Source organism: Streptomyces tanashiensis, assembly GCF_014648895.1.
GTDB lineage: Bacteria > Actinomycetota > Actinomycetes > Streptomycetales > Streptomycetaceae > Streptomyces > Streptomyces tanashiensis.
In genome coordinates, this window is record NZ_BMRZ01000001.1 from 571,327 (window position 1) to 626,480 (window position 55,154).

58 protein-coding genes (1 of these 58 running past the window's edge) are annotated in these 55,154 nt (G+C 72.2%); 22 read left to right on the forward strand and 36 right to left on the reverse strand.

Annotated features, from left to right (window positions below):
- The first annotated feature begins 128 nt into the window (after window positions 1–128).
- Together IE237_RS02515 and IE237_RS02520 are read left to right on the forward strand one after the other, a co-directional pair.
- Window positions 129–683, forward strand: a complete 555-nt coding sequence (locus IE237_RS02515) for a peroxiredoxin (protein ID WP_189800116.1) — start codon at window positions 129–131, stop codon at window positions 681–683.
- A gap of 12 nt (window positions 684–695) precedes the next feature.
- Entirely contained in the window at window positions 696–1,229 is a 534-nt protein-coding gene (locus IE237_RS02520) for an alkyl hydroperoxide reductase (protein ID WP_030222466.1), read from the forward strand.
- A 52-nt stretch (window positions 1,230–1,281) separates the two neighbouring features.
- On the opposite strand, the gene IE237_RS02525 is transcribed toward IE237_RS02520, so the two are convergent.
- The 5 genes from IE237_RS02525 to IE237_RS02545 all read right to left on the reverse strand — a co-directional run bounded on the left by IE237_RS02525 (window position 1,282) and on the right by IE237_RS02545 (window position 6,985).
- The gene (locus IE237_RS02525; RefSeq protein ID WP_189800117.1) at window positions 1,282–1,956 is read right to left on the reverse strand and encodes a hypothetical protein; all 675 of its coding nucleotides are present in this window, start codon (window positions 1,954–1,956) and stop codon (window positions 1,282–1,284) included.
- Complete coding sequence (locus tag IE237_RS02530; RefSeq protein WP_189800118.1) at window positions 1,953–3,398, reverse strand: AI-2E family transporter; 1,446 nt, start codon at window positions 3,396–3,398, stop codon at window positions 1,953–1,955. The genes IE237_RS02525 and IE237_RS02530 overlap by 4 nt, the downstream gene beginning before the upstream one ends.
- A 101-nt stretch (window positions 3,399–3,499) precedes the next feature.
- Window positions 3,500–4,210, reverse strand: a complete 711-nt coding sequence (locus IE237_RS02535) for an aggregation-promoting factor C-terminal-like domain-containing protein (protein ID WP_189800119.1) — start codon at window positions 4,208–4,210, stop codon at window positions 3,500–3,502.
- Between the two features lie 379 nt (window positions 4,211–4,589).
- Window positions 4,590–5,915: an RNA 5'-3' helicase PhoH2 gene (phoH2, locus tag IE237_RS02540; RefSeq protein WP_189800120.1), complete on the reverse strand. Its 1,326-nt coding sequence runs from the start codon at window positions 5,913–5,915 to the stop codon at window positions 4,590–4,592.
- A gap of 308 nt (window positions 5,916–6,223) precedes the next feature.
- Window positions 6,224–6,985, reverse strand: a complete 762-nt coding sequence (locus IE237_RS02545) for an isoprenyl transferase (RefSeq protein ID WP_189800121.1) — start codon at window positions 6,983–6,985, stop codon at window positions 6,224–6,226.
- A gap of 110 nt (window positions 6,986–7,095) precedes the next feature.
- Between IE237_RS02545 and mgrA the strand changes: the two genes are divergently transcribed.
- The gene (gene mgrA, locus IE237_RS02550) at window positions 7,096–8,133 is read left to right on the forward strand and encodes an L-glyceraldehyde 3-phosphate reductase (RefSeq protein WP_189800122.1); all 1,038 of its coding nucleotides are present in this window, start codon (window positions 7,096–7,098) and stop codon (window positions 8,131–8,133) included.
- A gap of 359 nt (window positions 8,134–8,492) precedes the next feature.
- Here the strand turns inward: mgrA and IE237_RS02555 are convergent, their stop codons facing one another.
- A complete protein-coding gene (locus tag IE237_RS02555) occupies window positions 8,493–9,230 on the reverse strand; it encodes a prepilin peptidase (RefSeq protein WP_189800123.1) in 738 nt (245 codons plus the stop codon).
- A gap of 40 nt (window positions 9,231–9,270) precedes the next feature.
- On the opposite strand from IE237_RS02555, the gene IE237_RS02560 reads away from it, so the two are divergent.
- Entirely contained in the window at window positions 9,271–9,651 is a 381-nt protein-coding gene (locus IE237_RS02560; protein ID WP_189800124.1) for a DUF192 domain-containing protein, read from the forward strand.
- On the opposite strand, the gene IE237_RS02565 is transcribed toward IE237_RS02560, so the two are convergent.
- Window positions 9,623–10,732 carry a putative hexosyltransferase gene (locus IE237_RS02565; protein WP_189800125.1) on the reverse strand — a complete coding sequence of 370 codons (1,110 nt, stop codon included), beginning with the start codon at window positions 10,730–10,732 and terminating at the stop codon, window positions 9,623–9,625. The genes IE237_RS02560 and IE237_RS02565 overlap by 29 nt on opposite strands.
- Before the next feature lie 30 nt (window positions 10,733–10,762).
- Window positions 10,763–11,158, reverse strand: coding sequence for a hypothetical protein (locus tag IE237_RS02570; RefSeq protein ID WP_189800126.1), 396 nt, complete (start codon window positions 11,156–11,158; stop codon window positions 10,763–10,765).
- Between the two features lie 122 nt (window positions 11,159–11,280).
- On the opposite strand from IE237_RS02570, the gene IE237_RS02575 reads away from it, so the two are divergent.
- Window positions 11,281–12,228 (forward strand): hypothetical protein, encoded by a 948-nt coding sequence (locus tag IE237_RS02575; protein ID WP_189800127.1) that lies wholly within the window; start codon window positions 11,281–11,283, stop codon window positions 12,226–12,228.
- Here IE237_RS02575 and IE237_RS02580 read toward each other — a convergent pair.
- The 12 genes from IE237_RS02580 to IE237_RS02635 form a co-directional block, all read right to left on the reverse strand.
- Window positions 12,225–12,848 carry an OmpA family protein gene (locus tag IE237_RS02580; RefSeq protein ID WP_189800128.1) on the reverse strand — a complete coding sequence of 208 codons (624 nt, stop codon included), beginning with the start codon at window positions 12,846–12,848 and terminating at the stop codon, window positions 12,225–12,227. The genes IE237_RS02575 and IE237_RS02580 overlap by 4 nt on opposite strands.
- A 9-nt stretch (window positions 12,849–12,857) precedes the next feature.
- Complete coding sequence (locus IE237_RS02585) at window positions 12,858–13,442, reverse strand: hypothetical protein (RefSeq protein ID WP_189800129.1); 585 nt, start codon at window positions 13,440–13,442, stop codon at window positions 12,858–12,860.
- 28 nt (window positions 13,443–13,470) lie between these two features.
- The gene (locus IE237_RS02590; protein ID WP_189800659.1) at window positions 13,471–14,163 is read right to left on the reverse strand and encodes a pilus assembly protein TadG-related protein; all 693 of its coding nucleotides are present in this window, start codon (window positions 14,161–14,163) and stop codon (window positions 13,471–13,473) included.
- On the reverse strand, window positions 14,109–14,327 hold the full coding sequence (locus tag IE237_RS02595; RefSeq protein ID WP_229842202.1) for a Flp family type IVb pilin: 219 nt from the start codon (window positions 14,325–14,327) through the stop codon (window positions 14,109–14,111). The genes IE237_RS02590 and IE237_RS02595 overlap by 55 nt, the downstream gene beginning before the upstream one ends.
- 218 nt (window positions 14,328–14,545) lie before the next feature.
- Complete coding sequence (locus IE237_RS02600) at window positions 14,546–15,433, reverse strand: DUF5936 domain-containing protein (RefSeq protein WP_189800130.1); 888 nt, start codon at window positions 15,431–15,433, stop codon at window positions 14,546–14,548.
- A gap of 11 nt (window positions 15,434–15,444) precedes the next feature.
- Entirely contained in the window at window positions 15,445–16,389 is a 945-nt protein-coding gene (locus IE237_RS02605; RefSeq protein ID WP_189800131.1) for a type II secretion system F family protein, read from the reverse strand.
- Between the two features lie 70 nt (window positions 16,390–16,459).
- The gene (locus tag IE237_RS02610; protein WP_189800132.1) at window positions 16,460–17,803 is read right to left on the reverse strand and encodes a TadA family conjugal transfer-associated ATPase; all 1,344 of its coding nucleotides are present in this window, start codon (window positions 17,801–17,803) and stop codon (window positions 16,460–16,462) included.
- Window positions 17,800–18,192 (reverse strand): TadE/TadG family type IV pilus assembly protein, encoded by a 393-nt coding sequence (locus IE237_RS02615; protein WP_189800133.1) that lies wholly within the window; start codon window positions 18,190–18,192, stop codon window positions 17,800–17,802. Before IE237_RS02615 ends, IE237_RS02610 begins: the two co-directional genes overlap by 4 nt.
- Complete coding sequence (locus IE237_RS02620; RefSeq protein ID WP_189800134.1) at window positions 18,189–18,557, reverse strand: TadE/TadG family type IV pilus assembly protein; 369 nt, start codon at window positions 18,555–18,557, stop codon at window positions 18,189–18,191. The genes IE237_RS02615 and IE237_RS02620 overlap by 4 nt, the downstream gene beginning before the upstream one ends.
- Before the next feature lie 3 nt (window positions 18,558–18,560).
- The gene (locus tag IE237_RS02625; protein WP_189800135.1) at window positions 18,561–19,811 is read right to left on the reverse strand and encodes a CpaE/TadZ family protein; all 1,251 of its coding nucleotides are present in this window, start codon (window positions 19,809–19,811) and stop codon (window positions 18,561–18,563) included.
- Between the two features lie 7 nt (window positions 19,812–19,818).
- Window positions 19,819–20,526 (reverse strand): Flp pilus assembly protein CpaB, encoded by a 708-nt coding sequence (gene cpaB, locus IE237_RS02630; RefSeq protein WP_189800136.1) that lies wholly within the window; start codon window positions 20,524–20,526, stop codon window positions 19,819–19,821.
- A 61-nt stretch (window positions 20,527–20,587) separates the two neighbouring features.
- The gene (locus IE237_RS02635) at window positions 20,588–21,598 is read right to left on the reverse strand and encodes a hypothetical protein (RefSeq protein ID WP_189800137.1); all 1,011 of its coding nucleotides are present in this window, start codon (window positions 21,596–21,598) and stop codon (window positions 20,588–20,590) included.
- A 360-nt stretch (window positions 21,599–21,958) separates the two neighbouring features.
- On the opposite strand from IE237_RS02635, the gene IE237_RS02640 reads away from it, so the two are divergent.
- A complete protein-coding gene (locus tag IE237_RS02640; RefSeq protein WP_189800138.1) occupies window positions 21,959–23,674 on the forward strand; it encodes a chitinase in 1,716 nt (571 codons plus the stop codon).
- A gap of 57 nt (window positions 23,675–23,731) precedes the next feature.
- Here the strand turns inward: IE237_RS02640 and IE237_RS02645 are convergent, their stop codons facing one another.
- Window positions 23,732–24,973: a serine/threonine-protein kinase gene (locus IE237_RS02645; protein ID WP_229842281.1), complete on the reverse strand. Its 1,242-nt coding sequence runs from the start codon at window positions 24,971–24,973 to the stop codon at window positions 23,732–23,734.
- A 171-nt stretch (window positions 24,974–25,144) separates the two neighbouring features.
- Between IE237_RS02645 and IE237_RS02650 the strand changes: the two genes are divergently transcribed.
- On the forward strand, window positions 25,145–26,497 hold the full coding sequence (locus IE237_RS02650; protein ID WP_189800140.1) for a M14 family metallopeptidase: 1,353 nt from the start codon (window positions 25,145–25,147) through the stop codon (window positions 26,495–26,497).
- Window positions 26,498–26,556: 59 nt separating this feature from the next.
- Here the strand turns inward: IE237_RS02650 and IE237_RS02655 are convergent, their stop codons facing one another.
- The 3 genes from IE237_RS02655 to IE237_RS02665 are packed head-to-tail and all read right to left on the reverse strand — an operon-like array spanning window position 26,557 to window position 28,879.
- Complete coding sequence (locus IE237_RS02655) at window positions 26,557–26,967, reverse strand: RidA family protein (protein WP_189800141.1); 411 nt, start codon at window positions 26,965–26,967, stop codon at window positions 26,557–26,559.
- A complete protein-coding gene (locus tag IE237_RS02660) occupies window positions 26,964–27,728 on the reverse strand; it encodes an IclR family transcriptional regulator (protein ID WP_189800142.1) in 765 nt (254 codons plus the stop codon). The genes IE237_RS02655 and IE237_RS02660 overlap by 4 nt, the downstream gene beginning before the upstream one ends.
- Window positions 27,725–28,879 (reverse strand): sugar kinase, encoded by a 1,155-nt coding sequence (locus IE237_RS02665; protein ID WP_189800143.1) that lies wholly within the window; start codon window positions 28,877–28,879, stop codon window positions 27,725–27,727. The genes IE237_RS02660 and IE237_RS02665 overlap by 4 nt, the downstream gene beginning before the upstream one ends.
- A gap of 136 nt (window positions 28,880–29,015) precedes the next feature.
- Between IE237_RS02665 and IE237_RS02670 the strand changes: the two genes are divergently transcribed.
- On the forward strand, window positions 29,016–30,302 hold the full coding sequence (locus IE237_RS02670; RefSeq protein ID WP_189800144.1) for an alanine racemase: 1,287 nt from the start codon (window positions 29,016–29,018) through the stop codon (window positions 30,300–30,302).
- 18 nt (window positions 30,303–30,320) lie between these two features.
- The gene (locus IE237_RS02675) at window positions 30,321–31,919 is read left to right on the forward strand and encodes an N-acyl-D-amino-acid deacylase family protein (RefSeq protein ID WP_189800145.1); all 1,599 of its coding nucleotides are present in this window, start codon (window positions 30,321–30,323) and stop codon (window positions 31,917–31,919) included.
- Here the strand turns inward: IE237_RS02675 and mptB are convergent.
- Both mptB and IE237_RS02685 read right to left on the reverse strand, forming a co-directional pair.
- Window positions 31,893–33,386 carry a polyprenol phosphomannose-dependent alpha 1,6 mannosyltransferase MptB gene (gene mptB, locus IE237_RS02680; protein ID WP_189800146.1) on the reverse strand — a complete coding sequence of 498 codons (1,494 nt, stop codon included), beginning with the start codon at window positions 33,384–33,386 and terminating at the stop codon, window positions 31,893–31,895. The two genes, IE237_RS02675 and mptB, sit on opposite strands and share 27 nt — an antisense overlap.
- 95 nt (window positions 33,387–33,481) lie before the next feature.
- On the reverse strand, window positions 33,482–33,955 hold the full coding sequence (locus tag IE237_RS02685) for a hypothetical protein (protein ID WP_189800147.1): 474 nt from the start codon (window positions 33,953–33,955) through the stop codon (window positions 33,482–33,484).
- Window positions 33,956–34,081: 126 nt separating this feature from the next.
- Between IE237_RS02685 and IE237_RS02690 the strand changes: the two genes are divergently transcribed.
- The 7 genes from IE237_RS02690 to IE237_RS02720 all read left to right on the forward strand — a co-directional run bounded on the left by IE237_RS02690 (window position 34,082) and on the right by IE237_RS02720 (window position 41,366).
- Entirely contained in the window at window positions 34,082–35,293 is a 1,212-nt protein-coding gene (locus IE237_RS02690) for a pyridoxal phosphate-dependent aminotransferase (protein WP_093874318.1), read from the forward strand.
- 79 nt (window positions 35,294–35,372) lie between these two features.
- Window positions 35,373–35,774 carry an SCO4983 family protein gene (locus tag IE237_RS02695; protein WP_189800148.1) on the forward strand — a complete coding sequence of 134 codons (402 nt, stop codon included), beginning with the start codon at window positions 35,373–35,375 and terminating at the stop codon, window positions 35,772–35,774.
- Between the two features lie 150 nt (window positions 35,775–35,924).
- Window positions 35,925–37,061 (forward strand): hypothetical protein, encoded by a 1,137-nt coding sequence (locus IE237_RS02700; protein WP_189800149.1) that lies wholly within the window; start codon window positions 35,925–35,927, stop codon window positions 37,059–37,061.
- Entirely contained in the window at window positions 37,058–38,272 is a 1,215-nt protein-coding gene (locus tag IE237_RS02705) for a toxic anion resistance protein (RefSeq protein ID WP_189800150.1), read from the forward strand. The genes IE237_RS02700 and IE237_RS02705 overlap by 4 nt, the downstream gene beginning before the upstream one ends.
- Complete coding sequence (locus tag IE237_RS02710) at window positions 38,269–39,837, forward strand: substrate-binding and vWA domain-containing protein (protein WP_189800151.1); 1,569 nt, start codon at window positions 38,269–38,271, stop codon at window positions 39,835–39,837. The genes IE237_RS02705 and IE237_RS02710 overlap by 4 nt, the downstream gene beginning before the upstream one ends.
- Window positions 39,824–40,414 carry a hypothetical protein gene (locus tag IE237_RS02715; protein ID WP_189800152.1) on the forward strand — a complete coding sequence of 197 codons (591 nt, stop codon included), beginning with the start codon at window positions 39,824–39,826 and terminating at the stop codon, window positions 40,412–40,414. Before IE237_RS02710 ends, IE237_RS02715 begins: the two co-directional genes overlap by 14 nt.
- A 34-nt stretch (window positions 40,415–40,448) precedes the next feature.
- Window positions 40,449–41,366 (forward strand): poly-gamma-glutamate hydrolase family protein, encoded by a 918-nt coding sequence (locus tag IE237_RS02720; RefSeq protein WP_189800153.1) that lies wholly within the window; start codon window positions 40,449–40,451, stop codon window positions 41,364–41,366.
- A gap of 122 nt (window positions 41,367–41,488) precedes the next feature.
- On the opposite strand, the gene IE237_RS02725 is transcribed toward IE237_RS02720, so the two are convergent.
- A complete protein-coding gene (locus IE237_RS02725; RefSeq protein WP_189800154.1) occupies window positions 41,489–43,306 on the reverse strand; it encodes a phosphoenolpyruvate carboxykinase (GTP) in 1,818 nt (605 codons plus the stop codon).
- A 198-nt stretch (window positions 43,307–43,504) separates the two neighbouring features.
- Here IE237_RS02725 and trhA point away from each other — a divergent pair, with 198 nt between their 5' ends.
- Window positions 43,505–44,191 (forward strand): PAQR family membrane homeostasis protein TrhA, encoded by a 687-nt coding sequence (gene trhA / locus IE237_RS02730; protein ID WP_189800155.1) that lies wholly within the window; start codon window positions 43,505–43,507, stop codon window positions 44,189–44,191.
- An 18-nt stretch (window positions 44,192–44,209) separates the two neighbouring features.
- Entirely contained in the window at window positions 44,210–44,812 is a 603-nt protein-coding gene (locus tag IE237_RS02735) for an acyl-CoA-like ligand-binding transcription factor (protein WP_229842204.1), read from the forward strand.
- 25 nt (window positions 44,813–44,837) lie between these two features.
- Here the strand turns inward: IE237_RS02735 and IE237_RS02740 are convergent, their stop codons facing one another.
- Genes IE237_RS02740 through IE237_RS02750 form a run of 3 tightly spaced genes read right to left on the reverse strand, consistent with a single transcriptional unit; the run spans window position 44,838 to window position 47,044 of the window.
- Window positions 44,838–45,872 (reverse strand): glycoside hydrolase family 26 protein, encoded by a 1,035-nt coding sequence (locus IE237_RS02740; RefSeq protein ID WP_189800157.1) that lies wholly within the window; start codon window positions 45,870–45,872, stop codon window positions 44,838–44,840.
- Window position 45,873: 1 nt separating this feature from the next.
- Entirely contained in the window at window positions 45,874–46,521 is a 648-nt protein-coding gene (locus IE237_RS02745; RefSeq protein WP_189800158.1) for a vitamin K epoxide reductase family protein, read from the reverse strand.
- 19 nt (window positions 46,522–46,540) lie between these two features.
- A complete protein-coding gene (locus tag IE237_RS02750; RefSeq protein ID WP_229842207.1) occupies window positions 46,541–47,044 on the reverse strand; it encodes a DUF5949 family protein in 504 nt (167 codons plus the stop codon).
- Window positions 47,045–47,194: 150 nt separating this feature from the next.
- Here IE237_RS02750 and IE237_RS02755 point away from each other — a divergent pair, with 150 nt between their 5' ends.
- Both IE237_RS02755 and IE237_RS02760 read left to right on the forward strand, forming a co-directional pair.
- A complete protein-coding gene (locus IE237_RS02755) occupies window positions 47,195–47,605 on the forward strand; it encodes a tyrosinase family oxidase copper chaperone (RefSeq protein ID WP_189800159.1) in 411 nt (136 codons plus the stop codon).
- Window positions 47,589–48,455 carry a tyrosinase family protein gene (locus tag IE237_RS02760; RefSeq protein ID WP_189800160.1) on the forward strand — a complete coding sequence of 289 codons (867 nt, stop codon included), beginning with the start codon at window positions 47,589–47,591 and terminating at the stop codon, window positions 48,453–48,455. Before IE237_RS02755 ends, IE237_RS02760 begins: the two co-directional genes overlap by 17 nt.
- Window positions 48,456–48,517: 62 nt before the next feature.
- Here the strand turns inward: IE237_RS02760 and IE237_RS02765 are convergent, their stop codons facing one another.
- From IE237_RS02765 to IE237_RS02790, 6 genes are all read right to left on the reverse strand, one after another.
- Window positions 48,518–48,796, reverse strand: coding sequence for a chaplin (locus IE237_RS02765; RefSeq protein ID WP_041130985.1), 279 nt, complete (start codon window positions 48,794–48,796; stop codon window positions 48,518–48,520).
- Between the two features lie 300 nt (window positions 48,797–49,096).
- Entirely contained in the window at window positions 49,097–49,609 is a 513-nt protein-coding gene (locus IE237_RS02770; protein WP_189800161.1) for a hypothetical protein, read from the reverse strand.
- Window positions 49,610–49,726: 117 nt separating this feature from the next.
- Window positions 49,727–50,593, reverse strand: coding sequence for a hypothetical protein (locus IE237_RS02775; RefSeq protein ID WP_189800162.1), 867 nt, complete (start codon window positions 50,591–50,593; stop codon window positions 49,727–49,729).
- Window positions 50,594–50,827: 234 nt separating this feature from the next.
- Window positions 50,828–51,109, reverse strand: a complete 282-nt coding sequence (locus IE237_RS02780; protein WP_189800163.1) for a hypothetical protein — start codon at window positions 51,107–51,109, stop codon at window positions 50,828–50,830.
- A gap of 224 nt (window positions 51,110–51,333) precedes the next feature.
- Window positions 51,334–52,170 carry a hypothetical protein gene (locus IE237_RS02785; protein ID WP_189800164.1) on the reverse strand — a complete coding sequence of 279 codons (837 nt, stop codon included), beginning with the start codon at window positions 52,168–52,170 and terminating at the stop codon, window positions 51,334–51,336.
- A gap of 274 nt (window positions 52,171–52,444) precedes the next feature.
- Window positions 52,445–52,684 carry a chaplin gene (locus IE237_RS02790; protein WP_189800165.1) on the reverse strand — a complete coding sequence of 80 codons (240 nt, stop codon included), beginning with the start codon at window positions 52,682–52,684 and terminating at the stop codon, window positions 52,445–52,447.
- Between the two features lie 382 nt (window positions 52,685–53,066).
- Here IE237_RS02790 and IE237_RS02795 point away from each other — a divergent pair, with 382 nt between their 5' ends.
- Both IE237_RS02795 and IE237_RS02800 read left to right on the forward strand, forming a co-directional pair.
- Window positions 53,067–54,125, forward strand: a complete 1,059-nt coding sequence (locus IE237_RS02795; protein ID WP_189800166.1) for a DUF3344 domain-containing protein — start codon at window positions 53,067–53,069, stop codon at window positions 54,123–54,125.
- Window position 54,126: 1 nt separating this feature from the next.
- A protein-coding gene (locus tag IE237_RS02800; protein WP_189800167.1) for a glycosyltransferase crosses the window boundary here: on the forward strand, window positions 54,127–55,154 show its 5' portion. The gene runs 109 nt beyond the window's last position; 1,028 of the gene's 1,137 nt are visible here — the first part of the coding sequence; it begins with the start codon at window positions 54,127–54,129; its stop codon lies beyond the right edge, outside the window.

The window sequence follows — 55,154 nt, forward strand, 5'->3', positions numbered from 1 at the left end:
AACCACCTTCGATCAACACGACCCACTCTAGCTATTTCACTGATCAATGCACTCCGTGCCATGCTGTGAGCCGTCCAACCCCCACGGAAGACCTCAAAAGGGACCCTTCCTGCCTGCAAGGAGAGCGCGTGCTCACTGTCGGTGACAAGTTCCCCACCTACGACCTGACCGCCTGCGTGTCGCTGGAGAGCGGCAAGGAGTTCGAGCAGATCGACCACAAGGCCTACGAGGGCAAGTGGCGCGTGGTGTTCTTCTGGCCGAAGGACTTCACCTTCGTCTGCCCGACCGAGATCGCCGCGTTCGGCAAGCTGAACGACGAGTTCGCCGACCGTGACGCCCAGATCCTCGGCGTCTCCGGTGACTCCGAGTTCGTCCACCACGCCTGGCGCAAGGACCACGCCGACCTGCGTGACCTGCCCTTCCCGATGCTGGCCGACTCGAAGCACGAGCTCATGAGCGACTGCGGCGTCCGCGGCGAGGACGGCTTCGCCCAGCGCGCGGTCTTCATCGTGGACCCGAACAACGAGATCCAGTTCGTCATGGTGACCGCCGGCTCCGTCGGCCGTAACCCCAAGGAGGTCCTGCGGGTCCTCGACGCCCTGCAGACCGACGAGCTGTGCCCGTGCAACTGGAACAAGGGCGAGAACACCCTCGACGCCGCCGCGCTCCTCGCGGGCGAGTAAGGGCGACCTGACATGGCTCTCGACGAACTGAAGTCCGCCATACCGGACTTCGCCAAGGACCTGAAGCTGAACCTCGGTTCGGTCATCGGCAACAGCGACCTCCCGCAGCAGCAGCTGTGGGGCACCGTCCTCGCCTGCGCGATCGCCTCGCGCTCGCCGAAGGTGCTCAAGGAGCTGGAGCCCGAGGCCCAGGCCAACCTGAAGCCCGAGGCGTACCAGGCCGCCAAGTCCGCCGCCGCGATCATGGCGATGAACAACGTCTTCTACCGGACCCGGCACCTGCTGTCGGACCCCGAGTACGGGACGATGCGCGCCGGCCTGCGGATGAACGTCATCGGCAACCCGGGCGTCGAGAAGGTCGACTTCGAGCTGTGGTCGCTGGCCGTCTCCGCGATCAACGGCTGCGGCCAGTGCCTCGACTCGCACGAGCAGGTCCTGCGCCAGGCCGGTGTCGACCGCGCCACGATCCAGGAGGCCGTGAAGATCGCCGCGGTGATCCAGGCGGTCGGCGTCACCCTCGACGCCGAAGCGGTCCTCGCCGAGTAGGGCGTCACCGTACGAGAAGGGCCCCGGGGCTTCCCGCCCCGGGGCCCTTCCGTCATTTCCTGAGCACCGCCATGAGGGACAGCATGTCCTCGGTCATCGGGACGTCGATCCCGGAGAGGTCGACCTCCTTCGCCTCGCCGAGCGGCTTCCCGTCCGCGTCGGTGCTGTACTGCCGGTAGATGCTCAGCGCGATCTCGACCTGGCCGTCGAGGACCCGGAGCTCCCCGCCCTCGCCGCCGTTGTCGTCGAAGAAGGCCTCCTCCCCGAGGCCGTCGATCCGCGTGCCGAGGTCGTAGTACTTCGCCCGCGCCGCGAACTCGTGGCCGGGGTCCATCACCTTGTGCAGGGTGTACGTGACGCTCGCGCTGTATCCGGCGTCCGGATCGCCGAAGACCATCGAGCACGACGTCTCGTACACGGCCGGCTCGTTCATCTCGGGCCCGTCGCCGTCGGCGCTCCGCTTGCCGAGGATCCCGCCGAGCGCCTTCAGCTTCGCCGCCTCGCAGAGCTTCACGTCCGTGCTGTACCCGCCGAGGTCGGGGCCCGGTTCCTTCTTCTGCCCGTACGCGTAGAGCCCGCCGCCCCACACCGCCGAGGCGAGCACCGCGCCGCCGAGCGCCCACAGCCAGGGGCGGCGGGCCCGGGGCGGGCGCGGCGGCGGGGCCTCGGTGAGCACCTCCGGGGCGTCGAACTCCACGCCGCCCACGAGCTCCGGCTCCGATATCACTTGCCCTCCCCGTGGACGGCCCCCGGTGCCGGGACCGGTGCCACGGCGAAGGCCGTCGCCCCGCGCGGCTCCGGGGTGCTGCGGAGGGCCTGCTCGGTGCTGTACGCGCGCAGGTAGCCGACCACCGTGTTGGCGACGGCGACCAGCGGGACGGCGACGACGGCGCCGCCGATGCCGGCGGTCAGGCCGCCGGCCGCGACGGCGAGGACGACGGCGAGCGGGTGGACCCGGACCGCCCGGCCGAGGATGAAGGGCTGGAGGACGTGGCCCTCGATCTGCTGCACGGCGAGGACGACGACGAGCACCATCAGCGCGGTGAACAGGCCGTTGGTGACGAGGGCGACGACGACCGCGAGGGCGCCGGAGATGACCGCGCCGACCAGCGGGATGAAGGCGAACAGGAAGATGAAGACGGCCAGCGGCACCGCCATCGGCACGTCGAGGAACCAGAGTCCGAGGCCGATGAAGACGGCGTCGATGAGGGCGACGAGCACCGTGCCGCGCACATAGGCGGTGAGGGTGCGCCAGGCGCGCGGGCCGGCGCCGGCGACGCCCGGCCGGGCCTGGGCGGGCACCAGCTTGAGCGTCCACTCCCAGACCTTCTTCCCGTCGTAGAGCAGGAAGAGCGTGGAGAACATGGCGAGCAGGATGCCGGTCATCGCCTCGACGACGACGGTGACCCCCTGGAGTCCGACCTGGGTGATCTGCTCGGCGTTGGCGCCGACGGAGTCGCTGAGGTTCTTGGCGATGCCGTTGATCTGCTGCTCGGTGACGTGGAAGGGGCTGTTGAGGAGCCCTCGCTTGAGCTCCTCGATGCCGTTCTTGACCTGGTCGGACAGGTTGTCGATGTTGTCCATGACCTGCCAGACCACGAACCAGCCGACCAGGCCCATGACGACGAAGCCGGAGACGGCGGTGACGGCCGTGGCGAGCCCGCGGGGCAGGCCCTTGCGGCGCAGCATGGCCACGGTGGGCTGGAGCAGGGCCGTGACGAGGAGCGCGGCGACGAAGGCGAGGACGACCAGCTGCACGGAGCTGATCACCTTCATCAGCACCCAGACGGTGCCGGCGAAGACGAGCAGCCGCCAACTGGCCTCGGCGGCCACGCGCATGCCCCAGGGGATGGCGGCGACGGGGTCGGGGCGGGCGGCGACGGCCGGCGCGTACGAGGGCGGCGCGGGGACGGAGCGGCCTGGCTCGGCGGGGGTGCTGTCCGGCGCGGGGTCCTCGGTCTCCGGGAGCGGTGCGGCGGTGTCGGGGTCGACGTCGGGCCGTACGGGGCCGGGCGCGGGCAGGGCCTCGTGCGGGACGTCGGGGGGACTCCCGTACGGCGGACCGAGCGGATCTTCCCGTTCCGCCTCGGCCCGGCGCTCGTCGAGGCGTTCACCGATGCGGCTCAGGCTCGCGCCCAGCCGGCCCAGCCATCCTGGCACTCCGGACATCTCTTCCCTCTTCCCCCCGCTCATTCCTCCTCGCGAACCTACACGCAAGAGGCCCCCCACCGTAGGACGGCGAGGGGCTCCTGAAGGTTGAGCACGTGGCTCTAGTACCAGCGGTTGGCCTGCCAGAACGACCAGGCGCCACACGGGCTGCCGTAGCGGCTGTCCATGTAGTTGAGGCCCCACTTGATCTGGGTGGCGGGGTTGGTCTGCCAGTCGGCGCCGGCCGAGGCCATCTTGTAGCCCGGGAGCGCCTGCACGAGACCGTAGGCACCCGAGGACGGGTTGGTCGCGCGGTAGTTCCAGCCGGACTCGTGGTCCACGATGTTGCTGAAGCACGAGAACTGGTCGGACGGCATCATCTGCCGGGCCATCGCCTTGACCTCGGCGATGCTGTAGGAGCCCTGCGCGGCGAAGGTCGACGCGTCGCGGACGGCGGAGCGGTTGGCGCGCTCCTCGGCCTCCTTGCGCTCCTTCTCGGCCTTCTCCTCGGCGGCGACCTTGTCGGCGGCCTTCTTCTTCGCCTCGGCGTCCTTGGCGGCGCGGATGCGGGCCGCTTCCTCCGCGGACTTCTTCGCGGCCGAGTCGGCCGCGGCGGCCTGGACGTCGGCCTGCTCCGAGAGGGACGAGACCTGTACCTGGGCCTGCTGCCCCGCGGGGATGTCCGCGAGCAGCGTCGTGTCGGCCGCGGTGGCTTCGAAGTTGTCGTCCGAGGCCTGGGCGGCGTTGCCCGAGGCAACACCCACGACAGCGCCGACGGTGGTGACCGCAGTGGCCGAAGCCACCGCGAATCCCCGGACCGAGATCCGGCTCACACGGTTTCCTTCCAGCACGTCCGCACAGGTGACCACGCGGGCGAAATCTTGCCCCTGGCACTGGTCTCCGACATACGGGGTCACAGAAGACACGGGCCCGTGGTGCTGTGGGCGGCATACGGTCGACGGCTGTGGAGTTGTGTGGTGCTTGTGCGCACCCCTGAGGGTGCACGTGTGCCGTATGCGGGGCCTGACGGAAGCAAGACTCTGCCGGACGGCGACGCCGCAAGGCAATTCCGTGTTGCGTGTGAAAGCTCACACCTCGGCAGGCGCAGGTGTTTTGACGGATACAGGGGACAGCAGGGCGCCGCCCGGCTAAGCTCCTGGGCTTTGCCGGGCGGCGCCAACTGCCTTACCCGTACGGACGGGTACGAATCGGTCAGATCTGGCCGTCCTCCAGCATCTCCGTCACGAGCGCGGCGATCTGCGAGCGCTCGGAGCGGGTGAGCGTGACGTGGGCGAAGAGCGGATGCCCCTTCAGTTTCTCGACCACGGCGACGACTCCGTCGTACCGCCCGACCCTGAGGTTGTCGCGCTGGGCGACGTCATGGGTCAGCACGACCCGCGAATTCGCCCCGATTCGGGACAGAACGGTCAACAGGACGTTCCGCTCCAGGGACTGGGCCTCGTCCACGATGACGAAGGCGTCGTGGAGGGAGCGGCCCCGGATGTGGGTGAGCGGCAGGACCTCCAGCATCCCGCGCCCGAGCACCTCCTCGATGACCTCGCGGCTCGCGACCGAGGACAGCGTGTCGAACACCGCCTGCGCCCACGGGCTCATCTTCTCGGACTCGCTGCCCGGCAGGTACCCGAGCTCCTGGCCGCCGACCGCGTAGAGCGGACGGAAGACCATCACCTTCTGGTGCTGCCGGCGCTCCAGGACCGCCTCCAGGCCCGCGCAGAGGGCCAGGGCGGACTTGCCGGTGCCGGCCCGGCCGCCCATGGAGATGATGCCGACGTCCGGGTCGAGGAGCAGATCGAGCGCGATCCGCTGCTCGGCGCTGCGGCCGTGCAGCCCGAAGGCCTCCCGGTCGCCCCTGACCAGCCGTACGTTCCCCTCGGGGGTGACCCGGCCGAGCGCCTTGCCGCGCTCGGACTGGAGCACCAGGCCCGTGTGGACCGGGAGCTCGGCGGCCTCCGGGACGTACAGCGTGCTCTGCTCGAAGAGCAGGTCCACCTGCTCGCCGGAGAGCGCGAGCTCGGACATCCCGGTCCAGCCGTTGGCGTCCGTGATGGCGAGCTCGGCGCGGTACTCCTCGGCGAGGAGACCGACCGAGGAGGCCTTGATGCGCAGCGGCAGGTCCTTGGAGACGACCGTGACGTCGTACCCCTCGGCCTGGAGGTTGCGCGCGACGGCGAGGATCCGTGAGTCGTTGTCCCCCAACCTGTAGCCGGCGGGCAGGACGCCGGGGTCGGAATGGTTGAGTTCGACACGCAGGGTGCCGCCCAGCTCCCCGACGGGGAGGGGGGCGTCGAGGCGTCCGTACCGGACCCGGAAGTCGTCGAGCAGGCGCAGGGCCTGCCGGGCGAAGTAGCCGAGTTCGGGATGGTGCCGCTTGGCCTCCAGCTCCGTCACGACGACGATCGGGAGCACGACCTCGTGCTCCTCGAAGCGCGAGACGGCGTTGGGGTCGGCCAGCAGGACGCTGGTGTCGAGAACATAGGTGCGCCGGTCGGAAAGGCGGCGCTTCGTGCTGGTCACCACGGAAGGACAGACCCCCTCGGAAGACCCCTGTGAGGTCGGGGTGCGACGGAACCGGTGTCGCTGCGGAATGGGACCGGGCTCAGGCCGCGATGCGCGGGCCGAAGCTCGGCCCTCCGCTTCTTCCGTACGTGTCCCGCACGGTCGTCCTGGTGCAAGGGGCCTCCCGGGTGGCGGTCTCCGTGCCGCTCACTTCACCAGGGATATGCCCTCGAACACCCTCTGCCATGCCATGGCATATGACGACGTGTTCATGAACACGAGGTGATCGGTTCCGACCGGGAATGTCCGGTGGGGAGGTCCGTGGACGATCAGGTGCCGTAGCGCCGGTGCCGGGCCGCGTAGTCGCGCAGCGCCCGCAGGAAGTCGACCTTCCGGAAGGCCGGCCAGTGGACCTCGCAGAAGTAGTACTCGGAGTGGGCGCTCTGCCACAGCATGAACCCGGACAGACGCTGCTCGCCGCTGGTCCGGATCACCAGGTCCGGGTCGGGCTGGCCACGCGTGTACAGGTGCTCCGAGATGTGCTCGACGTCGACGATCTCGGCGAGCTCCTCGAAGCTCGTCCCCCGCTCCGCGTGCTCCAGGAGCAGCGAGCGGACCGCGTCCGCGATCTCCTGGCGGCCTCCGTAGCCGACGGCGACGTTCACGAGTATCCCCGTGTTGCCGTGGGTGGCCTGCTCGGCCTCCTTCAGCACCGTCTGGGTACGGGCGGGCAGCAGGTCCATCGTGCCGACGTGGTGGACCCGCCACCGGCCGTCGGCGGCCAGCGCGCGCACCGCGTTCTCGATGATGCCGAGCAGCGGGACGAGCTGTTCCTCGGGGCGGTTCAGGTTGTCCGTGGAGAGCATCCAGAGCGTGACGACCTCGACGTCCGTCTCGGCGCACCAGCCGAGCAGCTCCTGGATCTTGTCCGCGCCGGCCTTGTGTCCCTGCTCGGGGGTCCCGCCGGACGCCTTGGCCCAGCGACGGTTCCCGTCGAGGATGACCCCGATGTGCTTGGGCACCTGGGTATGGTCGAGGCGGCCTTCCACCCGGCGTGCGTAGAGCCCGTACACCAGGTCGCGCAGGTTCACTGTTCTTTACCCCTCCATGCAGTGTCGGCCCCCGAAGCCGCCACATTACTGCGCACGGGCGACGGGCTCCCAGCCCGGGACTGTCACAAGTCCGTGATAAGCAGAGATACGTGACTGATTCCCCCCTGTACCGCGCCTCCGCGGACCGCTACGAAGCCATGGAGTACCGCCGCACCGGCCGCAGCGGCCTCAAGCTCCCGGCGATCTCCCTCGGCCTCTGGCACAACTTCGGCGACGACAAGGCCCTCGACACCCAGCGCGCGATCCTGCGCCGCGCCTTCGACCTCGGCGTCACCCACTTCGACCTGGCGAACAACTACGGGCCGCCGCCCGGCTCCGCCGAGCTCAACTTCGGCAAGCTCTTCGCCCAGGACTTCGCGCCCTACCGCGACGAGCTGATCATCTCGACCAAGGCCGGCTACGAGATGCACCCCGGGCCGTACGGCGAGTGGGGCTCCCGCAAGTACCTGATGTCCTCGCTCGACGCCTCCCTGAAGCGGATGGGCCTCGACTACGTCGACATCTTCTACTCGCACCGCTTCGACCCGCACACCCCGCTGGAGGAGACGATGGGGGCCCTGGCCTCCGCCGTCCAGCAGGGCAAGGCGCTCTACGTCGGCGTCTCCTCGTACAACAGCGAGCAGACCGCCGAGGCCGCGCGGATCCTCCAGGAGATGGGCGTCCGTCCCCTCATCCACCAGCCCTCGTACTCCATGATCAACCGGTGGACCGAGGAGGACGGCCTCCTCGACACCCTGGAGGCGGCCGGCATGGGCTGCATCTCCTTCGTCCCGCTCGCGCAGGGGCTGCTCACCAACAAGTACCTGAAGGGCATCCCGGAGGGCTCGCGGGCCACCCAGGGCAAGTCCCTCGACCCGAACCTGCTCTCCGACGAGGTGCTGCGGCGCCTGCGCGGCCTCGCGGACATCGCCGGGCGGCGCGGGCAGTCCCTCGCCCAGCTGGCGCTGTCGTGGGTGCTGCGGGACGAGCGGATGACCTCGGCGCTGATCGGCGCGTCCAGCGTCGCCCAGCTGGAGGAGAACGTGGCCGCGCTCGCGGGCGCGCCGCTGACGGACGAGGAGCTCAAGGAGATCGACTCGTTCGCCGTGGACACCGCCGGGACGAACATCTGGGCCGGCCGGGGCTGACGCTCCCGGAGGGGAACCAGGACAAGAAAAACGGGCCGGTCCGTGGGGGGGATACGGACCGGCCCGAGGGGGGGTTTCCACCATAACCCTTCGATAGTCGTCTTGCGCGCCACGTGCGCTGAACGAACCGCGCCGGATCCGCCGGATCCCAAGCGGCACAAGGGCTCCGGGGCCCTGTGGCGGGTTTGCGCCCCGGCGTGGCGGCGGGGTTCCGTCCCTCCGAAGAGGGACCGGATCCCGGGGGCGCGGCGTTGACGCGACGGAGCCCGCACGGGCCCCGGCCGAGCCGCCTTCCGCAGGTCGGCCGCCGGACCGCCGGCGCAGCGGCGTGATGCCGTCCCGCCGGGCGGGGGCAGGTTTCAGGCCTGGGCCGTGAACGCGCCGAGGAGGAGGCCGAGCAGGCCGCCGGCGAGCATGAAGGGGCCGAAGGGGATCGCCGAGGAACGGCCCGCCCGCCGCAGCAGGACGAGGCCGAGCCCGTACACCGCGCCGAGGAGGAAGCCCGCGAAGGACCCGGCGAAGAGCACCCCCCAGCCGTACCAGCCGAGGGCGGCGCCCAGCGGGACCGCCAGCTTCACGTCGCCGAGGCCGAGCTGGCTCGGGCTGATGGCGTGGAGCACCAGATAGGCGCCGCCGAGGACGAGCCCGCCCAGCAGCGCGTGGATCCAGGATCCGGCGTCGTACGGGAGCAGTTCGGCGCCGCCGAGGAGCAGCGGGACGGCGGCGGCGAGCGGCAGGGTCAGGACGTCCGGAAGCCGGTGCACGCGCGCGTCCACACAGCCGAGGAGGACGGCGAAGGGCGCGGCGATAAGCCAGACCACGAGCTCCGGCCGGGGACCGCCCGTGACGGCGGCGAGCACGGCACAGGCCAGGGCGGTGAGCAGCGGGGCGAGGAGCGGGCTCGCGGTGGTCGCGCAGGCCACCCGCCCGGGCCCGCCGAGCCAGCCGCGCCCGGGCCCGGCCAGGACGTGCCCGGCGGGACAGCGGTCCCGCCACGGGTCCTCCGGCTCCACGGAGAGCCGGTACGCGGCCCGGGGCACGAGCAGCCCGACGGCGGCCCCCCACAGGGCGGCGACGGCGATCAGCGTGACGTACACGGACGAGACCCTAGGCGCCCGTACCGCTACGGTCTGCCGCATGGGGAAATGGGTGGACGGGACGGGGACGCTGGCGGTGGCCGCCCTGGAGATCCCGCTGGAGGTGGCGGCCTCCTACCGGGCCCGGCGGCGGGGGCTGCTCGGCCGGGACGGGATCGCGGGGGCGCTGCTGATCGTCCGGACGAACAGCGTGCACACCTTCGGCATGCGGTTCGCGATCGACGTGGCCCATCTGGACGGCTCGTTCACGGTCCGGTCCGTGGTCACGATGCGCCCCGGGCGGCTCGGCATGATCAGGCCGCGCGGCCGGCACGTCCTGGAGGCGGAGGCGGGCGCGATGGCCCGATGGGGGCTGGCACCGGGCGTACGCGTGCGCGTGTCCCGCGGAGAGGTCACGGCGGACCCGAGCCGAGAAGCGTGAACGCCCCGTAGACGCCGGACGCGAGGGCCAGCCCGGCGAGGACGGGCACGGCGGTGCGGGTCCGCACGCGCGCGAGGGCCACGGCGGGCGGGAGCAGCAACCCGAACGCGGGCATCATCAGGCGCGGCCGGGAACCGAAGTAGGCGGCGCCGACGAGCGAGACGAACACGACGCCGATCGTGTACACGAGCAGCGGCAGCGGCTGCCCCTGGCGGACGCACAGCGCGAGGAGCCAGCCGAGGAGCGCGAGCGCCGCGCACAGGCCGAGGGACGCGGGCCACGGCAGGCCCACGATGAACCGTGCCAGGGCGACACCGCCGTCGATGGAGTTGCCCCAGGCCGCCTGGACGTCGAAGTAGGCGGTCGGGCTCCCCTCCCGGACCCCGACATAGGCGACGTACGCGAGCCAGCCCAGCGGAGCGATCAGCACCCCGGCCACCGTCCGCGCGGGCAGCCGCCGCTCCCGTACGAGGGCGACGAGGGCCGTGACGCCGAGGGCGGCGATCAGCGCGGCGGCCGTCGGCCGGGTGAGCCCGGCGACCGCGCACAGCACGCCGGCCAGGATCCAGCGCCCGCGCAGCACCGCGTACAGCGACCAGGCGGCCAGGGCCGTGAACAGCGTCTCCGTGTACGCCATCGACTGGACGAACGCGGTGGGGTACACGCCCCAGAGGACGGCGAGCAGGACACCGGCGCGGGGCCCGAACGCGTGCGTGCCGCACCGGGCGATCCCCCAGGCGGCCGCGAGCCCCGCGGTCCAGGAGACGAGGAGCCCGGCGGTCGCCGCGTCCAGGGGAAGGACGGCGGAGAGACCACGCTCCAGAGCCGGGAGGAGCGGGAAGAAGGCCAGATCGGAGTGGACGTCACCCTTCGGCAGGGTGACCTGGTACCCGTACCCGTGCTCGGCGATCCGCACGTACCAGACGGAGTCCCACCGCCCCTTGAGCCGGTGCAGCCCGTCCTTCCCGGTCACGCCGGCCGCGATCGCGAGCACGACGAGCCCGACGAGACGGGTGGCGGCATAGCCGCCGAGGGCGGCGAGGGTGGCACGGTCGGGCCGGCCGGGTCGGGGCAGGGGCATGCGCCCGATTATCCCGGGGGCCCGTTCCGCTCAGCCGAGGGGCCTTATCCGGACGAACTTCGCCGCCATGACGGGACCGAGCTGCTCCACGATCGCGTGCCCGGGCTCCTGCGGCGAGGGCAGGTCGCCGAGGAAGGAGGTCACGATGACCTCGTCGATGCCGAGGACCCCGCGCGCGCTCTGCTCCTCCAGGAACGCGAGCGTGCGGCGCCAGTCGGCGACGGGGACCTCGCCGGAGGCCTCCGCGGAGACCTCGGCGAGGAAGGAACGGACGGTGTCCTGGACGACGTCCCAGAAGAAGACGTGCGGCAGGACACCGCCCTGATGGAAGACATGGGTCTCGTACACACCCCGGAACTCGGGGATCCGGGTGACGAGATCACTGACCAACTGGACGCTGGAAGTGAGGTTCGGGCTCGCCGTCATCTGTCCAGAATGCTCCCGCCGAACGGGGATGTCCCGCCGTATTTACGCTTTCCTGGCGACGTCTTTCGCCGGGTTTTCCACAGGGGGTGCGAAGTGTCCCTCTTCCGTGGATCGTTGGGCGTATGTACGAGTTGGCGATCCTCGCCAGGGGCGGGGTCCTCCTGACGGTCTGGGCGGTCGCGGCGGGCTGGCCGCCGGGCCGGCTGGCCGGACGGCTGCGCCGCGACGGCTGGCAGCGGATCTGCCGGGGCGCGTGGGCCGCCCCCGGGAGAGAGGTGGACTGGCGGCTGAGGGCGACGGCCCTCCAGCTCCTGCGCCCGGAGCTGGTGTGCAGCCACGGCACCGCGGCGCGACTGCACCGCATCGAGGTACTGGGCGGGGAGCCGGCCCCGGAGCACCTCGACTTCACGGCACCGCCCCCCGGCAGATCGGCGCGCGGCGCCGGGATCCGCATCCACGCCACCCTCTTCCTCGCGGACCGGGACCGGTCGCTCCGGCGGGGGCTGCGGACGACGACCCCGGCGCGAACGGTGGGCGATCTGATACGGGCCTCCGCGACCCGGGAGGAGGCCGTCGTCGTCGCGGACTCCGCACTGGCGCGCCGTGCCGTCTCAGGCGTACGGCGCGAGGCGCTCGTCCGGTACGAGGAGCTCGCCGCCGAACTCGCCGCACCCCGCCGGGGCGCGGCCCGCGCCCGCACCTGGCTGCGGCTGGCCGAACCGGCCTCGGGCTCCCCGGCGGAGACGGTGGCCCGGCTGAGGATGGGCGACGCGGACCTGACCCCCGAATGCCAGCCGACCCTCCGCACGGGGGACGGCCGGCCCCTGCGCCCCGACTTCCTCTTCCGCGCGGCGGGCCTGGCGGTCGAGGTGGAGGGATACGCCTTCCACGGCACCCGCCGGGCACACGAACGGGACGTCGCCCGCTTCAACGCGCTCCAGTCCTGCCCGGAGGTCCACCGCGTCCTGCGCTTCACGGCACGGGAGGTCTTCCACCGCCCGGACCGCATGACGGCGACGATCCGGGCGGCGCTGACGTCTCTGTCGGCGGCGGCCTCCCTGCCGGCTTAGGGCGCGGGGGCCGACGAGGTCCGGGGGAAGGAGATCTCGACGCGCCGGTTCTTCTTGCGCCCCTCCTCGGTGCGGTTGTCGGCGATCGGGTAGTCCTCGCTGTACCCGCGGATGTCGAAGGTCGTGCCGGGGTCGAGGGCGCGGGCGAGCACCTGCTGCACGGCCACGGCCCGCTCCTTCGACAGCTTGAGCCCGTGCTCGTACGTCCCCAGGTTGTCGGTGAACCCGAAGACCCGGACCCGCCCGGAACCCATCTTGTCGATCTCGGCGGCGATGGCGGCGATACGGGCGGTGGCGGCGGGCGTGAGCTTGGCGCTGTTCTTCGGGAACAGCACCTCGGCCTGCAGCGCGAACGTCACGTCCACGTTGGTGTCCTGGCGCCGCTGCTGCCCGCCCTCCTCCTCGACGATCTGCTTGATGTCGAGCACCTTGGCGGGAGCGAGGGTGGCACCGTCGGGCAGCATCAGCCCGGGCGAGTTCGCGTCGATGACGGGCGCGGGCGAGGAGCTGCCGGCGGCACCGGGCGGATCGTCGGCGTACGCGACGGGCACGGCGACCGGCCAGAGCGCGACGGAAACGAGGACGAGGGCGGCGAGGCGGCGGTGTGTGGTCGTCGTCATGGCGTCGCCTCAGGAGAGCTTGAGGGTGGCGGGTTCGAAGGTGGGGAGCTGGAAGGAGACTTCTGTGGTGGAGGCGGGGGGTGCGGGGAATTGCATGAAGACGGCCGCAGTCGCCTTCGGCTTCAGAACGCTGAGCCCCGTCGTGGTCAACGGCCGACCGTCGGTGTCGCGCAGCACGTAGTAGCGCTTCTTCCCCACCGCGTCCACAAGGGTGGCGCCGCCGAATGAGCTGCCATGCTTCATGACTTCCGTCTCGTCCCCGCTCGTCTGGGACGAGATGGCAGCGGCCGAGTCCGAGCTGTTCTTCAACTGCCCCTTGATGGTCAGGAATCCACCCGCATCGCGCTCGACAGAGGTGATGGCGAATTCCAGCCCCTTCTGGCCCCGCACGAGAGCCAACGTCTCGGCAGGCTCCTCAGGCCCCTGTGAGCCCTGGGTGGCCGATGCGCCCTGCTGGGGAGCGGCACTCGTAGAGGTGGGCTTGTTCTCGCTCGGCTTCTCCTCGCCACCGCACCCGGCCACGAAGAGTGCCACGGACGTGATCGCGACGGCGACCACCCCACTGCGGGTCTTCCTTGCGTAGCGCGCGTTCATGAAGCGTGCTTCCTTTGCTCGTCGCGGGTCAGTCCGACAGTCGGACTCTGAAGAGATCTGCGGCTCCGGGGAGGCTCGGGCTGTCCGGGTCGATCACCCACGACTTGCCGTCGCATAGGAGCTCCACCACGGGGTCCTCGTCGTCCGGCTCTTCGCCACCCTCATCCGGGCCCGTCGGCGTCGGACCCGGTGTGTTCTCGGGGGGATCCGGAGGGGGTTCCGGCGGGTAGAAACGGCAACGCGGTTCGACAACAGCCTCAGCAGACGCCTTGGCCTGACTCGACTCCTGGCCTGTCGTTTGCACGGTCACCTTGAAACCATGCTCACCGATGGCGAGAGGCCCGCATGATTCGAGCGCCGCCTCGTTCCGGGCCGCGAACTCCGCTGCCTGCTGGCACGCGGAGCCTTCGTCGTAGGACCCGCCCTCGAGGAACCCATCCCACTGCTTCGGATCGAGAATCACGTCGATCCAGCCGTCACGCAGCTGATCCCGGGCGTCCTGAGCAGCAGCGAGGGCTGCCGCGTCCGCGGCGGTCTGCGCGCTGTTTCGCGTCAAAGCGGCCTGCCCCACCAAGAAGTAGGCGAACGCCAGAAACAGGAGCCCTGCAATAACCGCGATGTAGACAGGAAAAGCCTGCCCGCCATCACGACCAGAACCGTGCGCGGCTACTCGCCGCCGGTCAGGTCCGCGATCTTCTGTGTGATGGCATCCTTGATCGATTTCCCGATGTCCGTACCGGTGATCGCGATGACGATCGCCACCACCACCACAATGATCCCCAGATACTCCACCGCCGTCTGACCGCGGTCCCTCGCCCGTCGTTCCGTCCAACCGGCGAGCTGCACACGTGCCTTGGTCAGGGCCTTCAGCATCGCGTCGTTCATCGTGGTCCCCTCCGCGTTCAGACGCCTGCGCATGGGCACGGTACGCCGACGGGCGGGTCGGCGGACAGGGCCCGTTCATCGGGTGGGCCCGATGACGCAGGTCGCGGCGATCCGGTCCATCATTCCCACCCCCCTCACACTCTGTCCGCACTCTGGCACATCGGGTTGCACCCGCGAAGACCTTTCCCCGGAATATGTCACCGCACCGCGTCAGCCGCTCACTCCCCCGTCACCGACCCGAAGTCCGTCCCCGTGCCCAGGAACAGGCCCGCGCCCAGCAGGATCATCGTCGCCGGGACCATCAGCGTCGTGATCACCATCGTGGCTTTGGGGACCGCCTTCGCCGCCTTGCGGCGGGCGTTCTGCGCGTCGGTGCGGCGCATGTCGTTGGCGATCTGGATCAGCGTGTCGACGATCGGGGCGCCCAGCTCCTCCCCCTGCTGGAGCGCGGTCACGAACTGGGCCACCTGTTCCGAGTCGTTCCGGCGCCGCAGTTCGTCGAAGGCCTGGCGGCGGCTCACGCCCATGTCCATCTGCCGCAGTGTGATACGGAGTTCGTCCGCCCACGGCCCCTCGTACTTCTCGGCGACCCGTTCCAGCGCCTGCCGGAAGCCGAGGCCTGCCGAGACGACGACCGCGAGGACGTCGAGGAAGTCCGGGAGGGTCCGTTCGATCTGGTCCTTGCGGATGCGGACCGCCGACCAGATCCCGACCTCCGTCCAGAACGCGCCGAAGGCCAGGAGCAGCAGGGCCGTCACGTACGAGCCCTTGCTGAGCATCACCAGGCCGCCGAGGCCGCCGAGGAAGCCGTAGACCGCCCGCCTCGCCCCGTACCGGTCGATGGTGAGGCCGCCGGGGTTCCCCGCGAGGTCGATCCGGCGGCGTACGGCGCTGACGCGCTTGGGGCCCATCAGGCGGAGCACGGCCGGCGACCAGCGCATGCCCAGGCGGTCGACGGCCGAGTCGACGGCTCCGGTACGGGTGGAGCCGACCTCCAGGGCGAGCCTGAGGTCGTCGGGGAGCTTGGCGTCGGCGCGGTAGAGGCGCAGTCCGTAGCTGATGCCGACGACGGCGAGTCCGGCCAGGAGGGCGAGGAGGAGGTCCACGGCGGCGGTCCCTACACGTCGATCTTCGAGAAGCGGCGGATGACGGCGAAGCCGACCACGTACAGGGCGAACGCCGTGACGACGGCGAACTGTCCGATCCCCGAGCCGGTCATCCGGTCGAGGGCCCCCGGTTGCATGTTGTCGATGAGCAGGAGGGAGCCGACGCCGATGACCGGCACGGAGTACGCGGTCATGCTGACCTGGGAGAGCTGGGTGCGGACCTCGCGCCGGGTCTCCTTGCGCTCCTCCAGCGTCTCCGTGAGGTTGCGCAGGGAGGAGACGACGGTGCCGCCGGCCCGGTTGGCGAGGACGAGGGTGGTGACGAGGACGACGAGCTCACGCGAGGGGAGGCGTTCGGCGAGTTCTCCGAGGGCGTCGTCGAGGGACGTGCCGACGGCCAACTGCTGGGCGACCTTCTCCAGTTCGTCGCCCGCGGGCGCCTCCAGCTCGTCGGCGGCCAGGCTGAGGGCCATCCGGAGGGCGAGTCCGGCCTGGGTGGCGTTGGCCAGGATGCGGGAGAGCTCGGGGAGTTGGTTGATGAACTTCTCGATGCGCTTCTGGCGCTGCCAGCTGAGGAAGCCCATCGCGACCCAGATGCCCAGGAGTCCGCATATCGGGCCGAAGAACGGGGACAGCACCGACTGCCCCACGATCCACAGGACCGTCACCGTCGCCGCGAGGGCCATGGTGAACTCGCCCGGTGTGACGTCGAGTCCGGTCGCCGCGATCCGCAGCTCCAGCTTCCGGCCGAGCGCGGTCTTCCGTACGCGCCGGTCGACGCCACGGAAGCGCCGCCTGCGGCGGCCCGCCACGGCCGCCGGTTCACCGCTCTCGTCGAGGCGCGCGACGAGGGCCGCGTGACGGCGGGCCCCGCTCGCGTACAGCTGGACGCCGACGACGCCCAGGACGCAGGCGAGCAGTGCCGCACCGGCCGTGAGCCAGAACGGGTCGGTCATCGCTCCGCCTCGGGGCGCCAGGTGGGGTCGGTCATCGCGGTGCCTCCGGTGGCGAGACGGGCGTCGGTCATCACTCCGCCTCTCGGGTGGTCAGGTGGGCGTCGGTCGCGGCCACGCCGAAGGCCTGGGGGATGGGCTGGCCCGCCAGGTAGAGGCGTTCGGCGACGCGCCGGGGCAGCGGGTGGTACGTGAACCGTCCGTACACCCGCCCGTCGGCCGCGACCGGCTGGGCCTGGAAGCGGCAGACCGTGGCGAGCAGGAAGCGTTCCCGGCCGTGCGAGGCGAGGACGGAGATCTCGGTGATGCGGCGGGTCCCGTCGGGGTGCCGGGTCAGCTGGACGAGGACGTCGACCGCGCTGTTGATCTGGTCGCGGAGCGCCTCGAACGGCACCTTGACCTCGGACATCGACGCGAGCGTCTGGAGCCGCATCAGGGCGTCCTCGGCGGAGTTCGCGTGGACGGTGGCGAGCGAGCCGTCGTGGCCGGTGGACATCGCCTGGAGCATGTCGAGGGTCTCGCCGCCGCGGACCTCGCCGACGATGATCCGGTCGGGGCGCATGCGCAGGGAGTTGCGGACGAGGTCGCGGATGGAGATGGCCCCGCGGCCCTCGATGTTCGGCGGGCGCGCCTCCAGGCGGATCACATGGGACTGCTGGAGCTGGAGTTCGGCCGAGTCCTCGATGGTGATGATCCGCTCGCCGTCCGGGACGAGGCCGGAGAGGGCGTTGAGGAGGGTCGTCTTCCCGGTGCCGGTGGCGCCGGAGACGATCAGATTGAACTTGGCCTGCACGAGTCCGGAGAGCAGGAGCAGCATCTGCTCGTCGAGCGAGCCGAGGCCGATCATCTCGTGGAGCGTGTACGCGCGGGGGAAGCGGCGGATGGTGAGGGTCGCGCCGGTGAGGGAGAGCGGCGGGATGATGACGTTGACGCGCTCGCCGGAGGGGAGCCGGGCGTCGACCATGGGGTTCGACTCGTCGACGCGCCGGTTGACGGTGGAGACGATCCGCTCGATGGTCTGCATCAGCTGCTCGTGGGAGGCGAAGCGGAGCGGGAGCAGTTCGACCCGGCCGCCGCGCTCGATGAAGATCTGGTCGGGGCCGTTGACCATGATCTCCGTGATGGAGGCGTCTTCGAGGAGCGGTTCGAGGACGCCGAGCCCGAGGGCCTCGTCGACGACCCGGCGGATCAGCTGGGCCCGTTCGGCCGTGGAGAGGACCGGGCCCTCGCGGCTGATGATGTGGCCGAGGACGCGCTCCAGGCGGGCGCGCCGCTCGGCCGCCGCGAGCGCGGACATCTCGGTGAGGTCGATCTCCTCCAGGAGCTTGGCCCGGAAGGCTGCGACGAGGTGCCCGTCCTCCCGGGCGGCCGCGGCACCGCTCTCCTCGGGGGCGTTGATCCGGGCGCGCAGGCTCATGGCAGGTCCTCCTCGTCGGGCATCGGCATGGTGGCGGTCTTCGTGACGGAGCCGAATCCGTCCCAGAAGGGCACGACGGAGGGGATGGTGACCGTGACGGTGTAGACGGCCTCCCCGTCTCCCCCGCCGGAGGTGACGGTGGAGCGGTCCGCGATCCAGCCACTGACGGCCGCGTCGGCGGCCGTCTCGGGGTCGGGCGTGTCCTCGTCGTCACTGCTCGCCGCGCGGGCGGCGGCGCGGGCCGCCGTGCCCGCCTGCTGTGCGGCGTACGCGGCGATGCCGAGCTGGAGCCCGGCGAGGCCGACGAGGAGCAGGATGGGGAGGAATCCGAGGTACTCGATGGCTGCCTGGCCGCGGTCGCGGGGGGCCTGTGCCCTGGGGGCGCTCATGGCAGCCTCTCCTCCGACACCGCGCCCGCCCTGCCCACCACCGGGAACAGTCCGCCGAAGCCCGGGACCAGGACGGGCACCTGGATCTCGACGACGGCCGTGACCAGGCCCCCGTCCGTCGAACAGCTGGGACGCGCGCCGCTCGCCCAGGCCCCGTCCAGGTGCCGCTTCGCCGCCTCGCCGCAGTCATCGCCGACGGCATACGCCCGCGCCGCCTCGTCCGCCGCGTTCCCCGCCAGCGTGTACGTGTAGCCGACCAGGACGACCTGCCAGAGCAGGGCGAGGGTGAGCAGGATCAGCGGCACCATGCCGAGGAACTCCACCGCCACCTGCCCCCTGTCGTCGTCCCGGTGCGCCGCCCGCATCGTTCAGCGTCCTCCGGTGCGGCGGCGCAGCCCGAGGGAGCCCCTGTCCCCCGCGCGGGCGAGCTCCTTGCCGGGCTGTCCGGCCGCCTGGACCAGGCCCAGTTCGCCGGCGAGGGTCCACAGGGCCTGCTTGACGGTGGACTTGGCGTCGAGTTCGTGGAGCCGGCCGGCGTCCACGACGGCCTGGAGTTCCTTGAATTGGGCGGGGACGGCGACGCCCGCCACCCGGGTGCCGGTGATCTTCTGGACGAGGGGCGGCTGGATCTCGGTGGAGCGGTGGTGGCGGTTGACGAGGGTGACGGTCTCCTCGGCCTTGCGGACCTGGAGCCGTTCCCACATGCGGACGGTCCGTTTGGCGGCCCGGACCGCGACCACGTCCGGGGTGGTGACGAGGAGGGCGGTGTCGGCCATCTCGATGGCGGCGGCGTTGGCGCTGTCGAGCCGGGATCCGCAGTCGAGGACGACGACCTCGTGCCGGCCGCGCAGGGCGCTGACGACCTGGCGGGCGGCGCGGTCGGTGACCTCTTCGCCGCGCTCGCCCTCGGCCGGGGCGAGCAGCAGCGAGAGTCCGGTCTCGTGGACGTAGACGGCGTCCTGGAGGACGCGGGGGGAGATGTCGGCGATGGTGGCGAGGTCGGCGACGGAGCGGCGGAACTGGACGTCGAGGTAGGAGGCGATGTCGCCGCTCTGGAGGTCCATGTCGACGAGGGCGACGCTGCGTCCGGAGGCGCGGGCGGCGAGGGCGAGGTGGACGGCGGTGACGGTGGCGCCGACGCCGCCCTTGGCTCCGCTGACGGTGACGACGGTGCCGCCGGGTCCGGTGATCCGTTCGGCGCCCCCGCCGAGGTGGCGGCGGACGCCCAGGGACCACTGGGCGGCGGCCTGGACGCGGCTGGCGAGTTCCTCGTAGCCGAGGGGGAGGGTGACGAGGCCCCGGGCGCCGGAGTCCATGGCGGCGGAGAAGAGCACGGGGCTGGCGTCGGCGGTGATGAGGACGACGCCGACGGCCGGGAAGCGGAGGGCGACCTCGCGGACGAGTTCGAGGGCGGGGACGGGCCCGATCCGTTCGTGGACGAGGACGACCTCGGGGAGTTCGTCGAGGGAGGCGGCGGCGAGGCGCGCGAGGGTGTCGACGAGCTGGGTGGAGTCGGTGACCGGCTGGGCGGGTTCGGCGTCGGGGAGCTGGCTGAGCAGCGTGCTGACGGACCGGGCCGCGTCGGGGTCGCCGACGGCCGGCAGGATCCTGGTGGTCATACCGGCCTCACTTGTCCTTGTCGAGCGTGTAGGTGCGGTCGCCCTTGTCGGCCGGGGAGCCGGCCGTGGACGGGGCGACGAGGGCGAGGCGTACGTGCTCGGCGAAGGACTCGGCGTACGCGACGCGCTGGGTGTCGAGGGTGGAGAGCGCGAAGGTGATGGGGACCGTGGAGGTGGCCCTGTCGGCGCGGTCGGAGCGGGCGGAGACCGGGGTGAGCTGGCCGACGTCGAGGACGCGGGCTCCGGCGACGATCATCCGGGACTGGTCGGGGTCGCCCTTCTTCTCGCCGGCGAAGGTCGCGTAGATGTTGACGGTGGCGCCCGCGTTGATCTTTCCGGCGACGCCGGTGGCGGCGTCGACCATGATCGCGATCTCCTGCTCCCCCGGCCTGAGCTGGGGCCGTTCGACGATCATGTCGGTCTGGAGGAGGGAGCCCTCCTTGAGCTCGGTGACGGCGATCCTGCCCTCGATCTGGCGGAGGTCGGTGACGGCGGTCGGGGAGAGCCAGCGCCTGGGCATGGAGATCTTCTCGAACGTGCCCGCGCTCAGGGGCGTGTAGGGGTGCACGTCCTCCTTGAGCCGGTACGCCGTGGTCTCCGGACCGACCTTGGAGTTCACGTCGCTGATGACGGCGAGGACGCCGGCGAAGGCGCCGAGGGCGCACAGGACGGAGAGCAGCAGCAGGATCACGCCGCGGCGCTGGCGGGAGTTCATGGCCGTATTTCCTCGGTCGGAGACGTGGGGCGGTGGCGGGGTCGGGGGCGCGCGGGTCCGCTCACGGCAGTGCGGCGCGGGCCGGACCGGCACCGGGCCCGAGGGCGCGCGCACCGGCCGCACCGCCGGCGCCCGGTCCGAGGGCGTGTGCGCCGGGCGGTCCGGCGGCTCCGGGGCCGTGTCCCCCGGCCCGCGGACCCGGCCCGAGGGCGCGGGTGCCGGGGTCGGGCGGCGGTGGGGCGGCCGGGGGCAGCGGTGCGGCGCAGAAGCCGCAGCGGTCGCCGATGAGCTCCATCCGGCACCAGTGGCAGGTCTCGCGCCGTACGGAGGAGACGAGCTGGTGGAGGACGTGCAGGTCGGGCAGGTAGGCGGCGAACTCGACGAGCTTCCCGGTGCCCCACCAGCCGGGTGAGGACGCGGGCAGCGGCACCTCGTGCACGGGTCCGGGGATGCGCCACCGGGGTACGAGGGTGGTGGTGGGCCAGTCGGTCTGGAGCTGGCCCCGGGCGAGGAGGAGTTCGGTGGCGAACTCCGGTCCGGCGAGGGCCTCCCCGCCGGAGCCGGAGCCGAGCCGCACGATCTGCGGGGTGGGTCCGGCGAGGACGGCGAAGTGGGCGCCGGGGAGCCAGCCCTTGAGGTGGGAGCCGAGGCCGACGGGGACGCGGTCGAGCCGGGACACGGAGCCGAGGACGGCGCCGGCGTAGATGTAGTGGGCGAGCAGCCGGGCGGCGGAGGCGAGGACTCCGGGGCTGAAGTCGCAGCCGGCGAGCTGCCGCAGCTGGCGGACGAGGACGGCCGCTCCGAGGGGTGGCAGGTCGGTCCTGACCAGGGCGATGCGGTCGCTCTCCAGGAGGGCGCGGACGGCGCGCAGGCGGTGCTCGACGGCGGCCGGTGCGGCGGTGGGGCAGACGACGACCACGTGTCCGTACCGGGCGAGGAGTTGCTGCATGTCCGCGAGGGAGGCGTCGAGCGGGCGGGTCCCGGGGGGCGGGAGGACGGCGGCCTGCGGGGTCCCGGGGTCGGCCGGCGGCAGCACCAGGTCGGCGCCGATGACGGCGATCGCTGTCGGCACGTCGGACCCCCCGTCCCCTCCGGCCTCCGGTGCCCCGGGGGCCGCGGATCACTTACCGCGTTCGTGGCGTCACCGCGGGGTGCCGCCGCCTCTGCACCTTATCCACGTCCCCCGGGGTGGTGAACAGACAATCCGCCAAGCTGCCCCCACTAATTTGCGCCCTGACCTCGGGCCCTGACCTCGGAGGCCGCGTTCCGGCCGAACGCCGTTCGCTGCCCGAGGTATTGACAACGCGATTGGTCTGGACCAACTTGTTGCGACAGCGGTGGCCACCGCCGGTACCCCCTTACCCCGCACCTCCCCTCCGTACGACGACGTACGGCACCTCCACCTCCCCAACTCCCCCACCGGAGGACGCACGTGGACCGCACCACCACCCGCCCGCACGGACGGCGCCGGCTCGCCGGAGCCCTCGCGCTCGCCGTCGGCTCGGGGCTCGTCCTCGTCGGCGGAGCCGGCACCGCCCAGGCGGCGGACGTCAACGTCGCCAAGAACGCCGGGTTCGAGAACGGCCTCGCCAACTGGTCCTGCTCCGCCGGCAGCGGCGCCGCCGTCTCCTCGCCGGTCCGCACCGGGGCCGGCGCGCTCCGGGCCACCCCGGCCGGTCTCGACAACGCCAAGTGCGTGCAGACCGTGACCGTGAAGCCCAACTCGACGTACACGCTGAGCGCCTGGGTCCAGGGCGGCTACGCCTACCTCGGCGCCAACAACACCGGGACCGGCACCGGCACCGTCTCCACCTGGACGCCCGACAGCGCCTCCTGGAAGCAGCTCACCACCACCTTCACCACCGGCGCGAGCACCACCTCGGTCGAGATCTACACCCACGGCTGGTACGGCACCTCCCCGTACTCCGTCGACGACGTCAGCGTCTTCGGGCCCGACGGCGGCGGCGGCCAGGACCCCGACCCGGTCGTCCCGTCCACCCCGGCCGGCCTCGCCGCCGGCACGGTCACCACCGGCTCCGTCGCCCTGAGCTGGGGCGCGGTCAACGGCGCCACGGGCTACAAGGTCTACCGGGACGGCGCCAACCCGCAGACGGTGAGCGGCACCTCCACCACCGTCACCGGGCTCACCGCCGACACCGCCTACCAGTTCCAGGTCTCCGCGACGAACTCCGCGGGCGAGTCCGCGAAGTCCGCCGCCGTGTCGGCCCGCACCGCCAAGGCCACCGACCCGGGCCCCGGCCCGGCCGTGCCCAAGCACGCCGTCACCGGCTACTGGCAGAACTTCGACAACGGCGCCGCCAAGCAGAAGCTGCGGGACGTCCAGGCCGCGTACGACATCATCGCCGTCTCGTTCGCCGACTCGACGACCACGCCCGGCCAGATCACCTTCAACCTCGACCCTGCCGTCGGCTACACCTCGGCCGCCGACTTCAAGGCCGACGTCGCGGCCAAGAAGGCGGCCGGCAAGTCCGTGATCCTCTCGGTCGGCGGCGAGAAGGGCAACGTCACCATCAACAGTGACGCCACCGCGACCGCCTTCGCCGACAGCGCGTACGCCCTGATGCAGGAGTACGGCTTCAACGGGATCGACATCGACCTGGAGCACGGCGTCAACGCCACGTACCTCACCAAGGCGCTCCGCCAGCTCTCCGCCAAGGCGGGCTCCTCCATGGTCCTGACGATGGCGCCGCAGACCATCGACATGCAGAACACGGGCTCGGAGTACTTCAAGACCGCGCTCGCCGTGAAGGACATCCTCACGGTGATCAACACCCAGTACTACAACAGCGGTTCGATGCTCGGCTGCGACGGCAAGGTCTACAGCCAGGGCTCGGTGGACTTCCTCACCGCGCTCGCCTGCATCCAGCTCCAGGGCGGCCTGGACCCGTCCCAGGTCGGTCTGGGCGTCCCCGCCTCCACGCGGGGCGCGGGCAGCGGCTACGTCGACCCGCAGATCGTGAAGAACGCGCTCGACTGCCTGACCAAGGGCACCGGCTGCGGCACCTTCAAGCCGGCCCAGACCTGGCCGTCGCTGCGCGGCGCCATGACCTGGTCGACCAACTGGGACGCGACGGCCGGCAACGCCTGGTCGAACGCGGTGGGCCCGCACGTGCACAACCTGCCGTAGCGGACCCGGAATCACAGCGCAGCGCCGCCGCTCCCCCGGCGGCGCTGTGCCGTCTCCTCAGGCGGGCAGGTAGTGGCGCAGCACCGGGTCGAGCAGCCGGATCCACTCGTCGACCCGGGCGGGGCGGCGGCCGTCGACCTCGCAGTCGTAGGCCGAGCCGTCGTAGAGGGTGACGGTGACGCGCAGCACCCGGTCGCGCCGGACGCGCTCGTACCGTACGGCCCCGATCTCGCTCCAGAGGAAGTCGGCCTCCTCGCCGAAGAAGTGCAGGGCCACCCCGCCGCCGTCGACGGCGATGCCGGAGTTCCGGTCGGCGGCGGTGAAGTCCGGCGCCGGGGGCGGCGGGACGAGGGGCGGCGGCGGCACGTGGAGGTAGGCGGGATGCGGTACGGGGGCGGGCGCCGGTACGGAGGCGGGTACGGCGTCCTGGACACCGGCCGGCCACGCCTGCGGCGGGGTGCCGGGCGACGGCACGGCGTCGGCGGGCTCCACCGCGGCCGCCGGGGCGGACACCCGGGGGTCCGCCGGCGGCGCCGGCGCGGGCAGCGCGGGCACGGGTGACACCGCCGGAGACGCCGCCCCCGCCGCCAGCTCGTCCATGAGGGCGTCCGGAGTGGGCCGTTCGGCGGGATCCTTGGCGAGGCAGCGCCCGACGATTCCGCGCAGCGCCTCCGGTACGGAGGCGAGGTCGGGGGCCTCGTGCACCGACCGGTACATGAGCCCCATCGGGGTCCCCTCCCCGAAGGGCCGCCCGCCGGCCGCGGCGACGAGGACGGCACCGAGCGCGAAGACGTCGGCGGCACCGGTCACCTCCTCGCCGAGGGCCTGTTCGGGGGCGAGGTAGCCGGGGGTACCGAAGGCGTTGCCGGTGGCGGTGAGCCGGGTCGACTCCAGGGCGCGGGCGATCCCGAAGTCGAGGACGCGGGGCCCGTCCGCGGCCATGACGATGTTGCCGGGCTTGAGGTCGCGGTGGACGAGCCCGCACGCGTGGATCGCCTCCAGGGCCTCGGCGAGCGCGGCCCCGAGCGAGCGCAGCCGCTCCTCGCCCATGGGGCCCTGGGCGGTGAGGAGTCCGGAGAGGGTGGGTCCCGGGATGTAGGCGGTGGCCAGCCAGGGGGCCTCCGCCTCGGGGTCGGCGTCGACGACCTGCGCGGTGTGGAAACCGCCGACCTGCCGGGCCGCGGCGACCTCGGCGCGGAAGCGGGCGCGGAAGGACGGGTCGGAGGCGAGTTCCGGCCGGGCGACCTTGACGGCGACGGCGCGCCCACCGCGCGATCGGGCGAGATAGACGGTGCCCATGCCGCCTTCGCCTAGCTTGTGCTCGATGACGTATCTACCGATGAGGGTCCCCACGCGGGACATTATGGCCGAACTCCACACCTTGACCCGTCCATGACATAGCCGGACCATGTGCCCGGACACCCGCACGACTTGGTCGCACTCCCCCACACTCCCCACCCAGGAGACAGCATGCGACGTCCCACACGCGGCAGAAGGTCCGCCACCCTCGCGGCCCTCGTGGCGTTCGCCCTCGCGGCGCCCCTCTCCGCCCTCACCACGCCCGCCGGGGCGGACCCGGCGCCGACCGCCGCCCGTATCGCCGCCGGGGCCGAGGAGGTGATCCGGCAGTACGAGATCGTCGGACCGTCCACCCAGGCCGCCCGCACGGCGCTGACCGCCACCGGCGTCTCGATCGACGAGGTCGACGCCCGCTCGGTCGTCGTCAGCGCCAACACCGAGCAGCTCGCCCGGCTCAAGGCGCTCGGCTACGCGCCGATCGCCCTGCCCGCCCCGCCGGACCGCCGCGCGGACGGCGAGAAGAAGGCCGGCCCGCTCGACTTCCCCTCCGCCGACGCGAAGTACCACAACTACGCGGAGATGAGCACGGAGATCGACCAGCGCCTCGCCGCCTACCCGTCGATCATGAGCAAGCGGGTCATCGGCAAGACGTACCAGGGCCGGGACATCGTCGCCATCAAGGTCAGCGACAACGTCGCCACCGACGAGAACGAGCCCGAGGTCCTCTTCACCCACCACCAGCACGCCCGCGAGCACCTCACCGTCGAGATGGCGCTGTACCTCCTGCGCGAGCTCGGCGCGGGCTACGGCACCGACTCCCGCATCACCAACATGGTGAACGGGCGCGAGATCTGGATCGTCCCGGACCTCAACCCGGACGGCGGCGAGTACGACATCGCGAGCGGCTCCTACCGCAGCTGGCGGAAGAACCGGCAGCCCAACTCCGGCTCCTCCTACATCGGCACGGACCTGAACCGGAACTGGGACTACAAGTGGGGCTGCTGCGGCGGCTCCTCCGGCACGAAGAGCTCCGAGACCTACCGGGGCACGGCCCCCGAGTCCGCCCCCGAGGTGAAGGTCGTCGCCGACTTCGTCCGCTCCCGGGTGGTCGGCGGCAAGCAGCAGATCACGGCGGCCATCGACTTCCACACGTACAGCGAGCTGGTCCTCTGGCCCTTCGGCTGGACCACGGCCAACACCACCACCGGCATGACCCAGGACGACCGCGACGCCTTCGCGACCGTCGGCGGGCGGATGGCCGCGAGCAACGGCTACACGCCCGAGCAGTCCAGCGACCTGTACATCACGGACGGCTCGATCGACGACTACCTGTGGGGCGCGCAGAAGATCTTCGCGTACACCTTCGAGATGTACCCGTCGAACGGTGGCGGCGGCTTCTACCCGCCCGACGAGGTCATCGAGCGCGAGACGAGCCGCAACCGCGACGCCGTCCTCCAGCTCCTGGAGAACGCCGACTGCATGTACCGCTCGATCGGCAAGCAGGCGCAGTACTGCGCGGCCTGACGGTCCGTACGTGAAGGGCGCCCCGGCGGAGACCGCCGGGGCGCCTGACTGTCACGGGCTCAGCCGAGGACCGCGAGCGCGTCGATCTCGATGAGGAGGCCGGCCGGGAGACCCACGTAGACCGTGGTGCGGGCGGAGGCGGGGGCCTTGAGGTTCTGCTCCTCGAAGTACTGGTTGTAGATCGCGTTCATCTCGGCGAAGTGGTCCACGTCCGTGAGGTAGACGCGCATCATCATCACGTCGTCCCAGCCCGCGCCGCCCTCCTCCAGGATCGCCTTGACGTTGGCGAAGGTCTGGAGGGTCTGCTCGCGCAGGGTCGGACCCGCCACCGTCGGGGGCTCGCCCTCGACCGCCGGCAGGAAGCCGACCTGGCCGGCGACCTGGAGGATGTCGCCCTTCCTGACGCCGTGCGAGAACTTCGCGGGCGGGGCGGTGTGGGTGGCGGGGGTGAGGGCGGTCTTCTCGGTCATGCGCTGGCTTCCTTCGTCGGGGCGGTGCCGGAGTACTCGCGGCTGATGGCGTCCGCGGTGTCGCGCACCTGCGGGAGGAGGGTGAGGAGTTCCTCGGCGGTGACGACCACGTTGGGCGCCGAGACCGACATGGCGGCGACGACCCGCCCGTCGGCACCCCGGATGGGGGCGCCGACGCAGTTGATGGACTCCTCGTGGCCGCCGAGGTCGGTGGCCCAGCCCTGTTCGCGCACGGTCGCCAGCTCCTTCAGGAAGGCGGCGGCGTTCGGCGTCGAACGGGGCGTGTACGGGGGGTAGTCGAGCTTGGCGGCGACGGCGCGCCGCTCGGGCTCGGGCAGGTCGGCGAGGAGCAGCTTGGCGACGGCGGCGACGGTGATCGCGACGGGCTTGCCGATGCGCGAGTACATGCGGACCGGGTAGCGGCTCTCGACCTTGTCGATGTAGACGACCTCGCCCTCCTCGTACACCGCGAGGTGGATCGTGTGCCCGATCCGCTCGTTGAGGGCGGTCAGGTAGGGGTGGGCGATCTCGCGGACGTCGAGGTTCTCGACGGCCTCCTGCGCGAGCGCGAAGAGGCGGGCGCCGAGGCGGTAGCGCTGGTCCTGCTGCCGGTGGACGAGACCGTGCTCGTGGAGCGTGCGCAGCAGCCGCAGGGCCGTGGACTTGTGGACGCCGAGCCGCTCGGCGACCTGCCCGAGGTCGGCGGGTCCCTGGGCGAGCAGCGGCAGGATGCTGAGCGCCCGGTCGACGGTCTGGCTCATGGCGTACGTACCTCCTGGTCGTCCCCCGTCCAGCCGGGGCCGAGGTGAAGTGTGCCCCAGGCGGCGTCGTCGAGCGCGGCCAGCCGGTCGGCGTGGCCCCGGCGGGGCGGCGCGGCGAGGTCCCCGGGGACGGTGAGCACGGCGGCGGCCACGAGGTGCCCGTGCCGGAGCCGCGCGGTCATGCCGAGCCCCCGGAGGGTCCCGGAGAGAAACCCGGCGGCGAAGGCGTCGCCGGCGCCGACGGGGGAGACGACGGTGACGCGGGGGGCAGGCGTGCGGGTGACGGTGTCGGGGCCGGGTGCGGGGCCACTGCGCGGGGCCTCTTTCCCCACCCCGCCCCTTCCCGGACCCGGGCTCCGCCCCGGACCCCGCGCCTCGAACGCCGGCGGGGCTGGATTTCCAGCCAAAGGCCCCCCGCAGCGCTCGAAGGCCACCGCGCCTTCCGCCCCCCGCTTCACCACCAGCACCGCCGGCTCCGCCAGCACCGCTCGGATCGCGGCCGGATCGGCCACGCCCCACAGCCGCTCCGCCTCGTCGGCGCCGACGAAGACGACGTCGGCCCGGCGCGCGAGGTCGAGCAGTACGGAGGGGGCGCTGCCGTCCCGCCACAGCCCCGGCCGGTGGTTCACGTCGAACGACACGAGCGGCCGCCCGGGGCGCGGCGCCGTGAGCTCCCGCATCAGGGCCAGGCAGTCGGCGGAGAGCGCGGCGGTGATGCCGGTGAGGTGGAGGATCCGGGCGCCGGCGACGGAGTCGTACGGCACGGTGGCGGGCGACATGGCTGAGGCGGCCGAGCCGGCCCGGTAGTAGACGACCTCGTGGGCGTCGGTGGCCCGGTCCTCGTCGGTGCGGAAGTAGACGCCGGTCGGCCGGTGCGGGTCGCGGCCGACGGCGGTGACGTCGACGCCGTGGCCGCCGATGGTGTCGACGAGGTGGTCGCCGAAGCCGTCGCGGCCCACGCGGCCGACCCAGCGGACGCGGTGTCCGGCGGCGGCGAGGGAGCAGGCGACGTTGGACTCGGCGCCGCCGATCGCGCGGGTGAAGGAGGGGACGTCGGCGAGGCGGCCCGGCCGGGAGGGCAGGAAGGTGACCATGGACTCGCCGAGGCAGACGACGTCCGGGGCCGCGTCCACGGGCGCGGGTCCGCTCACTCTCGGGCTCCCTCAGACTCGTACGGGTCCGTCGACCGGGTCCATTGACCCGGCCTCGGCCCGGATGTTAGACAGCACTGAGCACTATGCGCAATGAGCGTTGCACATCCTGCAACGACCACGATGAGGAGGCCTCATGCCCGACCCGGCGAACGGCACGCCCGACCTGGCGAACGAGCGCGTCGACCACCGCTTCAAGGCCCTGCCCCCGGACGCCGAGGGACTGACCGTCGGCGAGCTCTCCGCCCAGCGGCGCAACCTCTTCACCGGCGGCTTCACCACCCCGGTCCTCGCCCTCTCCGCCGAGTCCGTCGAGCACAACCTCCGCCTCCTGGAGACGTACGCCGAGCGCCACGGCCTCGCGTTCGCCCCGCACGGCAAGACCTCCATGGCCCCCCAGCTCTTCGAGCGGCAGCTGGAGCACGGCGCCTGGGGCATCACCGCCGCCGTCCCCCACCAGGCCCGCGTCTACCGCGCCCACGGCATCTCCCGGATCTTCCTGGGCAACGAGCTCGTCGACGCCGTCGCCCTGCGCTGGCTCGCCGCCGAGCTCGACGCCGACCCGGACTTCCGCTTCATCTGCTACGTCGACTCCGTGCGCGGCGTCGAGCTGATGGACGAGGCCCTGCGCGCGGCGGGCGCGGCCCGTCCCGTGGACGTCGTCGTCGAACTGGCCGCCGGCTCGACCGGGCGCACGGGCGTACGGACCGAGGCGGAGTGCGCGGCCGTCGCCGACGCGGTCGCGGCCGTCCCCACCCTGCGGCTCGTCGGCGTCGCCGGGTACGAGGGCACGATGCCCGGGGCCGACGCCGAGCGGGTACGGGAGTGGCTGCACCGGCTCGTCGGTCTCGCCGCCGACTTCGACAAGGCCGGCCGCTTCGACCCCGCCGCCGGCGAGATCGTCGTGAGCGCGGGCGGCAGCGAGTGGTTCGACACGGTCGCCGAGGTCTTCGCGGAGATCCCCGAGCTCTCCCTCCCGGTCCTCAAGCTGCTGCGCTCCGGCGCGTACGTCTCCCACGACGACGGCCAGTACCGCACCCGCACCCCCTTCAACCGGATCCCCGAGGAGGGCGCGCTCCAGCCGGCGTTCCGGCTCTGGTCGCAGGTCGTCTCCCGCCCGACCGCCGAGCAGGCCTTCACCAACGCGGGCAAGCGGGACGCCGCCCACGACCTGCACCTCCCCGAGGCGCAGGTGGTCCGCGACGCCCGCACGGGTGAGATCCGGCCCGCGGAGGGCATCACCGTCACGGGCCTCTCCGACCAGCACGCCTGGCTCGCCACCGGGCCCGGCGCGGACCTGGAGGTCGGCGACTGGGTGGGGATGGGCCTGTCCCACCCCTGCACGATCTTCGACAAGTGGCAGCTGATCCCGGTCGTCGAGGCGGACGGCACGGTGGTCGACCACATCCGCACGTTCTTCTGATCGCCGGAGGGGGCGGACATGGACCTCGTCTTCCGTGACGCGGAGGTCGTCGACGGCAGCGGCGGCGACTCCTACCGGGCCGACGTCGGGATCGAGGGCGGCCGGATCGTCTCGATCGTCAAGGAGGCCGCGGCGGCCGGCTGCCAGCGCCCGACCGCCCGCCGCGTCCTGGACGCCGAGGGCCTCGTCCTGTCCCCCGGTTTCATCGACATGCACGCCCACAGCGACCTGGCGCTGCTCCGCGACCCGGACCACAGCGCGAAGGCCGCGCAGGGCGTGACGCTGGAGGTCCTGGGCCAGGACGGCCTGTCGTACGCCCCCGTCGACGACCGCACGCTGGCGGAGGTCCGCCGGGCGATCACCGGCTGGAACGGCGACGGCTCCGACGTCGACCTCGACTGGCGCACGGTCGGCGGCTACCTGGACCGGCTCGACCGGGCGCACGGGGGCCGCGGGATCGCGGTCAACGCCGCGTACCTCGTCCCGCAGGGCACGGTCCGCATGTACGCGATGGGCTGGGAGGACCGGCCGGCGACGGCGGCCGAGCTCGACCGCATGCGGCGGCTGGTGGCCGAGGGCCTGGAGCAGGGCGCGGTCGGCATGTCCTCCGGCCTCACCTACACCCCCGGGATGTACGCACCGGACTCCGAGCTCACCGAGCTGTGCCGGGTCGTGGCCGGGTACGGCGGCTACTACTGCCCGCACCACCGCTCGTACGGGGCAGGGGCGCTCCGCGCGTACGAGGAGATGGTGGCGCTGACCCGGGAGGCGGGCTGCGCCCTCCACCTGGCCCACGCCACCATGAACTTCGGCGTGAACGAGGGCAGGGCCCCGGAGCTCCTGGCCCTCCTCGACGAGGCCCTCGCCGCGGGCGCCGACATCAGCCTCGACACGTACCCCTACACCCCGGGCAGTACGACCCTGCTCGCGCTGCTCCCGAGCTGGGCGAGCGAGGGCGGCCCGGAAGCCGCCCTGGACCGGCTCCGCGACGGCGCCACGGCGGAGCGGATCCGGCACCACCTGGAGGAGCTCGGCTCTGACGGCTGCCACGGGGTGCCGGTCGACTGGACCACGATCGAGATCTCGGGCGTCTCCGACCCGGCCCTTGCGGGGTTCGTGGGCCGCCGCGTCGACGGCTGGGCCACCGCGCACCGGCTGCTGGTCGAGGACCGTCTCGGCACGACGATCCTCCAGCACGTCGGCCACGAGGAGAACGTCCGGACGATCATGCGCCACCGGGTGCACACGGGCGGCTCGGACGGCATCCTCCAGGGCCTCAAGCCGCACCCGCGCGCGTACGGCACGTTTCCCGAGTATCTGGGGCGGTACGTGCGCGAGCTCGGCGTCCTCTCCCTGGAGGAGTGCGTCGCCCACCTCACCTCCCGGCCCGCGGCCCGCCTCCGTCTCCCGGACCGGGGCCTGGTGCGGGAGGGCTACGTGGCGGACCTGGTCCTCTTCGACCCGGCGACGGTCGCGTCCCCCGCGACGTACGAGAACCCCCGCACCCTTCCCGTGGGCATCCCGCACGTCCTGGTCGACGGCCGGTTCGTCATCGAGGACGGCCGGCGGACGGACGTGCTGGCGGGCCGCTCAGTCCGGAGGACGGAGACCCGCTGAGTCGTGGGCCGGCGCCGCCGCGCGCGGATCGCGGGTGCGCTGGGGCGGAACGGGCGGACGCGACGGAACGGCATCCGCCGGGAGGCCGGCGGGCCACGGCTCCCGCCGCACCCAGACCAGGCCCACCACCAGCACGAGCCCGGCCAGCACGAACCCGTACCACGGCGTGTGCCCCGAGGGCTGCGTCTCGTACACGAGCGCGGCCGACAGCACGGCGAGCACCTGCCCCGCCCGGCCGCGCCAGGCGACCGCCGCGACGACGACCGTCCCCCACAGCAGGTACCAGGGCTGGACCATCGGCGAGAGCGCGACGAGCGCGACCAGCGAAAGACCGAGTCCGAGGACCGGGTCGAGGCGGCCACGGTAGGCCCGCCACGCGAGCGCCGCGACGACCGCGAGGGCCACGACGAGGCCCAGCTTCTGGACGACACCCTTCACGGGCTCGGCCTCGCCCTCGAAGAGCGTCCCGAGGCCGAGGCCGAGGTCGCTCGTGAGGGACAGCGGCGTGTGGATGGCGGCGGCGACGCTCTGCGTCCGCAGCCACCCGAACCCGGTCCCGGCGAGCGCGGACGCGCCCGCGGCCACGGCGCCGGCGACGGCGCCCGGCAGGACGAGCCCCTTCACGAGGCCGCGGGCGCCGCCGCCGCGCGCGAGGAGCACGCCGATGAAGAGCAGGGCCACCGCCGCCGGGGACTTCACCATCATCGCGAAGCCGACGAGGACGCAGCCGAGCACCCACCGCCCGCGCGTGGCGAGCAGGACGCCGCCGAGCATGAGGCCGATCATCAGTCCGTCGTTGTGCGTGCCGCCGACGACGTGGACGAGGAACAGCGGGTTGAGGGCGGCGAGCCAGAGCGCTCCGCCGGCGCCGTCGCGGCCGCCGCCGAGCCCGCGGACGGCCCAGACGATCAGGGCGAGCGCACCGAGGGCGATCAGCCGCATGCCGAGGACGGCGGGCACGACCGCCCCGCCGGTCAGCTTGACGACCCCGGCGGCGAGGAGCAGGAAGGCGGGCCCGTACGGCGCGGGGGTGTCGGTCCAGTTCCCGCCGACGCTCGCCGCCGCGTCCGCCCCGAGGTCGCCGGGGCCGAGGACGGAGGGCCCGGCCCCGTACACGTCGTGGCCTTCGAGGACCATGGCGCCCTGGGCGATGTAGCTGTAGACGTCGGCGCTGTGCAGCGGCGGGGCGAGGAGGAGCGGCGCGGTCCAGCAGGCGAGGGTGGCGAGCACCCCGTGCCGCAGGCCCCGGGCGAGGAGGACGCCGTAGCGCCACCAGGCGGCGACGAGCAGGGTCAGGCCGAGGTACGCGAGGACGGCGCCGACGACCGTGATCGCGGAGCCGCGCGGCTCCCACAGTCCCCAGCCGCCGCGCACCGGCAGCGTGCCGGCGGCCCAGCCGCCCACGGCGACGGCGAGCGACCCGCCCGCACCCAGCCACCGGCATCCGGAGGCACTGAAAACCCACATGACGGGCCAACCTATCCCGACCGCCCCGGGTCTCCCGATTTCGAGACCGCGGCCGAGCCCCCGCCCCGCTGTGCCCTGCGGGCGTCCGGCCGGGCCTACCTGGGCCGCTTGCCCGCTCCCCGGCCCTTCCCCGGCTTCCCGGGGCGGCCGTCGTCCTGGGCGGTGGCGGTGGCGGACGGCGAGGCCGTCGGCGGGGCGGTGGTCGCGGCCCCGGACGGAGCAGCGGTCGCCGTGGTCTTCACGGAGGGATCCGTACCGGGCACGGCTGTGGCACCGCCGCCCGAGGAGCCGGTGGAGCCGGGGGCGGACGCCGTCGCCGAGGCGGTGCCCGGCGTCCCGTCGGACGGGTCGGCCTGGATCATCGCGGGCGGCCCGTCGGCCCCGCCCTCGTCGGAGGACCGCGTTCCGCCGCTCTTGCCGAGACCGCCGCCGAGCAGCGTGGCGGCGAGTCCGAGGACGGTGACGGCACCCCCGGCGAGCAGCCACACGGCACCGCGGCCCCGGCGGGCGGGGGCGTGGCGGCGGCGGGCGCGCCGGGGTCCGGCGGCTCCGGGATCGTGGTGGCTCATGGCCCGGATTGTAGGGAGCACGACACCCCCGATGCGATCCGGGTCACACAGGGCCCCACCGGCCCCGTTGTCCGACGTGTCCCAAAACACTCGGCGCCCCGGCCGACCCCGCCGTAAGCTCTCGTCATGCAGGTGATCCAGTCCACGAAGCTCGCCAACGTCTGTTACGAAATCCGGGGTCCGGTGCTCGAAGAGGCGATGCGGCTTGAGGCCGCGGGTCATCGCATCCTCAAGCTGAACACGGGCAATCCGGCCGCCTTCGGCTTCGAGTGTCCGCCCGCCATCCTGGAGGACGTGCTCCGGAACCTCTCCGAGGCGCACGGCTACGGCGACGCGAAGGGGCTGCTCTCGGCCCGCCGGGCGGTGATGAGCCACTACGAGACGAAGGGCATCCCGCTCTCCGTCGAGGACATCTACCTCGGCAACGGCGTCTCGGAGCTGATCCAGATGTCGATGCAGGCGCTTCTCGACGACGGCGACGAGGTCCTCGTCCCGGCCCCGGACTATCCGCTGTGGACCGCCTCGGTCTCGCTCGCGGGCGGTACGGCCGTGCACTACCGCTGCGACGAGCAGTCCGACTGGATGCCGGATCTCGCGGACATCGAGCGCAAGATCACCGACCGCACCAAGGCGATCGTGATCATCAACCCGAACAACCCGACGGGCGCCGTCTACGACGACGAGATGCTCCGCTCGCTGACGGAGATCGCCCGGCGTCACAACCTGGTCGTCTGCTCGGACGAGATCTACGACAAGATCCTCTACGACGGCACCACGCACACCCCGACCGCCGCGATCGCCCCCGATCTCCTCGTCCTCACCTTCAACGGGATGAGCAAGAACTACCGGGTGGCCGGTTTCCGCTCGGGCTGGCTCGCGGTCTGCGGCCCGAAGCACCACGCGTCCTCGTACATCGAGGGCCTCACGATCCTCGCCAACATGCGCCTCTGCGCGAACATGCCGGCGCAGCACGCGGTGGCCGCCGCGCTCCAGGGCCGGCAGTCGATCGAGGACCTGGTGCTGCCGGGCGGGCGCCTCCTCGAACAGCGGGACACGGCGTACGAGCTGCTCACGCAGATCCCGGGCGTGACGTGCGTGAAGCCGAAGGGCGCGCTGTACCTCTTCCCGCGCCTCGACCCGAACGTCTACAAGATCAAGGACGACCGGCAGATGGTCCTGGACCTGCTGCGGGCCGAGAAGATCATGGTCGTGCACGGGACGGGCTTCAACTGGCACGAGCCCGACCACTTCCGGATCGTCACGCTGCCGGCGGCCGCGGACCTGGCGGACGCGGTGACGCGGATCGGGCGGTTCCTGGACGGCTACAGCCAGCCCTGAACCCCACGCCGGACGTTGCTCAACTTTAGACCGGATCTAAGCTAGGATGGCCGCAGGGCAACTGCAGGAGGCCATCCCCATGTACGAACCGATCCGCACCAAGTCGGTCCACCGGATGGCCGACGACGCCCAGGACGCGTATCCGCACCGCTCCCGCGAGGAGGAGCTGGACATCCAGCTCGCAGGACACCTCGCCGCCCTGCTCGCCGTCACCGACGAGCTGGGCGACACGGAGGCCGGCGAGCTCATCGCCCGGCAGGTGGCGCGGCTGCGCGGCGCACCGCCCGCGCGGCACGCGGGACTGAGCGGCTCGCCCGCGCAGGACCTGCACCGCAGGGCGCACGCCCTCGCGGGCCGCGCACTGGTCGTCGCCGCCTCCCGGGCCGACACGGCCGCCGCGATCCTCGCCGCCGGGCGCATGGACGCGCACACCGCGGCGCTGGCCGGGGAACCCACCCTGGCCGCGGTCGCCACCCCCTGACGGCCCCGGTCCGCGCGGCACGAACCGCGCGGACCGGGCGCCACCCAACGCCCGCGCGAAGACGCGAACCCCGGGGATACGGCGGTCGCCGCTCCGGTTCGGTACCGGGATCGCTCCTTCACCCCCCGTACATCCGACTCCCCCTGGAATGTGGGTTTCCGCGAGCACGCTGCCCGCGTGAGACGCATCCTGGGAATCGTCCTGGCCGTCCTGCTCCTCGGCGGCGTGGCCGCCGTCCTCGTGACGGGCGGCGACAAGGACACAGGCACGGCAACGAAGACCGTGCGAGGAGTCATCGGATCGGAGAAGGCCGAGTTCTTCGCCGATCCGCAGGTGGTGAAGGCGCTGGCCGCCAAGGGCTTCACCGTGGGCACCGAGACCTCCGGGTCCTGGGACATGGAGGAACGGCCCCTCGACGGCTACGACTTCGTCTTCCCGTCCTCCAAGGGACCGGCCGACGAACTGCGCGCCAAGGCGCAGGCGGCGTCGAAGGACAAGGCCCTGCCGGCCCCGCTGCGGCCCTTCTACTCGCCGCTGGTCGTCGTCGCCCACAGCGCCGCCGCCCAGATCCTCGCCGGCAACGGCCTGGCGACCCTCGGCCCGCGCGGGACGAGCGGCACCCTGAAGATGGACGCCTACCTCGCGGCGGCCCGCGCCGACCGGACCTGGCAGCAGCTCAAGGGCTCCGCCGGACACACCGAGCTGAGCGGCACCCTCTTCATCACCTCCACCGACCCGGTCGCCTCCAGCTCCGGCGCCCTCTACCTCGCCGCCGCGAGCTACGTCGCCGACGGCGGACGGGTCGCCGGGGACAAGGCGGCCGTCACCCGCACGGCACCGCTGCTGCGCAAGCTGGTCCAGGTGCAGGGCGCCCAGCAGTCCGGATCGGACGCGCCCTTCCGGGACTTCGTCAGCGGCGTCGGCAACCCGCTCGTCCTCGTGTACGAGTCGCAGGTCGCCTCCCAGCTGCTCGCCGGACGGCCCATGGGCGACCTCGTCGTCCTCTACCCGGACACCACGGTCAACAGCGACCACACCCTCGTACCGCTCACCGAGAACGGCCGGGCGCTCGGCGAGCTCCTCTCCACCGACCCCGAGCTGCGCAAGCTCGCGGTCCGCCACGGCTTCCGCCCGCAGGGCGCGGCGAGCGAGTTCACCGCCGCCACCGACGGCCACACCGCCTACCTCAACCAGACGCTGACCGGAGTCCGCCAGGCGCCCGTGCCCACCAGCAAGGTGCTGCACGAGATGGCGCTGCGGGCCCGCGACCAGGGGGACACCGCATGACCACGCCCGAGGATCCGAGAAGAACGATGGCCCTGACTCCGCCCGAGCACGACACCCCGCTCGTCCTCACCCCGCCCGAGCCCGTGCCCGCAGTCCGCGCCGAGCAGGCCTCCGGCCTGGTGCCGCTGGACGAGTCCGTCCGCACGGAGATGTCCCGCCGGGCCGTCGAGTACGTCGGCTCGCTGTCCGGACTCGACCCGCGCTCCCCCGAGTTCGCCGGCCGCGTCGACGAGATCGCGTCGCTCGGCGCGGGCGAGATGCGCACCGCGGCGCAGCAGTCGAACCGGATGCTGGACCGCACGGTCCGCTCGCTCGGCCAGGGCGGCGGCGACGCGCAGACCCGGGTCGGCTCCTCCCTCGTCGAACTCCGTCGCACGGTCGAGGACCTGGACCCCCGGGACAGCCCCGCCAAGGGTTTCAAGGGCCTCCTCTCGAAGCTCCCCGGCGGCAACAAGCTGCGCGACCACGTCGCGAAGTACGCCTCCTCTCAGGCCACCCTCAACCGGATCGTCGGCGCGCTGCGCAGTGGCCGGGACGAACTGAGCCGCGACAACGCCGCGTTGCAGACGGAGCGGGCCCGGCTGTGGGAGACCATGGGCAAGCTCCAGGAGTACGCGGTGCTCACCGACGCCCTCGACGCGGCCGTGGAGGAGCGCATCGCGCTCACCCCGGACCCGGCCCAGGCGGACACCCTCCGCGCCGACCTCCTCTTCCCGGTCCGGCAGAAGCACCAGGACCTGCTGACCCAGCTCGCCGTCTGCGCCCAGGGATACCTGGCGATGGACGTGGTCCGGCGGAACAACGACGAGCTGATCAAGGGCGTGGACCGGGCGGCGACGACGACCGTGTCGGCGCTGCGGATCGCGGTGATGCTCGCCTCGGCCCTGGAGAACCAGCGGAAGGTCACCGAGCAGGTGACCGTGCTGCGCTCGACGACGGAGGACATCATCCGGCGCAACGCCGACATGCTGGAGGACCAGGCCGGGCAGATCCAGGTCCTGGCGGCGAACCCGGCGGTGGGCGCGGAGACGCTCCGGACCGCCTTCCAGCAGATCTACCGGACGCTCGACGCCATCGACACGTACAAGGCGCGGGCGACGGAGTCCATGGCCGCCACGGTCGAGTCGCTGACCGCCGAACTCCAGGAGGCGAGCGCCCACCTGGAGCGCAGCCGCCGCACCGGCTCCCCGGAGGGTGGCGGCCTCGCATGAGAACCCGCGCCTGGGCCCGCACGGCCTCCGCCCTCGCCCTCGCCCTCCTCGCCACCGCCTGCTCCGGCGGCGGCGGTGACGACCGTCCCGTGGACCACGGCACGGAGTTCGAGGCGGGCACCCTCCGGGTCCTCGCCTCCTCCGAGCTGGCCGACATGGGCCCGATCCTCGACGAGGCCGCCAAGGCGACCGGGATCACCGTCCGCCCCACGTACGCGGGCACCCTGGACGCCGTCGAGCGCATCGCGTCCGGCGAGGCGGACAAGGCGTACGACGCGGTCTGGCTCTCCTCCAACGACTACCTCCGGCTCCGCCCGGACACGGCGAAGAAGATCACCAACGAGACGCCGGTCATGACCTCGCCGGTGGCCCTCGGAGTGCGGCCCGCCACCGTCGCCCGGCTCGGCTGGGACCCGGCCAAGGTGACCTGGTCGCAGCTGCACCGGGCGGTCGCCGACGGAAAGCTGACGTACGGCATGACGGACCCGAAGCGCTCCAACTCCGGCTTCTCCGCGCTCGTCTCGGTGGCCTCCGGGCTCTCCGGCGCCCAGTCCGCGCTGACCGAGCAGGACGTCACCCGGGCCACCCCGCGCCTGAAGGAGTTCTTCACGGGCCAGAAGCTGACCTCGGGCTCCTCCGGCTGGCTCGCCACGGCCTACGCCCGCCGCACCGACGTCGACGCGCTCGTGAACTACGAGTCCGTGCTGCTGTCCGCGCCCGGGAAGCTGACGGTGATCCGGCCGTCCGACGGGGTCGTGACCGCCGACTACCCGCTGACCCTGCTCACCTCGGCCCGCCCCGAGGCGAAGGAGGCGGCGGGCCGGCTCACCACCTGGCTGCGCACCCCGGACGCCCAGCGGCGGATCACCGAGACGACCCTGCGCCGCCCGGTGGTCGCCGGGGTCCGTCCGGCCTCGGCGCTCGCCCGGGACCCGCGCCGCGAGCTGCCCTTCCCCGGCAGCCGGGCCGTCGCCGACGGTCTCCTCGACGCGTACGACAACACCCTGCGCAGGCCTTCCCGCACGGTGTACGTGCTCGACACCTCGGGCTCGATGGGCGGCGAGCGGCTCGAACGGCTGAAGTCGGCGCTCGCCGAGCTGACCGGCGACTTCCGGGACCGGGAGGAGGTGACCCTGATGCCCTTCGGCTCCTCGGTGAAGCAGGACGAGGTCCGTACGCACACGGTCGACCCGGCCTCGCCGAAGGTGGCGCTCGACGCGATCCGCGCGGACGCCCGGAAGCTCTCGGCCTCGGGGGGCACGGCGATCTACTCCAGTCTCCAGGAGGCGTACGCGTTCCTGGGCAGGGCCCCCGACGACACCTTCACCTCGGTCGTGCTGATGACGGACGGGGAGAACACCGACGGCGACCCGGCGGCCGCCTTCGACACCTTCTACCGCTCCCTTCCGGCCGAGCAGCAGCGCACACCGGTCTTCCCGATCCTCTTCGGGGACTCCGACCGGGGCGAGCTGGACCACCTCGCGAGCCTGACCGGCGGCAAGCTCTTCGACGCCACCCGGGGTTCGCTCGACGGCGCATTCGAGGAGATCCGTGGGTACCAGTAGCCGCCTGCTCGGGTACGCCGAGTCCCGCAAGAACCTCACCGGCAGCGTCTGCGGGCTGGCCGGTGTCGGGATCGCCCTCACCGGCGCGGCGGGCGGGCTCTGGCCGCTGGTGGTCGCGGGCCTGTACGCGGCGGGGGCGCTGATCGCCCCGCCCGAGCGCCCCGACACCCCGCACTTCCCGGACGCCGGCGAACAACTCGACGCGCTGCGGGCCGATTTCGAGACCCTGCGCGCGTATCTGACCGAGGTGGACCTGCCGCCCGCCGTCCGTGCCCGGCTGACCGAGCTCGCCACCCTCGTGGAGGCCCTGCTCGAACCGGGCTGGGTGAGCGACCCGGACCACCTCCACGTCCTCGGCCGCGCGGTCCGCCAGGACGTCCCGGAGGCCGTCGACACCTTCGTACGGACACGGTGGTGGTCGCGGTTCACTCCGGGGGCCGAGCCTCCGGAGACCCATCTCGAACGCCAACTGACCGCGCTCCACGAGGAGACGACGGCGATCGCGGCGGCCCTCCGGGACGCGGAGGCGATCCGTCAGGAGACCCACACGCGCTATGTCGAGGAGAGGGGAAACTGAGCGGCGGCGCACCAAGATCAACTATGTTCGGTGCATGACATTCCCACAGCGTCCCGCGTCCCGCCGCACCGTCCTCACGGCCTTCGCCGCCGCCGCCACGGCGGGCGCCCCGGTCCTCGGCCAGCTCGCCGCCGCGGCCCCGGCCGCCGCCGCGGCGGACCCGGGCGAGTACCCCTCGAACACCGCGCTGTACAGCGACCCGAAGCGTGTCGAGGGCACCGCCTACGGCCGTCGCTACAGGATTCACCAGAAGATCGACCCCGACCTCGACGCGAAGTCCGCGTTCCCGCGCACCGCGATCCTCGCCCTGCACGGCGGCGGCATCGAGATCGGCACGAGCGAACTCGCCCTGGGCATCGCCGGCTACGACCCGGCCGACGTCACGGAGATCTCCAAGCCGATCCTGTCGACCACGTACGACTACTTCCTGTTCGAGGGCCTGCTCCCCATAGGCAACAAGGATCTGCACGTCACGTCGAGGAACTGCGACGACCACGTGGCCCTGTCGCTGGCCGCGAGCCACCTCAACGTGCTGTCGCTGCACGGCTGCAAGTACGAGCAGCTGGGCATGCCGGAGCCGGCGATCTGGCCGCCGACCGGCGACCCGCGCCTCGCCGTCGTCGGCGGTCTCAACGAAGACTTCCGCGCGGCGCTGGTCCACGAGATCGGCAACGCGGGCTTCCCGGTGGTCGACGCCTTCGACTCCCGGTACGCCACCCGCCTCCAGGACTTCAACGGCAGCCACGTCACCAACCCGTGCAACCTCACGATGCTCCGCAAGGGCGCCCAGATCGAGATGACGACGGAGCTCCGCCAGAGCCTCTTCGGCGACTCCAGCTCCCGCTCGAAGCGCGCGTCGACCTGGGACGAGTCGAACGGCCAGTTCGAGGCGTTCCGTGACGCCTGCCGTCGCGCGATCGCGACCGTCGAGGCCGCGCAGCCGATCCTCTAGGGGACATGCGCCGGCCCCCGGAGCCTGAGGGGGCTCCGGGGGCCGGTTGCGTCGTGATGGACCGTCGTGACCCCACTGGTCAGGGCGGTGTTTCGGGGCAGCCCACCACGAGTCTCGGGGGACTAGCCCAGGCGCTCGACCAGGGCGTTGTACTCGTCCCACAGTTCCTTCGGCGTGTGGTCGCCGAAGGTGTTCAGGTGGTCGGGGACGAGGGCGGCCTCTTCGCGCCACACGTCACGGTCGACCTTGAGGAGGAACTCCAGGTCCTCGGCCGGCAGGTCCAGGCCCTCGGTGTCCAGGGACTCCGCGGTCGGCAGGATGCCGATCGGGGTCTCGACGCCCTCGGCCTTGCCGTCGAGGCGCTCGACGATCCACTTCAGGACGCGGCTGTTCTCGCCGAAGCCGGGCCAGACGAACTTGCCGGCGTCGTTCTTGCGGAACCAGTTCACGTAGTAGATCTTCGGCAGCTTCGCCTGGTCGGCGTCCGCGCCCACCTTGACCCAGTGGGCCATGTAGTCGCCCATGTTGTAGCCGCAGAACGGCAGCATGGCGAAGGGGTCGCGGCGCAGCTCGCCGACCTTGCCCTCGGCGGCGGCGGTCTTCTCGGAGGCGACGTTCGCACCGAGGAAGACGCCGTGGTTCCAGTCGAAGGACTCGGTGACCAGCGGGACGGCGGAGGCGCGGCGGCCACCGAAGAGGATCGCGGAGATCGGGACACCCTTGGTGTCCTCCCACTCCGGGGCGATCGTCGGGCACTGTCCGGCCGGGACGGTGAAGCGGGCGTTCGGGTGGGCGGCCGGGGTCTCGGACTCCGGCGTCCAGTCGTTGCCCTTCCAGTCCGTGAGGTGGGCCGGGGCCTCCTCGGTCATGCCCTCCCACCACACGTCGCCGTCGTCGGTGAGCGCGACGTTGGTGAAGACGGAGTTGCCCCAGAGGGTCTTCATGGCGTTGGCGTTGGTGTGCTCGCCGGTGCCGGGCGCGACGCCGAAGAAGCCGGCCTCGGGGTTGATCGCGTAGAGGCGGCCGTCCTCGCCGAAGCGCATCCAGGCGATGTCGTCGCCGATGGTCTCGACCGTCCAGCCGGAGATCGTGGGCTCCAGCATGGCCAGGTTGGTCTTGCCACAGGCGGACGGGAACGCGGCGGCGACGTACTTCGCCTCACCCTGCGGCGGGGTGAGCTTGAGGATCAGCATGTGCTCGGCGAGCCAGCCCTCGTCACGGGCCATGACGGAGGCGATGCGGAGCGCGTAGCACTTCTTGCCGAGCAGGGCGTTGCCGCCGTAGCCCGAGCCGTACGACCAGATCTCGCGGCTCTCGGGGAAGTGCGAGATGTACTTGGTGGTGTTGCAGGGCCACGGCACGTCCTCCTGGCCCTCCTCCAGGGGAGCGCCGAGGGTGTGGACGGCCTTGACGAAGAAGCCGTCGGTGCCGAGCTCGTCGAGGACGGCCTGTCCCATGCGGGTCATGGTGCGCATCGAGACGGCGACGTACGCGGAGTCCGTGATCTCGACGCCGATGGCGGAGAGCGGGGAGCCGACCGGGCCCATGCAGAAGGGCACGACGTACATGGTGCGGCCGCGCATGGAGCCGCGGAAGATGCCCTTCTCGCCCGCGAAGATCTCCTTCATCTCCGCCGGGGCCTTCCAGTGGTTGGTCGGGCCCGCGTCCTCCTCCTTCTCGGAGCAGATGAAGGTCCGGTCCTCGACGCGCGCGACGTCGGAGGGGTCGGAGGCGGCGTAGTACGAGTTCGGGCGCTTCACCGGGTCGAGCTTCTTGAAGGTCCCCTTGGCGACGAGCTCCTCGCACAGGCGCTCGTACTCGGCCTCGGATCCGTCGCACCAGACGATGTTGTCCGGCTGGGTGATCTCGGCGATCTCGTTCACCCAGGAGACGAGCTCCTGGTGCTGGGTGGGAAGGGGAGCCGCGTTGTCGCGCGCCACGATTGCTCCTTGTTGAGGGGTGTATTCCGCTGTATGCCCCGTGGGGGCTGCGACCCGGATGCGTCGTAGCTGCTCATCCGGTGCCGACCGCACTCATTTGATCATCCGACGGATTCGCCCATATGTCCAGGGGGGTGCACACGTGAGCATCGCCACTCATGTCCGGTACCTACGGGTGCGTAGCTAGGATTCGTTTCCATGACTGCAGCCACGCCGGAAGTGACCCCGACCGAGCGCTCCCTGCCGCTCCCGACGAAGCCCCGGCTCAGAGGATGGCTGCACGCGGGCATGTTCCCCGCCGTGATCGTCGCGGGCCTCACCCTCGTCGCCCTCTCGGACTCGCCCCGCGCCCGCATCGCCTGCGGGATCTACGTCCTCACCGCCTGCCTGCTCTTCGGCATCAGCGCGCTCTACCACCGCGGCAACTGGGGCCCGCGCGGCGAGGCCGTGCTCCGGCGCCTCGACCACGCCAACATCTTCCTGATCATCGCGGGCACCTACACCCCGCTCACCCTGCTGCTGCTCCCCGACTCCACGGCGAAGCCGCTCATGTGGGCGGTCTGGGCCGCGGCCGCCGCCGGCATCGCCTTCCGCGTCTTCTGGGTCGGCGCCCCTCGCTGGCTGTACACGCCCTGCTACATCGCCATGGGCTGGGCCGCCGTCTTCTTCCTGCCCGACTTCATGCGCGCGGGCGGCATCGCCGTCCTCGTCCTCGTCATCGTCGGCGGACTGCTCTACAGCGCGGGCGGCGTCATCTACGGCATCAAGCGCCCGAACCCCTCCCCCCGCTGGTTCGGCTTCCACGAGGTCTTCCACTCGCTGACCCTCGCCGCCTTCATCGTCCACTACGTCGGCATCTCCCTGGTGGCGTACCAGCACGCCTGACCAGGGACAATGAAGGTCATGAACGACCGCCCCAGCCTCCGCGAGCGCAAGAAGGCGAAGACCCGCGCGGCGATCCGGAAGGCCACCTACCGGCTCGCCGCCGAGCAGGGCTGGGACGCCACCACCACGGAACGCATCGCCGCGGCCGCCGAGGTGTCCCCCTCCACCGTCGTGCGCTACTTCCCGGTCCGCGAGGACATCCTCCTCACCGACGAGAACGACGCGGTCCTCGAAGCCCGGCTGCGCGCCCGCCCCGCCGGCGAGGAACCCCTCGAATCGCTCCGGGCGGTCGTCCTGGAAGCCGTCCGCACCGCCCTCGACGAGGAGCCCGAGGAGACCCGGCTGCGCGCCCGCCTCATGGTGGAGATCCCCGCCGTGCGCGCCCGGCTCACCGAGACCACCGCCGCGACCGGCCGCCGCCTCGCCCGCGCGATCGCCGACCGCACGGGCCGGGACGCGGACGGCCTGGAGGTACGGATCTTCACGGCGGCGGTCCTCGGCGCGCTGCGCGAGGCGACCGTCCACTGGGCCGAGCACGGCCGCACCGACGACCTCGTCGCCCTCCTGGACCGGACGGTCGACACCCTCAAGAACGGCCTGATTCCCTCACGGCCGGCCTGACGCCCCCACGGCCGGCCCCGCTCCCTCACGGCCGGCCCGGCGCTCCCAGCGCACCCCGGACGATCCGCGCCGACTCCGGATTGTCGGCGCACCCCCACACGCCGTGCGGGCAGTAGTCGGTGACGGTCTGGTAGACGGGCCGGTACACCGCGAACCAGTCCAGCATCCCCCGCACGTAGACCGGGTTGTCCCCGTTCCTGAAGAGCCCCCACTCCGGGTACGACACGGGCTTGCCGTGCGCCGCCGCGAAGCGCACATGGTGCGCGAGACCGTACGCCTCGCCCACCTGCTCCTCGAAGGAGAGCCCGGCCGGCTGGTCGTAGGCGTCCATCCCGATGATGTCGACGACGTCGTCGCCGGGGTAGCAGAGCGGCCAGGCGATCGCGTCGAGCCCCCGGCTCGGGGTGAAGTCGAAGCGGAACCGCTGCCCGGGGACCTCCCGCAGCACTCCCACCACCCGCCGCCAGTACGCCTTCCAGGCCGTCGGGTCCGGGCCGCAGCGATGGCTGTACGTGGTGCCGTTCATCTCCCAGCCGAGCACCAGGACCGCGTCGCCGAGCCCGTGCTCCACGAGCCGCTCCCCCAGCGTCCTGAAGTGCCCGTCGTACGCGCCGCCGGCGCCCTGCCGCAGCCCCGCCCGCACCTGGGCGTCCGGCAGCCCGGCCTCGTTCCGGTCGAGCAGCGGCACGTTCAGCACGAAGAGGCGCCCCGGCCGCTCGGCCTTCCAGCGCGCCCAGGGCCCGAAGAGCGCCGGATGCCCCTCGATGTTGGACCAGCGGTCGCCCGGCAGATAGGTGTGCCCGACGGTCAGGGAGTCCCCGCCCAGCCAGGCCTGCACCTGCGCGATCCGGCGCACCCCGGCCTCGTCGGATCCGGTGAAGAACCCGGACGGGACTCCGGGCAGCGGCCGCGGCTCGGGCGCGGTCCGCGCCCCGGTGTGCCGGCCGCCGGGCGCGATCCGGTCGGGCACGAGGAGGAGGACGACGACGGCCGCGAGCAGCACGGTCAGTGCGGCCCGCGGCCAGGTGAAGCGGGAGAGCCGGGAGGGGGGTCGGCTCACGTCAGCTCGTCCAGAAGTCCCACCACCGGGTCAGGATCAGCATCCCGATGATCCCGATGTGCAGGACGGGCAGGGCGAAGGTGAACTCGCCGAGGAAGGTCCGCAGCCCCGCCGGCGCGGGCAGGACGCCCTCCCGGACGTTGTGCGCGGTGACGTACCAGAACATGACGATGGTCGCGACCCAGGCCAGGCAGCACCACAGGCAGAGCGAGTTGATCTCGTACAGCGACTGGTACATCAACCAGGTGCAGAAGCCGACCCCGAAGAGCATCCCGGCATCGAGGCCGAGCCAGAACCAGGCCCGGTAGCGGGCCCCGGCGAGCAGCCCGGCACCGGCGGCGGCGACGACGGCGTAGGTGACGAGCCCGAGCATCGGGTTCGGGAAGCCGAACACCGCCGCCTGCTCGCTCTTCATGATGTTGCCGCAGGACACGACCGGGTTCAGGCTGCACCCGGGCTGGAACCCGGGGTCCTCCAGGAGCAGGAACTTGTCGATCGTGATCACCCAGCCGGCGAGCACGCCCGCCGCACCGGTGACGAGCAGCAGCCAGCCGAGGGCCCGGCTCGCGCCGATCGCCCCGCCGGTCTCCCGCGCGGTCTCCTCCTGCCGCTGACCCGGCACCCCGCCCCGTGCGTTCACCGTCGCCATGACGCGGCCCCCTTCCCGCTCAGCCCTGGATGCGGCGGACCGGCAGCAGGACGTGGGCGCTGTCGGCGAGCATCTCCTCGTCCGAGACGAAGGCCCGCAGCCGCGCCTCGTCGACGGGCTGTCCGGGCACACCCTCGGACCAGGGCCGCACGGAGCAGATGAAGTAGACCTTGCCCTGCTCACGGGCGGCGGCCTGCCACTCGTCCGGCACCGGGCACTGCACCTTCAGGAAGGGCAGCGTGAGCACGGCCGAACCCGCCTCGACGAGGAGGGAGGCGTTGATCCCGGCGTCCTTCTCCAGGTCGAAGAGCCGGTCGCCGACCGAGAGGCCCATCGACTCCAGGGCCGCGCGCATCGCCTGCTGCCCGGCCTCCGGCCCGTCCCGGCCGTCGCCGAGCGAATACGCCATCAGGAAGGGCGTCCCCGCCGAGTCGGCGGAGGGCTCGCTGGACCACGGAATCACCGTGAGAGTTCCCAGCGGAGAGGCGCTGCGCGCCGAGGAGACGACGTTGGAAGTGGTCATGAATCCGGATGCTAATGCTCCAACCACCCTTTCCCCGCGCCGAATTCACTCGAACGGCCGACATTCACGCCGCTGGCATATCCGCCGCAACGAACCCGGGTTTTCATCGTTGTGCCCTGAGGGCATAAGCCGACCACCAGGAGATCACTGATGATCGTCCCGCGCCGCGTCGCACTGCGGTCCCTGTTCGCCCTGGCCGTCACCGCCTTCACGGGTGGTGCGCTCGGCCGTGTCGCGACCCGCCCGGACCGACCGGGATCGGAGGGGGCGCGCGATCCGCACGCCTTCGACGAGATGTACCGGGGCCACCGGCTCCTGGGCTTCTCCGGCCCCGGGGGCGGGCCGACGGCCCTCGTCGACGGCCGTCCGCTGCATCTGATGCGCTGCGCCGACGGCGGCTGGGTCAGCCCGATCGACCACTACGAGTCCTGCCCGACGCCCCTGGCGGCCACCCGCGCGGCCGTGGACGAGCTGGGCACGGCCCGGCTCTCCCCGCTCGCGGGCGCCCACGGCGTCCCCACCGACCCGACGGGAGGGAGCCCGCGTGGTGTACACGCGTAAGAACCAGCGCGATCTGACCGGCGCCGAGCGCCGCAAGTTCGTCGCCGCCGTCCTGGAGCTCAAGCGCACCGGCGCGTACGACCGCTTCGTCCGCACCCACATCGACCACTACACGGCCGACGGCGAGGGCCGGCTGCGGATCGCCCACATGACGCCGAGCTTCCTGCCCTGGCACCGCAAGTTCCTGCTGGACTTCGAGACGGCCCTGCGCCGGATCGACCCGACGGTCTCCGTCCCGTACTGGGACTGGACCCGGGACAATTCTCCGGCCTCCTCGATCTGGCGCGAGGACTTCATGGGCGGCAACGGCCGGCGGGCCGACCTCCAGGTGATGACGGGCCCCTTCGCGCACGCCACCGGGCGGTGGACGATCACCCAGTCGATGACCGACATCCGGTATCTGACCAGGGACTTCGGCCGCCCCCGGGACCCGATCACACTTCCCACCCCGGCCCAGCTCGACGCGGTGATGCGCGAGCGGGTGTACGACGCGGCACCCTGGAACTCGACGAGCGCCACCGGTTTCCGCAACGCCCTGGAGGGCTGGGCGCCGGGCCGGGGCAACGAGCGCTTCCGGATCCACAACCGGGTGCACCGCTGGGTCGGCGGCCTCATGCTCGGCGGCGGCTCCGTGAACGACCCGGTCTTCTGGCTGCACCACTCCTTCGTCGACCTGATCTGGTCGCGCTGGCAGCAGCGGAACCCCGGGGCCGCCTATCTGCCGGCGGAACCGCCGCCCCTGGGGGACGCGCAGTACCGCAAGGTCGCCGCCCGGCACGAGCCGATGGCGCCCTGGGGCGTGACCCCCGCCTCGATGTTCGACCACAGCCGGATCTACCGGTACGCCTGAGCCCACAGACGGATGTCCCCCCGGCCGGCGGCCGGGGGGACATCCGTGGGGAGCGAGGGGGATCAGCCGCCGTAGCCGCCGTCACCGTGCCCGTGGCCGCCGTCGGCGTTGATGCAGGTGTTGCCGAACGCCGGGTTCAGCAGACCGATGACGTTGACGGTGTTGCCGCAGAGGTTGACCGGGACGTGGACCGGGACCTGGACGACGTTGCCGGAGGCGACACCGGGCGAGTGGGCGGCGACGGCCTCGGCGCCCGAGTCGGCGACGGCGAGGCCGGCTCCGCTGAGGGCAACGGCACCCGTGCCGGCGAGAACAGCGGCAGCCTTCGCGATGCGAGACATCAACAACTCCTTGGACGTGGAAAGCGACCGCAGGAATCACGGCCGTCACTCCCGTTCAACGCCGATCTCCGGACCGGGTCACGGCCTTTGGGCCGAACGGGAAGGGGAAAAACGAAAAAGATGGCCCGCGGCCCGAATGCCGTCCGCCGCCGGATACGACGGGACGCCTTCGGTCCGCGGGCCGCGGCCATGCGACAAGCCTTCTCTTGCAACGACCGACAACCCTTGGGGTGGCGGGGAAGAATCGTGTCTTCACCCGCCTGGTCACCGGTCGTACTAATGAACGGGGACGCGGATGCGTCAGCCGGCGTCCGGCGCCAGACCCAGCTGGGGGTCGAGGGCTCCGCTGAGCACCGGGGTGAGCAGGCCGACCTGAGGCTTCGCCAGGTCCGGCAGCCCGGCGAGGCCGTTGCCGCTCGGGGCCTCCACCGGATTGCCGACGACGGCGCCGGGGGTGGCCGCCTTCATCTCCGAGTGCGGGCTGCTGAGCAGGGCGCGGCCTGGCTCGCTGCCCTTGAGGACCTCGGGCAGCGGCGCGTCGACGACGGTCTCCGGCAGGGTGCCGGTGAGCGGGACGCTGGGCAGGGCGACGTCCGGGAGCGCGCCGAGGCCCTTCTGGAAGCCGGTGGGTGCGCCGGGCATCGGGACGGGAACGCCGGTCGCCACGGTCGGCGCGTCCATCGGCAGCACCGGCTCCAGGCCCTGGAGCGGGAGGATCACCGGCGCCTCGACGGCGGCGGCGGGGGAGGCCAGGGCGGCGGAGGCGAGTGCGGTCATGAGGAGTCCCATGCCCGCGTGAGAACGCAGAGTCATACGAGGAGAACGAGCCCCTCGGCCGAAACGTCGCGGGACTAACCCGTGTGCAGCAACGCGCAGGGCCCTCACCGGTGAAGGCGAGGGCCCTGGTTGACGCGGTGCCGGCCTGGGGGATCAGTGCCGGCGGGCGATACGTCCGCCGCGGAGGTAGACGACGGCGCCACCGATGATCAGCGCGGCGCTGACCGCGGCCGCGCCCATGAGGGCGGCCTCGCTGCCGGTCTCGGGGAGCTGCGGGTGACCGGGGTGACCGGGCGTCGTCGGCGGCTGCGAGGGCTCGCACTCCTCGCCGTAACCGGACTCCTCGCACTCACCGGGCCCGCCGGGGTGGCCCGGCGGGGTGGTGTGGGTGGGAGGGGTCGTGGTCGGCGGGTTCGAGGGCTCGCACTCCTCGCCGTAACCGGACTCCTCGCACTCACCGGGCCCACCGGGGTGGGTCGGCGGAGTGGTGTGGGTGGGAGGGGTCGTGTGGGGAGGCCGCGTGGTCGGAGGGGTCGTGTGCGGAGGCCTCGTGGTCGGCGGGGTCGTGTGCGGAGGCCTCGTGGTCGGCGGAGTGGTGGTCGGAGGCGTCGTGGTCGGCGGAGTGGTGGTCGGGGGGTGCGTGGGCGGGTGCGTCGGGGGATGGGTCGGCGGGTGCGTCGGGGGATGCGTGGGCGGGTGCGTCGGCGGGTGCGTCGGGGGGTGGGTCGGCGGATGCGTGGGAGGCTCCGTCGGCTCACCGGGCTCCTCGCCGTAGCCGCCGGGGCCCTCCGCGTGGTCGCAGAGGTCGCCGACGGCTTCCGCGACGTAGCCCCCGAGCTCCATGCTCTTGCCGCAGACGTCCGCGGGCAGCGGGGCCTGGACATGGCCGGCCGCGCCGGAACCGGGCCCGTCGCCCGCACCGGGGTGGGCGTTCGCGGCCAGGGCGAAGCCGCCGCTCAGCGACAGGATGCCGGTCGCTGCCGCCGCGGTGAGTACTTTCCTGCTGATGATGGACCGCATACCGCTCTTCCTCTGGAGAAAGGGAGAGACCGGCGAGGATCCCCCCTCGCTCCGACCGGCCTGATCCGCAACGACGATTCATGTGGGATCGGCCAGAGGGTATGGGTCGGCGCCCGGCGCACGACCGGGGCCACACGGCAGCTGATCAGAAAATCATTCGATCAGCCGACCGTGAGGAACGGCGACGTCAGAGGCGCCGTAAGTGCCCGTGGGAACAGTGATGCTGAGGTGGCGTCAGCCGCCCAGCGGGAGGCCGCCGGGGACCGGGAGCCCGCCGAGCAGCGGGGCGCCCTTGGTGGCGGTGTTCAGCTGGTCCGCCGCCTTCGTGACGGTCTGGACCGGGGAGCCGTCCGTGGTGCTGCTCAGCATGTCGCTCTTCAGCCCGTTGGCGGCGATCGCTTCGAGGCCACCGTTCAGGCTGGTGGGGGTCAGCGCCTCCGCGGCCATGGCGGGCGCGGCAGCACCCATGGCCATCAGCGAACCGGCGACAACCGCGGCGACCTTGGTGGGCTTCATGGAGTGAATCCTTCCTCTGTGCGTTCAAGTCACGTTCCGTACAGGGTTCTTGGCCGAATCCTGTACATCGTTCTGCTTCTGTAACGAGGAGTGAGCGCCCCGGAAACTCCGGGAGGAAGGATTTCTCGGTACTGCACCCGATCGATGCGGGCCGGTGCTATTTGCCGATCGCACACGGCCGTACCGGCCCGGCGGAGGCCGGACCGGTACGGGTGCGCGGGGCGCTACCGGACGGGCAGCGGGGGCTTGACCGGCAGCTCGGGCGCGTCAACGGGGAGCTCCGGCGGGTCGGCGGGCAGCTCGGGCGCGGTGACCGGGAGCGCCGGGAGCGTGGGCAGCCCGGCCAGGTCGGGCGCGGGCAGCCCGCTGCCGAGCACGGTGGCGACGACCAGGTTGACCAGCGAGGTCAGCGTCGAGGTGACCTGCGGGACGACTCCGCCGGCATCGCCGGAGGTGACGGCGGCGAGCAGGGCGGCGACCGCCTTCTCGACGCTCGCGAGGGCGTCGTCCACGACGTCCGCCGGGGCAGCGGCCTTCGCACCGGCCGCGACGGGCAGGGCCACGGGCGGGGTCACCGGGAGGCCCGCGGCCGGGGGCGTGACCGGAAGGTCCGCGGCCGGAGGCGTGACCGGAAGGTCCGCGGCCGGAGGCGTGACCGGAAGGTCCGCCGCCGGGGGGTTCACCGGGGTCGCGGGGGCCGGGGTGTCCGGGAGGGGGGCCGGGGTGTCCGGGAGGGGGGCCGGGGCGGTGGCCTTCGCCTCGTCGACCGCCGCGTCGATCCTGGCCTCGAGGGCGGCGGCATCGGCGGCGGGGAGTTGGCCGGCGTCGGCCTCGAGCGCGGCCGTGACGAGTTCGGTCACGGGGGTGGTCACCGAGCCGAGCTCGCCGAGCGCTTCGGCCTGGGCCAGCAGGGCGGCGGCGTTCGGGAGGGGCGCGCGTGCGGCCCGGTCGGCCGCGGGGGACGGGTGGTGCTCGTCGGCGAAGGCGGGTCCCGCCGTGCCGAGGGTGATGGCGGCGGATATCGCCAGGGCGGTGAGACGGCGTATGGCCTGGGGACGCATATGTGTTCCTTTTCCTTATGCGTCGGACAACTGCTCTCCCACGGTGCCTGCGGATATAGCCCTCCGCAACCGCGGAACTACTGAGCGCCACGTCTCCGTTCGAGTGAATCCACCCTCGCGGACTGCCCCTCGAAGGGGCGTACGCCGTTGCACCGAACGGCGCACGAGGGTGCGTCCGAACGAGTACCGAACCAGTGCCGGCAAGGAAAAAGCCGGTGCGCCCACCCCCGGGGTGGGCGCACCGGCTTCGGAAGGACCGATCAGGCGTGCCAGATCAGGCGTTGACGCAGGTGTTGCCGAAGGCCGGGTTCAGCGCGCCGATGACGCTGACGGTGTTGCCGCAGAGGTTGACCGGGATGTGGACCGGGACCTGGACGACGTTGCCGGAGGCGACACCGGGGGACTTCACGGCCGCAGCCTCGGCTCCGGCGTCGGCGGCGGCGGCACCGGCGGCACCGGCGACGGCGGCGGCGGCACCCACGGACAGGACAACGGCCTTGGCGATACGGGACATGGGGAGGTGCTCCTCGATCGAATTCATCCAACTCGGACTGCGCGGACTGTTCGGCCCGGCTCCCTCAACAACGCCCCGCGTTTTCATCGGTTGCTCTCCCGAACGGGTGACGTTCAACCGATCTTTGGGCCATAGGAGGGCCATTCGAGGGACTGGGCGTGGAATGGCGCAACACGCTCAACGAGGAACCGGCCGCACAGATACGGGAGTTAGCGTTTCCGGGCATCTAATGCGTACTATCGCCCCGCATCGGGGTTATAACGTTCCCGAACGTTGCTTCCGGGCCCGCCGCGCGTTCACCCATTTCGTGCGGACGACACCTTCTTCTCCCCCGGCCTACTCGGGTCTTCCCTCCCTTCTCTCATCAAAGCGGAGAACCTGTATGCGGAATTCAGCGGTTCTTGCTGTGCGTCGCAGCGTGTTGTGCGCCTTGTCGTGTGCGGCCCTGTCCGCCGCGCTCCCGGGCGCCTCCGCAGCCGCACCACAACCGCGGGAGGCGACCCGTGTCCCCTTCGCCGCCCGCCACCAGGCCGTGCAGCACGGGGGGATCGTGCGCGCCGCCAACACCTCGGCGAAGGGCGCGAAGGGCACCGAGTCGGTGAACGACCGCGCCACGATCGCGTACGTCGACGTGGACAAGGACCCCAACACGTACAACTCCAGCCGTGCCGCCCTCGCGGTGCCGGCCGGCGCCCGCGTCACCTGGGCCCGTCTCTACTGGGGCGGGAACCTGCGGGTGGGCGAGCAGAAGCCGCCGAAGGACAACGGCCGCGTGCTGATCGCCGAGCCGGGGGGCCAGTACAAGGCGCTGCTCGCCGACTCCCTGATCGGCCACCGCACGGCCGACGGGGCCGACGCCTTCCAGGCCTCCGCCGACGTCACCGAGCTGGTCCGGTGGGCGAAGCCGGGGCAGTGGACCGTGGCCCAGGTCAATGTGGCCATGGGCCGCTCCGCGGTGGGCGGCTGGGGCGGCTGGACGCTCGTGGCCGCGTACGAGAAGGCCTCGGAACCGCTGCGCAGGATCCGTGTCTGGGACGGTTTCGAAACAGTGGGTCCGCGCGCCGGCGAGCTGCGCGTCCCGGTCGACGGGAACCGTTTTCCCAAGGGCGTCTCCGGGCGTCTCGGGTTGATCGCCTATGACGGCGACCGCGGCACTTCCGGGGATTACCTGGCGGTGGAAACGAGCCGTTCGGAGAGCACGCGTCTCTCCGATTCCGCCAATTCCGAGGACGACGTGCTGAACTCCAGCATCACCGAATTCGGCGCCGGTCGGACCGTACGTCATCCCGATCGTACGAACACGCTCGGATACGACTCCGACGTGTTCGACCTGCGGGGAGCGCTGCGCGCGGGGGGCGACCGGGTCCACGTCCGGATCGGCAGCCGGAAGGACACCGTCTGGCTCGGCGCGGTCTTCCTCCAGGCCGACGTCCGGCGCTGACGTGCTGTCACCACTCGATACGGACCTCGCGTCCGTCACCGTCCTGCACGCGGTCCAGCCCGGCGACGGCGGGGTCGCCCGTGTCGTCGTCGACCTGGTCCGCGCCCAGCGCGCCGCCGGCCTGCGGGTCGCGGTCGCCTGCCCGCCCGGCACCGGGCTCTCCGCCGCCGTCCGCGCCGAGGGCGCCGAGACCCACGACTGGCGGGCCGGCCGTGACCCCGGTCCCGCCGTCCTTCGCGAGACGCGGGACCTGGCCTGGCTGATCCGCGTCGTACGGCCCGGGCTCGTCCACGCGCACAGCGCCAAGGCCGGGCTGTGCGCCCGACTCGCCGTGCGGGGACGGATCCCGACGGTGTATCAGCCGCACGCCTGGTCCTTCGAGGCGGTCGAGGGAAGGACCGCCGCGGTCGCCCGGCGCTGGGAGCGCTTCGGCGCGCGGTGGACGGACCGGATCCTCTGCGTGAGCGAGGCCGAGCGGCGTACCGGCGAGGAGGCCGGGGTCGCGGCGGACTGGTCGGTCGTCCACAACGGCGTGGACACGGCCCGGTTCACGACCGACGGGCCGCCCGGGAACCCCGCGCCCACCGTCGTCTGCGTGGGCCGGCTCTGCCGCCAGAAGGGGCAGGACGTCCTGCTCGCCGCCTGGCCCGCCGTCCTCGCGGAGGTGCCCGCGGCCCGGCTCGTCCTGGTCGGCGACGGCCCGGACGAGGAGCCGCTGCGGTCCGCCGCCGGTCCCTCGGTGCGGTTCACCGGCGCCGTCGCGGACACCGTGCCCTGGTACCGGGCCGCCGACGTGGTCGTCCTGCCGTCCCGCTGGGAGGGCATGGCGCTCGCGCCCCTGGAGGCCATGGCCGCCGGCCGGCCGGTCGTCGTCAGCGACGTGGACGGGGCGCGCGAGAGCCTGCCGTCCGCCCATGAACCCCTGTGCCTGGTCCCGCCCGAGGACCCGGCCGCGCTCGCCACCGCTCTGGTCCGCCTCCTCGGCGCGCCCGGGCTGCGGCACCGCCTGGGCCGCGAGGCCCACGAGCA

Excerpts from the sequence above, each read along its gene's own strand:
- IE237_RS02675 (WP_189800145.1), top strand. The coding sequence starts at position 30,321 with ATGGACCTCGTCTTCCGTGACGCGGAGGTCGTCGACGGCAGCGGCGGC.
- IE237_RS02645 (WP_229842281.1), bottom strand. The coding sequence starts at position 24,973 with ATGGGCACCGTCTATCTCGCCCGATCGCGCGGTGGGCGCGCCGTCGCC.
- IE237_RS02705 (WP_189800150.1), top strand. The coding sequence starts at position 37,058 with ATGACCACGCCCGAGGATCCGAGAAGAACGATGGCCCTGACTCCGCCC.
- IE237_RS02605 (WP_189800131.1), bottom strand. The coding sequence starts at position 16,389 with ATGACCGACCCGTTCTGGCTCACGGCCGGTGCGGCACTGCTCGCCTGC.
- IE237_RS02595 (WP_229842202.1), bottom strand. The coding sequence starts at position 14,327 with ATGAACGACGCGATGCTGAAGGCCCTGACCAAGGCACGTGTGCAGCTC.
- mptB (WP_189800146.1), bottom strand. The coding sequence starts at position 33,386 with ATGTGGGTTTTCAGTGCCTCCGGATGCCGGTGGCTGGGTGCGGGCGGG.
- IE237_RS02770 (WP_189800161.1), bottom strand. The coding sequence starts at position 49,609 with ATGACTCTGCGTTCTCACGCGGGCATGGGACTCCTCATGACCGCACTC.
- IE237_RS02530 (WP_189800118.1), bottom strand. The coding sequence starts at position 3,398 with ATGTCCGGAGTGCCAGGATGGCTGGGCCGGCTGGGCGCGAGCCTGAGC.
- IE237_RS02655 (WP_189800141.1), bottom strand. The coding sequence starts at position 26,967 with ATGACCGAGAAGACCGCCCTCACCCCCGCCACCCACACCGCCCCGCCC.
- IE237_RS02620 (WP_189800134.1), bottom strand. The coding sequence starts at position 18,557 with ATGCGGGCGGCGCACCGGGACGACGACAGGGGGCAGGTGGCGGTGGAG.
- IE237_RS02575 (WP_189800127.1), top strand. The coding sequence starts at position 11,281 with ATGTACGAGTTGGCGATCCTCGCCAGGGGCGGGGTCCTCCTGACGGTC.
- IE237_RS02585 (WP_189800129.1), bottom strand. The coding sequence starts at position 13,442 with ATGAACGCGCGCTACGCAAGGAAGACCCGCAGTGGGGTGGTCGCCGTC.
- IE237_RS02790 (WP_189800165.1), bottom strand. The coding sequence starts at position 52,684 with ATGTCCCGTATCGCCAAGGCCGTTGTCCTGTCCGTGGGTGCCGCCGCC.
- IE237_RS02520 (WP_030222466.1), top strand. The coding sequence starts at position 696 with ATGGCTCTCGACGAACTGAAGTCCGCCATACCGGACTTCGCCAAGGAC.
- IE237_RS02610 (WP_189800132.1), bottom strand. The coding sequence starts at position 17,803 with ATGAGCCTGCGCGCCCGGATCAACGCCCCCGAGGAGAGCGGTGCCGCG.
- IE237_RS02560 (WP_189800124.1), top strand. The coding sequence starts at position 9,271 with ATGGGGAAATGGGTGGACGGGACGGGGACGCTGGCGGTGGCCGCCCTG.
- IE237_RS02580 (WP_189800128.1), bottom strand. The coding sequence starts at position 12,848 with ATGACGACGACCACACACCGCCGCCTCGCCGCCCTCGTCCTCGTTTCC.
- IE237_RS02660 (WP_189800142.1), bottom strand. The coding sequence starts at position 27,728 with ATGAGCCAGACCGTCGACCGGGCGCTCAGCATCCTGCCGCTGCTCGCC.
- IE237_RS02765 (WP_041130985.1), bottom strand. The coding sequence starts at position 48,796 with ATGTCTCGCATCGCGAAGGCTGCCGCTGTTCTCGCCGGCACGGGTGCC.
- IE237_RS02755 (WP_189800159.1), top strand. The coding sequence starts at position 47,195 with ATGATCGTCCCGCGCCGCGTCGCACTGCGGTCCCTGTTCGCCCTGGCC.
- IE237_RS02710 (WP_189800151.1), top strand. The coding sequence starts at position 38,269 with ATGAGAACCCGCGCCTGGGCCCGCACGGCCTCCGCCCTCGCCCTCGCC.
- IE237_RS02745 (WP_189800158.1), bottom strand. The coding sequence starts at position 46,521 with ATGGCGACGGTGAACGCACGGGGCGGGGTGCCGGGTCAGCGGCAGGAG.
- IE237_RS02720 (WP_189800153.1), top strand. The coding sequence starts at position 40,449 with ATGACATTCCCACAGCGTCCCGCGTCCCGCCGCACCGTCCTCACGGCC.
- IE237_RS02685 (WP_189800147.1), bottom strand. The coding sequence starts at position 33,955 with ATGAGCCACCACGATCCCGGAGCCGCCGGACCCCGGCGCGCCCGCCGC.
- IE237_RS02785 (WP_189800164.1), bottom strand. The coding sequence starts at position 52,170 with ATGCGTCCCCAGGCCATACGCCGTCTCACCGCCCTGGCGATATCCGCC.
- IE237_RS02625 (WP_189800135.1), bottom strand. The coding sequence starts at position 19,811 with ATGACCACCAGGATCCTGCCGGCCGTCGGCGACCCCGACGCGGCCCGG.
- IE237_RS02650 (WP_189800140.1), top strand. The coding sequence starts at position 25,145 with ATGCGACGTCCCACACGCGGCAGAAGGTCCGCCACCCTCGCGGCCCTC.
- IE237_RS02670 (WP_189800144.1), top strand. The coding sequence starts at position 29,016 with ATGCCCGACCCGGCGAACGGCACGCCCGACCTGGCGAACGAGCGCGTC.
- IE237_RS02695 (WP_189800148.1), top strand. The coding sequence starts at position 35,373 with ATGTACGAACCGATCCGCACCAAGTCGGTCCACCGGATGGCCGACGAC.
- IE237_RS02565 (WP_189800125.1), bottom strand. The coding sequence starts at position 10,732 with ATGCCCCTGCCCCGACCCGGCCGGCCCGACCGTGCCACCCTCGCCGCC.
- IE237_RS02775 (WP_189800162.1), bottom strand. The coding sequence starts at position 50,593 with ATGCGGTCCATCATCAGCAGGAAAGTACTCACCGCGGCGGCAGCGACC.
- trhA (WP_189800155.1), top strand. The coding sequence starts at position 43,505 with ATGACTGCAGCCACGCCGGAAGTGACCCCGACCGAGCGCTCCCTGCCG.
- IE237_RS02570 (WP_189800126.1), bottom strand. The coding sequence starts at position 11,158 with ATGACGGCGAGCCCGAACCTCACTTCCAGCGTCCAGTTGGTCAGTGAT.
- IE237_RS02750 (WP_229842207.1), bottom strand. The coding sequence starts at position 47,044 with ATGACCACTTCCAACGTCGTCTCCTCGGCGCGCAGCGCCTCTCCGCTG.
- IE237_RS02735 (WP_229842204.1), top strand. The coding sequence starts at position 44,210 with ATGAACGACCGCCCCAGCCTCCGCGAGCGCAAGAAGGCGAAGACCCGC.
- IE237_RS02795 (WP_189800166.1), top strand. The coding sequence starts at position 53,067 with ATGCGGAATTCAGCGGTTCTTGCTGTGCGTCGCAGCGTGTTGTGCGCC.
- IE237_RS02780 (WP_189800163.1), bottom strand. The coding sequence starts at position 51,109 with ATGAAGCCCACCAAGGTCGCCGCGGTTGTCGCCGGTTCGCTGATGGCC.
- IE237_RS02615 (WP_189800133.1), bottom strand. The coding sequence starts at position 18,192 with ATGAGCGCCCCCAGGGCACAGGCCCCCCGCGACCGCGGCCAGGCAGCC.
- IE237_RS02690 (WP_093874318.1), top strand. The coding sequence starts at position 34,082 with ATGCAGGTGATCCAGTCCACGAAGCTCGCCAACGTCTGTTACGAAATC.
- cpaB (WP_189800136.1), bottom strand. The coding sequence starts at position 20,526 with ATGAACTCCCGCCAGCGCCGCGGCGTGATCCTGCTGCTGCTCTCCGTC.